This window comes from Acinetobacter sp. MF4642 (assembly GCF_002018925.1).
GTDB classification, from domain to species: domain Bacteria; phylum Pseudomonadota; class Gammaproteobacteria; order Pseudomonadales; family Moraxellaceae; genus Acinetobacter; species Acinetobacter johnsonii.
Map to the genome: position 1 here is coordinate 1 of NZ_MVON01000018.1, position 57,671 is coordinate 57,671.

At 42.4% G+C, this 57,671-nt stretch carries 55 protein-coding genes, 1 tRNA gene and 1 pseudogene (1 of these 57 running past the window's edge); 21 read left to right on the forward strand and 36 right to left on the reverse strand.

Annotation, left to right across the window (positions count from 1 at the left end):
* Positions 1 to 28 precede the first annotated feature (28 nt).
* The 3 genes from MF4642_RS10670 to MF4642_RS10680 form a co-directional block, all read right to left on the reverse strand.
* Positions 29 to 113, reverse strand: a tRNA-Leu gene (locus MF4642_RS10670).
* A gap of 107 nt (positions 114 to 220) precedes the next feature.
* Positions 221 to 1,045, reverse strand: a complete 825-nt coding sequence (locus tag MF4642_RS10675; RefSeq protein WP_078426196.1) for a serine/threonine protein kinase — start codon at positions 1,043 to 1,045, stop codon at positions 221 to 223.
* The gene (locus tag MF4642_RS10680; protein WP_078426197.1) at positions 1,020 to 2,531 is read right to left on the reverse strand and encodes a DUF3336 domain-containing protein; all 1,512 of its coding nucleotides are present in this window, start codon (positions 2,529 to 2,531) and stop codon (positions 1,020 to 1,022) included. Before MF4642_RS10680 ends, MF4642_RS10675 begins: the two co-directional genes overlap by 26 nt.
* A 203-nt stretch (positions 2,532 to 2,734) precedes the next feature.
* On the opposite strand from MF4642_RS10680, the gene MF4642_RS10685 reads away from it, so the two are divergent.
* Complete coding sequence (locus MF4642_RS10685; protein ID WP_078426198.1) at positions 2,735 to 3,607, forward strand: ATP-binding protein; 873 nt, start codon at positions 2,735 to 2,737, stop codon at positions 3,605 to 3,607.
* A 161-nt stretch (positions 3,608 to 3,768) separates the two neighbouring features.
* Here the strand turns inward: MF4642_RS10685 and MF4642_RS10690 are convergent.
* Positions 3,769 to 4,436 (reverse strand): annotated as a pseudogene (locus MF4642_RS10690) (isochorismatase family protein).
* A gap of 546 nt (positions 4,437 to 4,982) precedes the next feature.
* Positions 4,983 to 5,999, reverse strand: a complete 1,017-nt coding sequence (tsaD, locus tag MF4642_RS10695; RefSeq protein ID WP_005400624.1) for a tRNA (adenosine(37)-N6)-threonylcarbamoyltransferase complex transferase subunit TsaD — start codon at positions 5,997 to 5,999, stop codon at positions 4,983 to 4,985.
* 145 nt (positions 6,000 to 6,144) lie between these two features.
* Here tsaD and rpsU point away from each other — a divergent pair, with 145 nt between their 5' ends.
* Together rpsU and MF4642_RS10705 are read left to right on the forward strand one after the other, a co-directional pair.
* Positions 6,145 to 6,360 carry a 30S ribosomal protein S21 gene (gene rpsU / locus MF4642_RS10700; protein WP_001136722.1) on the forward strand — a complete coding sequence of 72 codons (216 nt, stop codon included), beginning with the start codon at positions 6,145 to 6,147 and terminating at the stop codon, positions 6,358 to 6,360.
* 33 nt (positions 6,361 to 6,393) lie between these two features.
* Positions 6,394 to 6,840: a GatB/YqeY domain-containing protein gene (locus MF4642_RS10705; RefSeq protein ID WP_078426199.1), complete on the forward strand. Its 447-nt coding sequence runs from the start codon at positions 6,394 to 6,396 to the stop codon at positions 6,838 to 6,840.
* A gap of 170 nt (positions 6,841 to 7,010) precedes the next feature.
* Here MF4642_RS10705 and MF4642_RS10710 read toward each other — a convergent pair whose 3' ends face one another.
* The 12 genes from MF4642_RS10710 to MF4642_RS10765 form a co-directional block, all read right to left on the reverse strand.
* The gene (locus MF4642_RS10710; RefSeq protein WP_078426200.1) at positions 7,011 to 8,450 is read right to left on the reverse strand and encodes a M48 family metalloprotease; all 1,440 of its coding nucleotides are present in this window, start codon (positions 8,448 to 8,450) and stop codon (positions 7,011 to 7,013) included.
* Positions 8,451 to 8,534: 84 nt separating this feature from the next.
* Positions 8,535 to 9,503, reverse strand: coding sequence for a 2-hydroxyacid dehydrogenase (locus tag MF4642_RS10715; RefSeq protein ID WP_078426201.1), 969 nt, complete (start codon positions 9,501 to 9,503; stop codon positions 8,535 to 8,537).
* A 2-nt stretch (positions 9,504 to 9,505) separates the two neighbouring features.
* Positions 9,506 to 10,171: a hypothetical protein gene (locus MF4642_RS10720; RefSeq protein WP_078426202.1), complete on the reverse strand. Its 666-nt coding sequence runs from the start codon at positions 10,169 to 10,171 to the stop codon at positions 9,506 to 9,508.
* A gap of 132 nt (positions 10,172 to 10,303) precedes the next feature.
* Positions 10,304 to 12,190 (reverse strand): M48 family metalloprotease, encoded by a 1,887-nt coding sequence (locus MF4642_RS10725; RefSeq protein ID WP_004696274.1) that lies wholly within the window; start codon positions 12,188 to 12,190, stop codon positions 10,304 to 10,306.
* Positions 12,191 to 12,277: 87 nt separating this feature from the next.
* Positions 12,278 to 13,813: an amidophosphoribosyltransferase gene (gene purF, locus MF4642_RS10730; protein ID WP_004696272.1), complete on the reverse strand. Its 1,536-nt coding sequence runs from the start codon at positions 13,811 to 13,813 to the stop codon at positions 12,278 to 12,280.
* A gap of 24 nt (positions 13,814 to 13,837) precedes the next feature.
* Positions 13,838 to 14,422, reverse strand: coding sequence for a CvpA family protein (locus MF4642_RS10735; RefSeq protein WP_078426203.1), 585 nt, complete (start codon positions 14,420 to 14,422; stop codon positions 13,838 to 13,840).
* Entirely contained in the window at positions 14,419 to 15,429 is a 1,011-nt protein-coding gene (locus MF4642_RS10740) for a quinone-dependent dihydroorotate dehydrogenase (RefSeq protein ID WP_078426204.1), read from the reverse strand. The genes MF4642_RS10735 and MF4642_RS10740 overlap by 4 nt, the downstream gene beginning before the upstream one ends.
* A 90-nt stretch (positions 15,430 to 15,519) precedes the next feature.
* Positions 15,520 to 15,999 carry a type II secretion system protein GspM gene (gene gspM, locus MF4642_RS10745; RefSeq protein WP_078426205.1) on the reverse strand — a complete coding sequence of 160 codons (480 nt, stop codon included), beginning with the start codon at positions 15,997 to 15,999 and terminating at the stop codon, positions 15,520 to 15,522.
* Positions 15,999 to 17,138 carry a type II secretion system protein GspL gene (gene gspL, locus MF4642_RS10750; RefSeq protein WP_078426206.1) on the reverse strand — a complete coding sequence of 380 codons (1,140 nt, stop codon included), beginning with the start codon at positions 17,136 to 17,138 and terminating at the stop codon, positions 15,999 to 16,001. The genes gspM and gspL overlap by 1 nt, the downstream gene beginning before the upstream one ends.
* Positions 17,139 to 17,167: 29 nt before the next feature.
* Positions 17,168 to 17,623 carry a phosphoglycerate mutase family protein gene (locus tag MF4642_RS10755; RefSeq protein ID WP_005400615.1) on the reverse strand — a complete coding sequence of 152 codons (456 nt, stop codon included), beginning with the start codon at positions 17,621 to 17,623 and terminating at the stop codon, positions 17,168 to 17,170.
* A gap of 102 nt (positions 17,624 to 17,725) precedes the next feature.
* Positions 17,726 to 18,799 carry an NAD(P)H-dependent glycerol-3-phosphate dehydrogenase gene (locus MF4642_RS10760; protein ID WP_004982230.1) on the reverse strand — a complete coding sequence of 358 codons (1,074 nt, stop codon included), beginning with the start codon at positions 18,797 to 18,799 and terminating at the stop codon, positions 17,726 to 17,728.
* Positions 18,800 to 18,822: 23 nt separating this feature from the next.
* A complete protein-coding gene (locus tag MF4642_RS10765) occupies positions 18,823 to 19,398 on the reverse strand; it encodes a nitroreductase (protein ID WP_078426207.1) in 576 nt (191 codons plus the stop codon).
* A 232-nt stretch (positions 19,399 to 19,630) separates the two neighbouring features.
* On the opposite strand from MF4642_RS10765, the gene MF4642_RS10770 reads away from it, so the two are divergent.
* Positions 19,631 to 20,011, forward strand: a complete 381-nt coding sequence (locus tag MF4642_RS10770) for a hypothetical protein (RefSeq protein ID WP_078426208.1) — start codon at positions 19,631 to 19,633, stop codon at positions 20,009 to 20,011.
* 60 nt (positions 20,012 to 20,071) lie between these two features.
* On the opposite strand, the gene rhlB is transcribed toward MF4642_RS10770, so the two are convergent.
* Both rhlB and MF4642_RS10780 read right to left on the reverse strand, forming a co-directional pair.
* Positions 20,072 to 21,223, reverse strand: coding sequence for an ATP-dependent RNA helicase RhlB (gene rhlB, locus MF4642_RS10775; RefSeq protein WP_004982241.1), 1,152 nt, complete (start codon positions 21,221 to 21,223; stop codon positions 20,072 to 20,074).
* 97 nt (positions 21,224 to 21,320) lie between these two features.
* Positions 21,321 to 21,533 carry a cold-shock protein gene (locus MF4642_RS10780; protein ID WP_004648643.1) on the reverse strand — a complete coding sequence of 71 codons (213 nt, stop codon included), beginning with the start codon at positions 21,531 to 21,533 and terminating at the stop codon, positions 21,321 to 21,323.
* Between the two features lie 391 nt (positions 21,534 to 21,924).
* Between MF4642_RS10780 and MF4642_RS10785 the strand changes: the two genes are divergently transcribed.
* The 6 genes from MF4642_RS10785 (at position 21,925) to MF4642_RS10810 (ending at position 25,586) form a co-directional block, all read left to right on the forward strand.
* Positions 21,925 to 22,158: a sulfurtransferase TusA family protein gene (locus MF4642_RS10785; RefSeq protein ID WP_004696251.1), complete on the forward strand. Its 234-nt coding sequence runs from the start codon at positions 21,925 to 21,927 to the stop codon at positions 22,156 to 22,158.
* Positions 22,159 to 22,296: 138 nt separating this feature from the next.
* The gene (gene rpoH / locus MF4642_RS10790) at positions 22,297 to 23,166 is read left to right on the forward strand and encodes an RNA polymerase sigma factor RpoH (RefSeq protein ID WP_004982243.1); all 870 of its coding nucleotides are present in this window, start codon (positions 22,297 to 22,299) and stop codon (positions 23,164 to 23,166) included.
* Between the two features lie 129 nt (positions 23,167 to 23,295).
* Entirely contained in the window at positions 23,296 to 23,661 is a 366-nt protein-coding gene (locus MF4642_RS10795) for a DUF423 domain-containing protein (RefSeq protein WP_078426209.1), read from the forward strand.
* A 19-nt stretch (positions 23,662 to 23,680) separates the two neighbouring features.
* Entirely contained in the window at positions 23,681 to 23,878 is a 198-nt protein-coding gene (thiS, locus tag MF4642_RS10800) for a sulfur carrier protein ThiS (RefSeq protein ID WP_004696245.1), read from the forward strand.
* A gap of 12 nt (positions 23,879 to 23,890) precedes the next feature.
* Positions 23,891 to 24,676, forward strand: coding sequence for a thiazole synthase (locus MF4642_RS10805; RefSeq protein ID WP_078426210.1), 786 nt, complete (start codon positions 23,891 to 23,893; stop codon positions 24,674 to 24,676).
* 184 nt (positions 24,677 to 24,860) lie between these two features.
* On the forward strand, positions 24,861 to 25,586 hold the full coding sequence (locus MF4642_RS10810) for a hypothetical protein (protein WP_078426240.1): 726 nt from the start codon (positions 24,861 to 24,863) through the stop codon (positions 25,584 to 25,586).
* Positions 25,587 to 25,626: 40 nt separating this feature from the next.
* Here MF4642_RS10810 and MF4642_RS10815 read toward each other — a convergent pair whose 3' ends face one another.
* From MF4642_RS10815 to MF4642_RS10825, 3 genes are all read right to left on the reverse strand, one after another.
* Positions 25,627 to 25,938: a putative quinol monooxygenase gene (locus MF4642_RS10815; RefSeq protein WP_078426211.1), complete on the reverse strand. Its 312-nt coding sequence runs from the start codon at positions 25,936 to 25,938 to the stop codon at positions 25,627 to 25,629.
* 15 nt (positions 25,939 to 25,953) lie between these two features.
* Positions 25,954 to 26,535, reverse strand: coding sequence for an NAD(P)H-dependent oxidoreductase (locus MF4642_RS10820; protein WP_078426212.1), 582 nt, complete (start codon positions 26,533 to 26,535; stop codon positions 25,954 to 25,956).
* A 156-nt stretch (positions 26,536 to 26,691) separates the two neighbouring features.
* Positions 26,692 to 27,303 (reverse strand): glutathione binding-like protein, encoded by a 612-nt coding sequence (locus MF4642_RS10825; protein ID WP_004696236.1) that lies wholly within the window; start codon positions 27,301 to 27,303, stop codon positions 26,692 to 26,694.
* 220 nt (positions 27,304 to 27,523) lie between these two features.
* Between MF4642_RS10825 and MF4642_RS10830 the strand changes: the two genes are divergently transcribed.
* Positions 27,524 to 28,966: a SulP family inorganic anion transporter gene (locus tag MF4642_RS10830; protein ID WP_078426213.1), complete on the forward strand. Its 1,443-nt coding sequence runs from the start codon at positions 27,524 to 27,526 to the stop codon at positions 28,964 to 28,966.
* A gap of 63 nt (positions 28,967 to 29,029) precedes the next feature.
* Here MF4642_RS10830 and MF4642_RS10835 read toward each other — a convergent pair whose 3' ends face one another.
* A complete protein-coding gene (locus MF4642_RS10835; protein WP_162841314.1) occupies positions 29,030 to 31,486 on the reverse strand; it encodes an ExeM/NucH family extracellular endonuclease in 2,457 nt (818 codons plus the stop codon).
* A 192-nt stretch (positions 31,487 to 31,678) separates the two neighbouring features.
* Between MF4642_RS10835 and trmB the strand changes: the two genes are divergently transcribed.
* A complete protein-coding gene (gene trmB, locus MF4642_RS10840) occupies positions 31,679 to 32,395 on the forward strand; it encodes a tRNA (guanosine(46)-N7)-methyltransferase TrmB (RefSeq protein WP_005400603.1) in 717 nt (238 codons plus the stop codon).
* Between the two features lie 53 nt (positions 32,396 to 32,448).
* Here the strand turns inward: trmB and MF4642_RS10845 are convergent, their stop codons facing one another.
* The 7 genes from MF4642_RS10845 to MF4642_RS10875 all read right to left on the reverse strand — a co-directional run bounded on the left by MF4642_RS10845 (position 32,449) and on the right by MF4642_RS10875 (position 39,426).
* A complete protein-coding gene (locus MF4642_RS10845) occupies positions 32,449 to 33,234 on the reverse strand; it encodes a fatty acid desaturase (RefSeq protein WP_078426215.1) in 786 nt (261 codons plus the stop codon).
* A gap of 127 nt (positions 33,235 to 33,361) precedes the next feature.
* A complete protein-coding gene (locus tag MF4642_RS10850; protein WP_078426216.1) occupies positions 33,362 to 34,135 on the reverse strand; it encodes a Rossmann-like and DUF2520 domain-containing protein in 774 nt (257 codons plus the stop codon).
* Between the two features lie 212 nt (positions 34,136 to 34,347).
* On the reverse strand, positions 34,348 to 35,145 hold the full coding sequence (locus MF4642_RS10855) for a thioesterase family protein (RefSeq protein ID WP_078426217.1): 798 nt from the start codon (positions 35,143 to 35,145) through the stop codon (positions 34,348 to 34,350).
* 53 nt (positions 35,146 to 35,198) lie between these two features.
* A complete protein-coding gene (locus MF4642_RS10860; RefSeq protein ID WP_078426218.1) occupies positions 35,199 to 35,873 on the reverse strand; it encodes a class I SAM-dependent methyltransferase in 675 nt (224 codons plus the stop codon).
* Between the two features lie 70 nt (positions 35,874 to 35,943).
* Positions 35,944 to 36,936 carry a biotin synthase BioB gene (bioB, locus tag MF4642_RS10865; protein WP_078426219.1) on the reverse strand — a complete coding sequence of 331 codons (993 nt, stop codon included), beginning with the start codon at positions 36,934 to 36,936 and terminating at the stop codon, positions 35,944 to 35,946.
* A gap of 74 nt (positions 36,937 to 37,010) precedes the next feature.
* Positions 37,011 to 38,699: an AMP-binding protein gene (locus MF4642_RS10870; RefSeq protein ID WP_078426220.1), complete on the reverse strand. Its 1,689-nt coding sequence runs from the start codon at positions 38,697 to 38,699 to the stop codon at positions 37,011 to 37,013.
* 100 nt (positions 38,700 to 38,799) lie between these two features.
* Positions 38,800 to 39,426, reverse strand: coding sequence for a TetR/AcrR family transcriptional regulator (locus MF4642_RS10875; RefSeq protein WP_004982268.1), 627 nt, complete (start codon positions 39,424 to 39,426; stop codon positions 38,800 to 38,802).
* 148 nt (positions 39,427 to 39,574) lie between these two features.
* Between MF4642_RS10875 and MF4642_RS10880 the strand changes: the two genes are divergently transcribed.
* The 8 genes from MF4642_RS10880 to MF4642_RS10915 all read left to right on the forward strand — a co-directional run bounded on the left by MF4642_RS10880 (position 39,575) and on the right by MF4642_RS10915 (position 49,009).
* Positions 39,575 to 40,747 (forward strand): isovaleryl-CoA dehydrogenase, encoded by a 1,173-nt coding sequence (locus MF4642_RS10880; protein ID WP_078426221.1) that lies wholly within the window; start codon positions 39,575 to 39,577, stop codon positions 40,745 to 40,747.
* A 36-nt stretch (positions 40,748 to 40,783) separates the two neighbouring features.
* The gene (locus tag MF4642_RS10885) at positions 40,784 to 42,385 is read left to right on the forward strand and encodes a carboxyl transferase domain-containing protein (protein ID WP_078426222.1); all 1,602 of its coding nucleotides are present in this window, start codon (positions 40,784 to 40,786) and stop codon (positions 42,383 to 42,385) included.
* A 10-nt stretch (positions 42,386 to 42,395) separates the two neighbouring features.
* Positions 42,396 to 43,190 (forward strand): enoyl-CoA hydratase/isomerase family protein, encoded by a 795-nt coding sequence (locus MF4642_RS10890; protein ID WP_078426223.1) that lies wholly within the window; start codon positions 42,396 to 42,398, stop codon positions 43,188 to 43,190.
* A 20-nt stretch (positions 43,191 to 43,210) separates the two neighbouring features.
* Complete coding sequence (locus tag MF4642_RS10895) at positions 43,211 to 45,202, forward strand: acetyl/propionyl/methylcrotonyl-CoA carboxylase subunit alpha (RefSeq protein ID WP_078426224.1); 1,992 nt, start codon at positions 43,211 to 43,213, stop codon at positions 45,200 to 45,202.
* A complete protein-coding gene (locus MF4642_RS10900; RefSeq protein ID WP_078426225.1) occupies positions 45,199 to 46,101 on the forward strand; it encodes a hydroxymethylglutaryl-CoA lyase in 903 nt (300 codons plus the stop codon). The genes MF4642_RS10895 and MF4642_RS10900 overlap by 4 nt, the downstream gene beginning before the upstream one ends.
* Before the next feature lie 26 nt (positions 46,102 to 46,127).
* Positions 46,128 to 46,832 (forward strand): CoA transferase subunit A, encoded by a 705-nt coding sequence (locus tag MF4642_RS10905; RefSeq protein WP_078426226.1) that lies wholly within the window; start codon positions 46,128 to 46,130, stop codon positions 46,830 to 46,832.
* 3 nt (positions 46,833 to 46,835) lie between these two features.
* Complete coding sequence (locus MF4642_RS10910; protein WP_078426227.1) at positions 46,836 to 47,465, forward strand: CoA transferase subunit B; 630 nt, start codon at positions 46,836 to 46,838, stop codon at positions 47,463 to 47,465.
* 134 nt (positions 47,466 to 47,599) lie between these two features.
* Positions 47,600 to 49,009: a short-chain fatty acid transporter gene (locus MF4642_RS10915; RefSeq protein ID WP_078426228.1), complete on the forward strand. Its 1,410-nt coding sequence runs from the start codon at positions 47,600 to 47,602 to the stop codon at positions 49,007 to 49,009.
* A 90-nt stretch (positions 49,010 to 49,099) separates the two neighbouring features.
* Here the strand turns inward: MF4642_RS10915 and MF4642_RS10920 are convergent, their stop codons facing one another.
* From MF4642_RS10920 to MF4642_RS10940, 5 genes are all read right to left on the reverse strand, one after another.
* A complete protein-coding gene (locus MF4642_RS10920) occupies positions 49,100 to 50,122 on the reverse strand; it encodes a DUF1311 domain-containing protein (protein WP_413772807.1) in 1,023 nt (340 codons plus the stop codon).
* 114 nt (positions 50,123 to 50,236) lie between these two features.
* The gene (locus tag MF4642_RS10925; protein WP_078426230.1) at positions 50,237 to 51,694 is read right to left on the reverse strand and encodes an OmpA family protein; all 1,458 of its coding nucleotides are present in this window, start codon (positions 51,692 to 51,694) and stop codon (positions 50,237 to 50,239) included.
* A 160-nt stretch (positions 51,695 to 51,854) separates the two neighbouring features.
* A complete protein-coding gene (locus MF4642_RS10930) occupies positions 51,855 to 53,090 on the reverse strand; it encodes a dihydroorotase (protein WP_078426231.1) in 1,236 nt (411 codons plus the stop codon).
* 10 nt (positions 53,091 to 53,100) lie between these two features.
* Positions 53,101 to 54,117 (reverse strand): aspartate carbamoyltransferase catalytic subunit, encoded by a 1,017-nt coding sequence (locus MF4642_RS10935; RefSeq protein ID WP_078426232.1) that lies wholly within the window; start codon positions 54,115 to 54,117, stop codon positions 53,101 to 53,103.
* A 285-nt stretch (positions 54,118 to 54,402) separates the two neighbouring features.
* A complete protein-coding gene (locus MF4642_RS10940) occupies positions 54,403 to 54,756 on the reverse strand; it encodes a hypothetical protein (protein WP_078426233.1) in 354 nt (117 codons plus the stop codon).
* A 231-nt stretch (positions 54,757 to 54,987) separates the two neighbouring features.
* On the opposite strand from MF4642_RS10940, the gene rlmKL reads away from it, so the two are divergent.
* Complete coding sequence (rlmKL, locus tag MF4642_RS10945; RefSeq protein WP_078426234.1) at positions 54,988 to 57,192, forward strand: bifunctional 23S rRNA (guanine(2069)-N(7))-methyltransferase RlmK/23S rRNA (guanine(2445)-N(2))-methyltransferase RlmL; 2,205 nt, start codon at positions 54,988 to 54,990, stop codon at positions 57,190 to 57,192.
* A 123-nt stretch (positions 57,193 to 57,315) separates the two neighbouring features.
* Here the strand turns inward: rlmKL and MF4642_RS10950 are convergent, their stop codons facing one another.
* A protein-coding gene (locus tag MF4642_RS10950; RefSeq protein ID WP_078426235.1) for a DUF945 family protein crosses the window boundary here: on the reverse strand, positions 57,316 to 57,671 show its 3' portion. It continues 931 nt past the right edge of the window; the window shows 356 of its 1,287 coding nt (coding positions 932–1,287); the start codon falls outside the window, past its right edge — the gene reads right to left on this strand; it ends in the stop codon at positions 57,316 to 57,318.

Genomic DNA, 57,671 nt, shown 5'->3' on the forward strand with positions numbered 1-57,671 from the left:
TATAAACCATCTTAATTCAAATGATTTATGGTGGGGACGGAGAGACTCGAACTCTCACACCTTGCGGCGCTGGAACCTAAATCCAGTGCGTCTACCAATTTCGCCACGTCCCCAATGGCTGTGTATACTATAGGGATCATTTTCGCATGACAAGCAATTTTTAAGAAAAACACACTCATTTGATTAAATAAGAAACAAAAATCATATACTTGGCTTTTTCTCATTCAATTTCAGTCATTAAGCATTTTTTTGCAGCCATGGTATTTTGCCATCTTTGGCTTTTTTGCTTAGCTAAAAGTCCCTGTAAAAGTGGACTAAAACCCTGAAAAGGTTCTGGAAGCGCTATCTTCAAAAACTGACAGTGTAAATACGCCCAATCTTGGTAGCTTGATGCCTGCAAACGTTGATCAGTCAACCACTCAAGTAGAATGACCCCGAGTGCATACAGGTCTGTTTGTACGGTCTTTGCTTCACCATGAAATAACTCTGGTGCCATATAGCGTGGTGTCGCCGTTAGAGCCTTTTGACAGCTTATTTCACCAATTCTTTGGCTCTGCTCAAAATCAATTAACTTACATATAGAACCATCTAGCAAAAAATGCGAAGCTTTTAAATCAGCATGAATCCACCCGAATTGATGTAACTCATCTACTGCATTCAGCATTTTAAAAATGATATGAATGACATGATCACGACTTAACTGATGGGGATTCGCCATAAATAATGATGGAACATCTTTTAAGATGAGTGCGGCTTTCACCAGCTCTGAGTGAAACTCAAAATTTTCAAGGATTTGCACTTCAGGCAAGAACTTTGGCAATTGCAGCATCGCAAGTGCATGTTGATAAAAACTAAGTTCCGTGTCAAAGCCGTTAATTAGCGCCGCATGCTCTGATAGCGACTGATACTTTAACCAATACCCCTGCCCTGCAACTTCAAAGCGATAAAGCCTTCGCCCCCAACCCAAACGCTGAGTCGGAGTATGAAGCGACAACGCAAGAGTTTTCAATTCTTGTCGATCAAACTGCCAAGAATTCGGATTCATTCATCTCTGCCGTATTCAATGCAGTTAAGACCTCTAAACAATGTTGAATGGTTTTCCCTACACGAGCATGTGTTTCAATCATTGAGATTTTTGGCCAAGTTGCACGTTCACCTTCACGTTGTAAGAGCTTAAACAAGTGTGGTCTTGGATTTTGCAGCATATAACTATAATGGCGCAGGCCATATTTCCCCACAATGTTTACATCGCCATAATAACGCTGATCGACCACGCCATAACCATGGTCCAGTAAACGGCGGATCGGTGGAATCATCCCCACACGCTCACGGGCAAAGTCCATCACCCCTTTACTAATCACTTTGCCTTGTCTGCGTACAATTCGTTCAGGCCAGCTCAACATATCTTTACGGAACCGTGCTTCATCCGACTGCATAAATGGCACCACATGCGGGTTCACTTGACTGGCAATGGTGTAGTTTAAATTATATAAACGCGCCATTTTTTCCTGCGGGAAATCACTACGCACGCTGCCATCAACCCAGCGCGTGGAAGACATATAAGGGGTATATAAGCCGTCATGTCGTTTACTGGTGAGCTTGACTGGCGGAAATAGAATCGGCACTGCACAAGACGCGAGCACCGCACTCCACACCAATAAGTCAGGTGAAGTAAAGGTATTCATAATGCGTGGATTTTGTGAGGCATCATAAGGCGCAACCGCAACATTGTTATACAAGCCTGACTGCTTAAATGCCTCTTCAAAGGTAACGTCTCCCAAATTTGCAATTAAAAAGTTTTTTAAATGCTTTACATCCGCTAAGCCACCATTGCCCTTTAAGACCTCACGAAAGCCTCGAAATTGAAAAGCATCGGTAAAAAAGTTTTCACCATTTAAGATGCTCAGCATTTCTGCAGGCGTTGCTCGCCCCAGCATCGCTGTCATAATGGCGCCAGCACTTGAACCAGACAGTACTTTCGGCATCAGGTCTTGCTCAAGCAAAGCCTTGCACACCCCTGTATGAAACAATCCTAATGTTGCACCGCCTGAAAACATCATGGCCGGTTGCCCAAAGGCCTTTTGGCAGTGCTGAAAAAATTCAATTTTTTGCTGTTTATCCAAACACTGGCAATCTGTAGATGCTACAAACGCTAAACCTAGGCTGACTTCTTCAATATAGTCTTCAATAATTTTTTTGGTACCGACATAGGTTGCGGTAAACAGCATGGGGTGAGCGATATTGGCAATGTCGTAACTCAGACCTTCACGTAGCAGGTACATTAAATCGGTCGTACGCTTTTGTTGGCGATAACGCTTCAACAAACCCAAACGATGAGTAATCACTTCTGCATCGAAATAAGGTGAACAGTTGTCATACTTCCACTCTTGCGCCCCTGACTCTTCATCAATTCTAAGCGCAATCCTTTTCCACTCAGTATAGTTGTCTGCCTGAGCCAATTGGTTTTTCAGTTTTTTGATTCGATAGGCTTGGTGCGGGTTGATTTCCCGTGTGAAATCTTTAAACAACATATTCATCCTCACCCACTTTTTTGTTTTCCTAAAATTTCACTGACACGTTCAACCGTCAGCCTAACTGACTATGTGCAAATTATGTGAGCATTACAATTGCCATTTCAACCCTAAAATTGGCAAATCTGCACCGCTTTAAGGGTTTGATACGACTAGATCGGATGTTAAGATCGACGACAAGTGTAATTATAAGCTGATTAATCATGGCGACCATTGACCTACCGAACAATATCTTAGAAGCACTATCGACTGTACTCCAACAACTACAGCAAAGCCTACCAGAAGTTAAACAAGCACCTGATTTTTCAGCGATTGCCTTTAAATGGGAAAATGGCGAATTAAAAGCGATTCATCAGCTCAAACGAATCGAATTAAATGATTTAAAAGGCATTGAGCGTCAAAAAGAAAAAGTACTGCAAAATACAGAACAGTTTCTCAATGGTTTACCTGCCAATGACGTCCTGCTTACGGGCTCTCGCGGGACAGGCAAGTCCTCTATTGTGCGTGCTTTATTAACGGAATACGCAGAGCAAGGCTTAAGGCTGATTGAAATTGAACGTGATGATTTATCCGAACTGCCTGAAATTCAAAAGCTAATTGCAGAGCGCCCTGAAAAGTTTATTGTGTATTGTGATGACTTGGCTTTTAACGCCGAAGATGAAAACTATCGCAGTTTAAAAAGTGTGCTAGATGGGTCTTTGCAGTCAGGTTCAAGCAATTTTATTATCTATGCCACCAGTAACCGTCGTCATTTGCTGCCTGAGTTTATGCATGAAAACACGCCTGTAACTCGGGTCGATGTACCGCAGTACACTGAACTGCATCCACAAGAAGCGATTGAAGAAAAAATTTCACTTTCCGATCGTTTTGGATTATGGCTGTCTTTTTATCCAATGGATCAAAACTTATATTTGGACATTGTGCAGCACTACTTAGCAAAAGCTCAAATCGTCATGGACGATATGGTACGAGCCGAAGCGCTTCGTTGGTGTCAGGCACGTGGACAACGCTCTGGACGTGCAGCCTATCAATTTTCTAAACACTGGATCGGTTCACAACAATTAAAACAGCTTTAGGATAAAAATACTGATCGGCGCTTAAGCATCTATTTTATTTCAATTATTTTTATATTTAATAGTTCATTCTGATCAAAGAAATAACCTAAATTTCGCATTAGAATTTGGGTTATTTCTTTGAAAATTAGGGATAAATATCAGTTCAAATCGGTTTGATCTGATTATTGATATTTATCTAAGTTTGTTACTGGCCCATCTTTAACCACAGCTTGTGCTTTTGCATAACTCTCCATTAAGCATTTATATTCTGGGCAGACATGATCTGAAAGAATTTCAGCAAAACGGGAGCCTTCTGGACGGTTCCAAGTACGCATTAACTCGGCCACAATCGCAAAAGTATCGGTTGGAATTGCGCCCGCTTGGGTCACACGAGCAATTGATGTATCTGTGGCTAACTTGCTCCAGTTGCCTGATGCATCCACAACACAATAGACGTTATAACCTTCTTTACGAGCGCTTACAGCAGGGAAGTCATACATACACTGGTCAGCGTTCCCGCAATAATCAGTGTCTTCCTACCCGTTTTTTTAACTTCATCTACAAATAAGGGATTGTCCCAAGTATTAATTTGTCCAGTACGTGGTACATAAACTGCATGCGGAGCAAAGTGGTGAATTTCAGGAATTAAAGGGCCATTGGGGCCGTCAGGTACAGAAGCAGTGGTAATTACAGGTATATTTAATAAAGTTGCTGCTTTTGCAATTGCAATCACATAATTGCGTAAGTCGGGTACAGGTACATCGCGTACGGTATTAAAAAGTCCACTTTGATGATCAATCAGTAGAATTATCGAATCATCAGGGTCTAGCATTCCATTAGTAGCCGCCATGGGTAACACCTCTAAATATTCTTCTAATTATGTACTTCCATTGTTGTAATGAAAGTTCCTAAGACAGACCGTCATAGCTTTGAGATTTATACGACCAAGATATTTTTTAAGAAAATCTATATCTGCCTTTCATATAAACTAATGAATAATTTTGCGCTCAGAAAGCTAAATCATGTTACGACTTGTAATTGCAATTCATGGTTTTACACTTATTGATGAGCACTCATAAAATCTTACAAAGATTATTAAATTAAACATATTAATCAAATATTTAAATCCAAATAAAAAATAGACTTCAAATTTAGTTTATAGGTTTTTATAGTTTCAACATTTCATGAGTCATCTAAAATTACACATTCCATACTTATCCCCAATTTCTATGGATAAACCTATGGGTAAATACTTTTAACTTGATGCTAAGCTAGGTTTAGGCAAGTCAAAAATATTTTTAAAGTCTAAGCAGAGCATTTTTAACAGCCCTTTGGTAAGACCTAAATGTAAAAAGCCCAACATTTCGTCGGGCTTTAAGCTCATCAAATGAAAGTCTTAGACTTCACTGGGATTGGTCAACTCAGTCATTGGCCAGCGAGGTGTTGTAGTTACAGCCAAACCGTCATGCTGCCCTGCTTTTAAGCGCTGATAACCAGCAAAAGCAATCATAGCGCCATTGTCCGTACAAAGTGCAGGTTCGGCATAGTAAACCTGAGCACGAATCTTGGTTAAATCTGCTTCCAAACGCTCACGTAAACGTTTATTTGCACTGACACCACCTGCAATCACTAAACGTTTCAAACCTGTTTGCTTCAACGCTTTCACAGATTTTTTAACTAAGGTATCCACGATGGCTTCTTGGAAACTCGCTGCAATATCCGCATCACGGTTTTCGTCACCTAATTTTTTCATTTGCACAGATACGGCTGTTTTTAAACCACTAAATGAAAACTCCAAACCTTGATGCAGCATTGGACGTGGGAAAGCAAAGGCATTCGGATCACCTTGCTCAGCCAGTTTTGAAATATTTGGGCCACCTGGATACGGTAATCCCATCATTTTCGCAACCTTATCAAAGGCCTCACCTGCAGCATCATCAATTGATTCACCCAACAATTCATACTGCCCAATACCATAGGCAGCCATCAGTTGAGAATGTCCACCTGAGACCAAAAGTGCTACAAAAGGAAATTCTGGCGGCGTTTCAGATAAAAGTGGTGCCAACATATGCCCTTCCATATGATGCACACCAATTGCAGGTTTATTTAAAGCAAAGGCCAAAGTTCGACCAAACAGCGCACCTGTCATCAGCGCGCCCATCAAACCTGGGCCACGCGTATATGCCACGGCATCAATTTCGGATTTTTTTACACCACTTTCTTCAAGCAGTTGATTCATCAATGGAATCAGCTTACGCACATGGTCACGCGATGCCAACTCTGGTACCACACCACCATACTCTGCATGCAGTTTAATTTGGCTGTACAGCACTTGCCCACGTAAACCCGACTCGCTGTCATAAAGGGCAAGTCCTGTTTCATCACAAGATGTTTCTAAGCCTAAAACGATCATTAAACTGCCTATAACCTGTATCAAATCTATTGCGTGAACCATTATAGACTTGTGGTATGAGATGTAAATGAGTAAAATACTGACCTTCACTTGTGATCAGGGCAATGTCGCCCAGATCTTATCCATAACTTAATGAGGATTCTTCATGCCACAAGTTAAATTGAAAGAAGGCGAACCAGTAGACGTAGCTATCCGTCGTTTCAAACGTTCATGCGAAAAAGCGGGCGTTTTAGCTGACGTTCGTAAGCGCGAATTCTACGAGAAACCAACTCAAGAACGTAAGCGCAAAAAAGCTGCTGCTGTTAAACGCTACCAAAAGAAATTGGCGCGTGAATCAGTACGTACTACTCGCCTTTACTAAGATTAATTTGTGATTGACTGCCTGGACTAAATAATGACTACTTTAAAAAGCCAAATAACTGAAGTTTTGAAAGCCACTATGCGTGCTAAAGAAATGGATAAGTTAACGGTAATTCGTGGTCTACAGGCAGCAATTAAGCAAATCGAAGTCGATGACCGCAAAGAACTTGACGACGCTCAAGTTCTTGCGGTCATTGAAAAACAAATTAAACAACGTAAAGAATCGATCAAAGCCTTTGAAAGTGCTGGTCGAGAAGATTTAGCTAGTAAGGAACAAGCCGAACTTGAGGTTTTATCTCAATTTCTACCAGAAGCTATGACTGAGGAAGAACTTGATTCCATGATTGCGCAAACGATTGCAGCGCAAGAAGCTACTAGCATGAAAGATATGGGTAAGGTGATGAATTCTCTGCGTCCGCTCATAGCCGGGCGCGCCGATCCTTCTCAAGTTTCAGCAAAAATTAAAGCAAAACTGGCTTAATTTAAAAATCTTTAAATCGATTACGTTGAACTGACCTTAAGAAAGGCAGTTCAAAGTTTTACTTTCTATAAAAATTATTATTCTTCTTTTTATTTTATCTATTAATTCTCAGCTTTAAAACAAATTCTGACTCATCTCTGTTTTATCCCTCTATTTGCTATACCACTTTTCTAAGCTCTAAATTGTCGATCCTTTTGCATTTGGGTTAAACGCGTTTTAATGATCGCTGACATCGCTTCATTATCTTTCGCTAAACGCTGGGCATGCAACAAAGATTTAATCGCTTCCTCTTCAAAGCCCGACCAAAACTGCACTTCAGCCCGATAGCGCAAAACATTAATGGTATGCATTGGCGACTTTTTATCTAAACTCGCGGCTTGCTGCATCAGTCTCCACGCATTCACATCACGCGGATTATTTTTCAAAAACCGATTGAGTACAGGCTGCGCAAGCTCAGGTCGATTCTGACGAATGTAAACTTCAGCCAACTTATAATTTAAAGCCCGATTTTCAGGCATGATGCTCGCAGGTGATTGAATCACTACTAAAGCCTCATTCACCCGATTTTGTCCAAGCAAAATATCAGTTTGGACCAAGGTTTGTAAATTATGTAATTTCTGATGTGACTTGGCTTGATCTAACACTTGTTGAGCAAGCTTATAGTCACCTTGTTTAAGGTAAAAACTGGCCAAAGCCAGTTGTGCTGCATAGCTGTTACGACTCACCAACATCTGTAGTTGCTGTTCTGTCGCCTGATTCGAGATCACCATGGTATACAGCTTCAAGATCTCAAAGTCTTCATCACCCCAAGTAGATTTCACTTTAGGCAACTGATTCGCTCTAAGTCTCGCTTCACTCATTCGCTCAGTCGTCAGTGGGTGTGTGAACCAAAAGTCGGGTAAAAAACTCACGCGACTGGTTGCACGGTGCATCACTTCAAAAAAATCAGCCATACTTTGCGGGTTATAACCAGCGCTATACATATACTGCATCCCTATACGGTCAGCTTCACGCTCTTGGTTACGACTATAAGACAGCTGCTTGTCCATGAGTGCGGCTTGAGTACCAACCATGACGGCTGAACCGACATCACCATCGGCTTGAGATGCAACCAAAGCACCGACCAAAATCCCTGCTAGCGCGAGTAATCCCTGCCCCTTAAACGCCTCTTGCGAACGACTGTAGTGGCGCTGTGTGACGTGCGCAATTTCGTGCGCCATTACGCCGGCAACTTCATCTATATTATTAGCATTGGTAATCAAACCAGCGTTTAATGCAAACAATCCACCCGGAACTGCAAAGGCATTAATTTGCGGGTCATTAATGACCACCAGACCAATCGGTTGACCAAGCTGGGTTTGACTCAAAATGCTTGAAAAAGCATTCATCAGTTGATCTTCTAGCCACGGATTTTGCGTAACAGGTAGCTGACGCTGTACTTCACGATAAACTTTTTCACCAATATAGCGCTCATTATATTGGTCAATAAAACCTATACCTGAACCAATCTCAGGCACATTAAACTGTGGGGCATTCGTAAGAAATTGACCTTCTGCAAAACCAACAGTCGAAATAAGACTTAAACTGCACGCACACAGAAAACGCTTCAACCCTCACCCCGACTTTATTTAAAGGAATCGAATGACTATAACATTGATAATTGAATGAAAATGCAATGAAGTGTTATCAAATTTTTATCTAAATTCAGGATTCACCACATATTGAGGTTGACCACCTTCCAATGCTTTCAACAAGTTTTGGTAAGCCAACTCTGCCATTTTTTTACGTGTTACGGAGGTTGCTGAACCGACGTGCGGTAAGGTCACTACATTATGAAGCTGGAACAGTGCCGAATCTTGCAAGGGTTCTTTTTCATAAACATCCAGCCCAGCTGCAAAAATTTGCTTTTGCTCCAAGGCCTGAATGAGTGCCTGTTCATCCACCACGGCACCACGCGAAATATTTACAAAAACAGCATGCGATTGCATTTTCTTAAAGGCTTCTGCATCAATCAAATGCTGCGTGTACGAGTTTAGATCAACCGCCACGACAACGAAGTCTGATTGCTCCAACAGCTCATCTAATTCGCAAAAACGTGCATTTAAGGGTTGTGCCAATTCTAATTTTTCTCGGCGCCCGTGATACAAAATATTCATATTGAAACCATGAAAACCACGTCGCGCAATTGCCGCACCAATATTTCCTAAGCCAATAATACCCAATGTTTGACCAAATATTTCCTGACCAAATTGTGCCTGCCCGACAGTACGCGACCACTGACCAGTTTTGGTCCATTGATCCAAATAAGGCACTTGACGCGCCGCACTCATCAACAAAGTAAAGGCCAAATCGGCAGTCGTTTCAGTCAACACATGAGGGGTGTGGCTGAGCCAAATTTTTGCTTGGTTTAAGTAGTTCAGATCATAGTTGTCATAGCCAACACTGACAGTAGATATAATTTTGAGCTGTTTCGCCGTTTCAAGGTTGTTTTGATTAAGTAAACGCCCTGCACCAATCATGGCATCCGCATCCGCAACTTGCTCACGGATTTGCGTATTTACATCACCTGCTTTCGGGTTGATAACCACCACATGATAACGCTGCTCTAGGCGCTGTAATACTTCTGCATCTATTTGACTAAAAACAACGACTTTCTGCTTCATACCTATTCCATATTTTGTTGTTTTGCTCGCATCATGTGCCACAGGGCTTTTTTAAGTAATGGCTGATCAAGCATTTCTTGTAAGCTTGCTGCTTGTGTGACTTTTATACCATTAGCATTTGGTATAGAGCCCAATGCAATAACAGTTTTACCCTGACTTAAACCATCAAAGAAACCTTGAATATAACTCTGAACACCACGCCCATCTTGCAAATTCAACAAAGGAAAAGGCCAATTCAGCGCATACTTTTGCGCAGGTAAGGCTTGCACAATATTTTGCCACAGCTGTTGCTGCTCCACGCTCAATTGTGTCGCTTCAATCACTAAGGCACAGTGCTCCAAAGCAACAGCTTGCAACTGAAAAGCCTCAACATGGATGGCCTCTCGGACAATCTCTTCTTTTAATGCTGTAACAGTTTCTTGTTCAATCGGTTGTGTTGCAATTTCAGCAAGAGGCGCTGGATGTGGAAGCTTATTCTTTACAGGTGGATGTTCAGGAATGCTTTTGGCTTCGAGCTGAGACTGAGGTCGCACAATTTCAGAAACAATCTCAGGCGTGCTTTGATCTCGCCAGATCGATGTGGCTACATTTTGTTGAGACGGCAAAAAATCTGGAACCCACAAATCAATTCCTAAACTCGCCAAAACCTCACGCTGATGCCCGATCATCTTTTACCTTCACACTTCATTCAGTGCATATTCTATCGAGAAATGCCTAGAGATGCTGTTCTTTTCACATTTTATTCGCATAGACAGTATGCAAATATCGAGAACATGCTCAATGCAAAATTCACCACTCAATTAAACAATCATCAAGCGATTCTTCTTTTGCATTTGCTCAACGATCTCTTCACTGTCAAAACCGAGACGCCAATAAAGCAACTCCAAAACATCCTGCTCATCTTGAGTAATAATGCGGTCATTCCATAAACAAATTTCAGCCACCCCCAAAATACTCAAACGATCCCGCAGCAGCAACCCCGCCATATCATTTAAAATTTCGGCCAAATCAATCGGCTCATCTGAAATTTCCGCATACTGCTCCAACTCTTGTACAGTTAAAACTCGGCGCAAAATTTTCTCTCGTACTTCCAGCTGTGTTTCACTATTGATTTGTTGCACATGTAACAAAGCATCAATTAAACGCACAATCTGCGGTTTAACTTCATCTAGGGCCGCAGGTGTATGTACAGGCAACAAATTCAGCTCAAACTTAACCCGTTCAAGTAGCAGTGCATCCAACAGTCCAATTTCACCGTCTTCTTGAATAATCCTCGCCAACTTTAATAAAAACTGGCGTGCAATTGTTGCTGGCATGCCACCAATATTTCGGCATGCCTCATGGAAAATTGAAATATGAACACGACCATCTAGGTTTAACAATGAATCAACAATGGCACGACTGACTTCAGCCTCAGCAGGAATAAACTCACGGAATTGGCGAATCATCAAAATCGCGACCATCAGCTCGCGTGAACCTGTTGAGGTCTGTAAAGCACGCTGAATTAGCTCTGGACGTTCAATATGCGCACGTACTTCAGGGTTAAGCGGTTTAATCGCATCTTTAATGGCAAAACTAATCGGAGACAATCGTAATAAAGGCAAAGGCTGCGGTGAAGTCCAAGGGGCTTGGAAATCCGCGTACTGCTCTTCTAAGGAACGAAACAATCCAAATAACGGACGGTTGCGCAGTTTTTCTAGGTTTTCCAACTGTATGTCTTGAACCAAGTTCGGATTCATTTCATAAATACGCTCTTCAATGCTTGGATGAATGTTCATCCAACTTTGCGCACTTAATGAATTGGCAAAACACATGTGTGCAATCGACTCAGAATATTCACTGTGAATTTGCGAACCTGCGTGATGCACATAGATACGCATCAAGGTTTGAATATTGGCATCATTTTGCATCAGGCGGCGTGTTTTCATATCATTTTTTAAAGTACGCCCTCCCAACGTCAGAAATTTAATACAGCGTGTAACCAGCACCCCCAAACTTCCGACCAACCAAATCAAACCACCTGTTGCAACAAAAGTGGTTTCAAAACTTTGCGACTTTTTATGATGGGTTGAAAACCCTAATTTAGCAATTTTACTGCCCCACTGACTAAAGGTGGTGAGAGCACTATATAAAATTTTTAACCGTGTATTTTCAGCTGTCTCACCAGATAAAATTTGATTGAACTCATGATTCAATAACCCCGTCAGCTCAAGTTCATCGAGGTTTTGCAGTGCGCCCCACGTTAAAATAATCGCAATATCTTTGGGATAAAAACCAGCGGTTAAAGCATTCACGCCCACTTCATCGGGCAGAACATACACAGCAGGCGTTTCAATTAAAAAAGTATCCGCTAGTTTTTCTGTAATTTTCAGCGCAATACTTTCTTCTGGTGTACTTTCAATCAAACTTAAACGTCGTGCACGCAGTTGCTTGGCCAGACTGTGTCCACCTGAACGAAACACATACAGTTCATACACCACGGAATAGCTCATCACTAAGAGCAATAAACCAATGATATAAATACTCAAGCTATGCCAAAAAATGCTTTGACTCGAATCAAAATAAAAAACCAGCAGTCCAGCCACAGTATTTAAAATAAATAGCGACAAAAGTACCGCAAGCAAACAGATACTGGCAGACCACAACATGTTTTTATTCTTTATGATTGAATAGCTTACACCCTTCAATGTAAATCCCTTTTCTTACATTGTTTGAATCAATCCATCATAAATGAAAAAAGCGGGAAACTCCCGCTTTTCTCAAATCTAAATCAATTAGACTTCTTTCACGCCCGTCAAATCAACGGAAGCTGCATCAATATTGACATCAATATAGCTGTCTTTCTTTTTCGATGTTTCACGGCGTTTCGCCTGTAATTCATCTAAATAAGCTTCATCGATACCACCAGCAACATATTTACCATCAAATACCGAGCAATCAAACTCTTGTAAATCTGGTACTTTGCTAGTGCGCACAGCTGCTTTTAAGTCTTCCAAATCTTGGAAAATTAGACGATCCGCACCAATAATTTCACGAATTTCTTCAACGGTACGCTCAGATGCAATCAACTCTTCTTTTGCTGGCATATCAATGCCATACACGTTTGGATATTTCACCATCGGCGCAGCAGAAGCAAAGAAGACTTTTTTCGCACCCGCATCACGTGCCATTTGGATAATTTCATTACACGTAGTACCACGCACAATCGAGTCATCCACCAAAAGTACATTTTTACCTTGGAACTCAAGTTCAACAGGGTTCAACTTTTGACGTACTGATTTTTTACGCAATTGCTGACCCGGCATAATGAAGGTACGGCCAATGTAGCGGTTCTTCATAAAGCCTTCACGGAACTTCACACCCAGCATATTTGCAAGTTCAAGTGCAGAGGTACGCGAGGTATCTGGAATTGGGATCACAACATCGATATCGTGCTCTTCACTCCACTCCGTCAAGATTTTTTGAGCAAGCTTTTCGCCCATTTTTAAACGTGCTTTGTAGACTGAAATGCCATCAATAATCGCATCTGGACGCGCAAAGTAAACATATTCAAAAATACATGGGCGGTATTCAGGCGCTTCAGCACACTGTTTGGTAAACATCTGCCCTTGTGAGTCGATAAAGATCGCTTCACCCGGTGCAATATCACGCTCAACTTTAAAGCCGAGTGCCGTAATAGCAACAGACTCAGATGCAATGATGTATTCCATACCTGCATCAGTTTCACGTGAACCGTAAATAAGTGGACGAATACCATTTGGATCACGGAAGCCCACTAAGCCATGCCCAGTAAGCATTGCAACTACGGCATAACCACCTTTACAGCGCTCATGTACTTTACTAACCACATGAAAAATGTCGTCTGCTGTAGGCATCAATTTGCCGCGTTTTTGCAACTCATGCGCAAACACGTTTAACAGTACTTCTGAGTCTGAATCCGTATTCATATGACGTAAGTCTGTTTTGAACAGGTCGTCATGAATTTCTTCAGCATTGGTTAAGTTACCATTATGCGCTAACGTGATCCCATAAGGTGAGTTCACATAGAAGGGCTGCGCTTCAGCGCTGCTCGATGAACCCGCTGTAGGATAACGCACATGACCAATACCGTAATTACCTTGTAATGCACGCATATGGCGAGTGTGGAACACATCACGAACCATACCATTGTCTTTACGTAAAAATAAACGACCTTCGTGGCAGGTTACTATCCCAGCTGCATCTTGCCCACGATGTTGTAACATCGTTAATGCATCAAACAACATTTGGTTAACAGCTGATTTACCAGCTATACCAACTACTCCACACATAGCAACCTCGCAGACAAGCTAGGATTAATAAAAAGGATTATTTGTTGACTCACCCTGTCCCTCAGCATTTTTCGAGGAAATTTTCGGTGAAAAATCTGAAGATACATGTGTATCTTTAGACTTGATATGTGACATCGCCTCGCTTGCAGCCTCTTTTGAAAGCTCCATCGCCCAAGGCGCGTAAGGCAAAAGTGTTTGGACAAATTTGGATTGTCTCCAATATGGAGAGCTTTCAACCCAAGAACCCACACCTTGCATCGTAATCAGAACAATTAACAACCCTTTTAATGAACCAAAAGCACCGCCGGCTAATCGATTCAAAGGCCCGAGTTTTAAACTCTTCAATATGTTATTCAGTAATGCCGTGACAATCCACGTCAAAACTACAATAACCAATACAATAAATGCAAAAGCTGCAATTTTTTGAACCACTGGATCTTCACTGAGTGAGACCATCGAAGGTGCTAGGACACTTGCAAATTTAGCACCAACAATCAGCGCTAAAATCCATCCTATCAAGTTCGCAAAGGCTTTAACAAATCCTTGACGCAAACCGTTGAGCCCTCCAATGAGCAATACAATCAATATGAAGATATCAATGGCATTCATGTTGTTTTCATTGCAGAGACGCAGTCTTGAATTAAGGTTGGTCCTGTATAGATGAGGCCACTATAAACTTGTACAAGGTTTGCCCCTGCATTTTGTTTTGCAAGCGCCTGCTCACCCGACAAAATCCCACCCACACCAATCAAAGGAATCTGACCTTTTAAAACCTCAGCAAAGGCTTTTAAACACGCCGTACTTTTCTCAAACACAGGTGCACCAGATAAACCACCCGCTTCATCACCAAAAGGTAAGTTTTCCACACCTTCACGAGACAAAGTCGTATTGGTCACAATCAGACCATCAATTTTAAACTGAAGCAGTTGTTTCGCAATAAATTGAATATCTTCCGCTTCCAAATCCGGCGCAACTTTCAGTACCAGTGGTACATAGTGCTGTTGCTCTTCAGCCAACTCTAACTGACGTTTTTTCAGCGTCTCTAGCAACTCGGTTAAAGCATCGCCACTTTGCAAACTACGCAGGTTTTTTGTATTTGGAGAAGAAATGTTGACGGTAATATAAGACGCATAGTTATAGACTTTTTCTAAACAAATGAGATAGTCATCTACTGCGTTTTCTACTGGAGTATCCGCATTTTTGCCGATATTAATCCCCAAAACACCTTTAAACTTTGCCGCTTTGACATTTTCAATCAGTTGATCCACGCCATCGTTGTTAAAACCCATACGGTTAATAATGGCTTTAGCTTGTGGGATACGGAATAAACGCGGTAGAGGATTGCCCTGCTGTGGACGCGGAGTAATGGTTCCAATTTCAATAAAACCAAACCCTAGACCTGCCAGTGCGTCAATATAAGCACCATTTTTATCTAGACCAGCAGCCAAACCTACAGGATTGGGGAACTCGATGCCCATACATGTCACCGGTTTAGCCGCTATATTTTGACGCATTAAGCCTAGCTTATGCGTTGATTTCAATAGCGATAGTGTTAGCTCATGTGCACGCTCTGGTGCTAAAGTAAACAACAAAGGGCGGGCAAGAGAATACAACATATCTGTAAAAGTCTACTGCTTTTTAAGTCGCCATATTATAGGCATAGCCTCGCTAAAACACCATGCTTCGTCTGGCTTTATTTTTAGCGATTATTTCACGCTCGCCGATAATTTAATCTGCCCTGCATCTGAGACCAACTCCATTTTTTCAATACTCAAACCATTTTGCGTCAGTTGGGTCAAAAAGTTGGCCAACACCACATAGTTTGCGTGGCTTACCACCAACTGAATTTGTTCAGCATTCTGCTGCGAAGCAACCGACAAACCTTGCTGCTGCGCAATACGTTGGATCTGCTCCATCGGAGTCAGTTGCCCATCTGAGCTCGATTTCATGGTGACTGCATTGCTCTGCATCCATGTCATGGTTTCTTTGAGCTGGTTCACGCGTTTTTGCTGTTTCTCTGCCGCAGCATGGGTATACCAAAGCGCAGCCCCTATCGAGCTCACCAAGATGAAAATGACCAAGAAGATAGCTAATACACGGTCGCGCGGTGTAAGACGATCAAAATAAGTACTGATCAGTTCTAAACGCTGATCCACAACTGTTTGTAAATTTTGCATGGCTTTCATTATTGTATTTTCACCATTCCAATTGCCCCACCCGTGGTCGGCTGAATATTACCTAACTCAACCTGAAAACCCTGTTGATTAAGCTGCTGAGTGAGTGTTTGTAAAGCCTCTGCCGAGTTGGCTTTAAGTTGCATATTTAGGCTATTCGCTTCATACACCACCTGATTCGCCACAATTTGCTGTTGCATGAGCACAGGGCCAACACGACTCAATAAAGACAAAGCTTGAGCATCCGCTTGTTTATTCATATTCAGCTGATATTCAAACTGGCTTCGCAGGGTTTGCTCGGTCACAGGATAGTTCGCACCAAACCAATATTTAAATTGATCGACCGCCTGAACAGCCACTTGCTCTGCAAGCTTTTTATTTTGATACCAACGCGTCGCATCGTAGGTCAGTTGGGTCACAATCAACGCAACCAATACCGCTGCACAGGCTTTCCAATAGCCCGTTGAAACATGTTGCTCTTTCACCTTCGGCAAAAGATTCCATGGATGCTGTTTTGCTCTTGGCAATGCCGTCCATTCATAATGGAAAGACTCAAGCTGCTCCTGCGTCACACTGGCGTTTAAGCTATCCATGTGTGAAGCACTCAAGTTACAAATCTTATATTTTTGATTGGCTGCTTGATAATCTAAAAATACAGCAAGATCATCAATTGATCCGCCCAACCAAGTATTAGAGCGAAACAGGAGTCGTTCTTCAATATAACCCAAGATTACCTGTTCTGCGTCAGGTACAGGCAAAATCAGAAAATCAGGCAATAGACTGACCAGCTTCACAGGAATCAAACTCAAGGCATGTTGCAAAGTCTCTAAACGATACTTTGAGATACCCAAAACAGTGAGTTGCTCAGGCGCTTGAAAGTGATGTAATACTTTCATCTGATCAATTGAGCTCAATATATATTCTTCCAGCAAATACTTCACACCTTCGGCCCCCAACTGCTTGTATTGGGCCTTAGGCATATTTTGCTGAATAATTTGCACATCACGGCTTGGAAAGAAAACAGTTGCTTCCTCACCATGATGCGCTTGTATATCTTGGATCAATTGCTCAAGTGTATGAGCAGATTGCCATCTTTCCCCTATAGACCAGTGCCATGTTCCATCGGCTTCGGGCATCCAAATTTGCAACATGTATTATATTCTGCCGTTTTAATTGGTTTTTATATGCTAGGTATAAATGCTTTTGTTTGTGTCGACAAGCCTTCCGCGATAACTGCTTGCTCATAAATCCGCGCTTCAGCCAAAGCATAAGGATTAAAAGATTCCGTCACCAAAATCGAGGCCATATGCGCCACCACATTCATATGGCACACCACTACAATAGACTCATACGGCAAATGTGATAACCATTCCACAGCAGCTTTTGCATCATCATCGGGCTTAATGGTATTACAGATTACGACAGGCACATCCGCAAAGTGCTGTTTGATGTGTGCCAATGTTTCCTGCGCACGCAGCAATGGGCTAACCACAAAGACATCTGGTTGGATACGTGACTTTAAAAAGTCAGCAGTTTGCTCCGCCTGTGCATGACCGCGTTCGGTGAGTGGGCGTTTAGTGTCATTCCCCATGATCGGTGGTGCAGCTTCACCATGACGTACCAAAGTCAGTTGCATAAAAAATCCTTATTCAAATCCTGATTATTTTAATTAATTTTTATGACAATTCAGTCATTATACCCACTTAAACGCTCATTTTATTTCGGGTTTTAATTGACTTTAAACCTCATGATGCGGCAAAACAAACTCCACATCACTTCGGTGTCCATTTTTCATTAAGGATAATGCAATTGTCATTGGTGGCGCATTTTCAAAAATAACACTGTATAACGCACTAGTAATCGGCATATACACATCTAGCTCTTCAGAACGTGCTTTGACTTGTACAATGGTGTTAATGCCTTCTGCTGTTTGTCCCAATTCAGTGGTCGCCTGTTCCAAACTCTTGCCTTGCCCCAGTGCAAAACCGACTTGATAGTTGCGACTCAGTGGGCTGCTACACGTTGCAAATAAATCACCGACACCAGACAAACCTAAGAAGGTCAGTGGATTTGCCCCTAACTTCACAGCAAAACGACTCATTTCCGCCAAAGCACGAGTCAAAATCATACTCTTGGTATTTTCACCGACTTTGTATGCAGCAGCCATTCCCATCGCAACCGCATAAATGTTTTTAAGCGCACCGCCGAGTTCTACACCATGCACATCATCACTGGCGAAAACACGGAACAAGGCACTATGCAAAGCTTGTTGTACAGCGTAACGCACTAAGTCAGACTGGCTTGCTATGACTGTTCCCGCTGGTTGTCCTGCCACAATTTCCTTGGCCAAGTTTGGCCCAGATAACACGCCATAAGGCACTTCTGGTAGCTCTGAGCGAATAATATCACTCATAAAACTAAAAGTATTCGCTTCAATACCCTTGGTCAAAGACACCACGGCTTGCGAAGTAATAAACGGTTTAATTTGTTTGAGTACATCACGGAAAGAATGACTCGGAATCGCCACCAAAATAATGTCGCGATCACGAACAGCCTCTTCTATATTTGAAACTGCACGTAAACCATCTTCAAGTTTAAAATCGGGCAAATAGCGTTTATTTACATGCGTCGCATTGATATCAGCTGCAACCGCTTCATCACGAATCCAAATCATGGTATCGCAGCCATTACGAACCGCGGTATTCGCCATGGCCGTCCCAAAACTACCACCACCCAAAACTGTAATACGTAGTGCCGTTTTTTGATCTACTGCTACAGGTTCAACCAAATCTGAAAACTTTAACTCTGACATTATTTTTATATCCTAAAATGGAACTATTGATTCCAATAACTTACATAATCTTGGGTTTGAATTTTGGCACGTGGCGGAATCGCTTTAACTGCCGTACCAATATATAAAATACCTGAGATCAAATCATCTGCGCTGAGGCCTAAAGCCTGTTTGAAATGCACAGATTCCACCACTGCCCCACTACGCCACATGCTCGAAAAACCTTGAGCTTGTAAGGACAAAATAAAATTCTGAATAGCAGCCCCACTACTTAAAGTCTGCTCAAAATTAGGGACTTTCGGATGCGATTGAAATTTAGTCAATGCCAAAACCAGTAATGGGGCACGAAAAGGATGATTTTTAACACGCTCTAACTGTGCTGACTCAGTCTCACCCAAATCAGCCAAGGCTTGTGACAATAACTCACCAAATGCCTCACGTTGATCTTCAGAAATCACGATAAAACGTGTCGGTTTTAAACGATGATGATCTGGCGCAGTCAATGCGGCTTGAAATGCCCGCTCTAATTGTTCTGCATTGGGAGCAGGCTCGACTAAATGGCCAATCGATTGACGTTGATGCATATTCTGGTGAACGATATCTACCGCGAGTTCCGTCATTAGGCTCTTAATCTTTCAAATTAAACAATACGTTTTAGAGTAGCACACTCTGAAAAGTTTGCTCTAGGGCTTCAGTATGAAATACCCAGTTTCGGCAAAACTAATTTTAAAATTTTGAGCACTTTTCAAACTGTTCGATAAGACTGCATTTTTCATACATTTCTTACATGATTCATCCTACAAGCTATGTTCCAATAAACAATGATTTAATAAAACATGACTGGGGTATGAAATGAAAAAGAATATCGCTATTGCTGGAGCAGCAGCACTAACACTACTTCTAAGCGCTTGCGCATCGACACCAAGCAACTCTTTAGCGATCCAAAAAGCTGACAATCAATACGAAGTTACGGGTATTGGTAAAACTGCACTGATTGCAAAAAACAACGCGATTGAAGCAGCAGCTAAAACTTGTGGCTCTAAAGCAACAGCGATTGTGAGTGATGAGAAAACCGACTATCAAGGTGCTTTGAAAGGCGTCGTGAGCGATGAAACTGGAAAAATGATCCAAGCAGCCGCATCTGTACTGGGTTCTATTTCGGGTACAAACTCAGGCATTAACCAAGACAGTGACTATCAAACAATCCTGACTTTTTCGTGTAAAGCAAAATAAAGATGCCATAAAAAAACCGCTCATCTGAGCGGTTTTTTTTACACCAATCACGTCAAACGATTAGCAATAACCCTCTAAACGTGTCAGTGGTAGTTTTTGCCCAATGGCTTTTTCAATTTCGGGTAGATAGAACGCATCATCTTCAGATAAAAAACTAATACTCACACCACTTGTACCTGCACGGCCTGTACGACCAATACGGTGTACGTAGTCATCCGACTGTTCAGGCAAGGTGAAATTCACCACATGCGATACACCATCCACATGGATACCACGCCCCGCAACATCAGTTGCAATCATGATGTTATGTTGACCATTTTTAAATTGATCTAGCATTTTCAAACGTTTGTCTTGTGCGATTTCACCTGACAACATCACCACTTTATATCCATCACGCTTTAAGTTGTCATAGAGTTTACGCACTTGATCGCGCCGATTTGCGAAAATCATCACTTTTTCAATAGGCTCATCGCGCAGAATGTCTTGTAGCAATTTATATTTATCTGACTTTGCGACCATGTACACCCGTTGTTCAACATCTGCATTGGTCTTCTTCTCTGGCTCAATTTCAACAGTTACAGGTTCAAACAACCACTGCTGTGCAAGATTTAAAACATCGTAACTAAACGTTGCAGAGAACATCAGAGTCTGACGTTGTTCCTTACGCGGTGAGAAACGAACAATACGTTTTACTGAAGGAATAAAGCCCATATCCAATAAGCGATCGGCTTCATCAATCACCAAAAACTCAATTTGGTCGAGCCAAACTTCTTTTTGCTCAACAAAGTCAATCAGACGACCTGGCGTCGCCACCATAATATCGACAGGTTTTTTATCGAGTTGTGCTTTTTGTTTATCAAAGTCAACGCCGCCTAAAAGCGTCACGACATGTAAATCTGAGAATTTTGTGAGTTCTTTCGCATCGCTTTCAATTTGCAGTGCAAGCTCACGGGTCGGTGCTAAAATCAAGGCGCGAGGTTCACCGCGGTAGCGCTGCTCTTGAATTGGGTTATTCAGCAAGTCGTTAATCACACTCACCAAAAATGCCGCTGTTTTACCGGTTCCCGTTTGCGCACGACCAATTGCATCGTGTCCCGCCAAAGTGAATTTTAAAACCTTTTGCTGAATAGGCGTCATATCCTTAAAACCTAAAGCATCAATAGCTCGTTTAAGTTGAGGATGTAAATTTAAGGTTTCAAAACCTGATGACATATAAGTGCGCTCTGACGAAAAATCACGAAAATTGATCTGTAGTATAAACAAAAACGCCCCAATTTACATTGGGGCGTTTTAAAGTACGTTCAGACAATTAGTCTAAAGGTTGTACTTCTTCAGCTTGGAAGCCTTTTTGACCTTTTACAACGCTGAATTCAACGCGTTGGCCGTCACGTAGTGAACGGTGGCCGTCGCCTTGGATTGCACGGAAGTGAACGAATACATCGTCGCCGCCATTGCGTTGGATAAAGCCGAAGCCTTTAGTGTCGTTGAACCATTTAACTACGCCTTGTTCACGAGCTGTCATAAGTTAATCCTCATTGTATCTAAAAGAAGGACCACCCGGTGTTGCAAACAGCAGACCAAACAAGGTTTAAAAATATTTATTATTTCTAAGCTTGTAATCATTCTGTATAACTATTAACAAAATCCCGGTTACATCCATTTGTAAAATAGGATTTAAAACAATTTATGGTTGTGTTAAATCCCAGTACGCGACGAGCTTAACATGGGTTAAAAACAATTCATACCCTTTTTTTTGATTAATCGTCTTTTTAATTCAGCATATTTTTTAACTAGTTATTTGTAATTTTAGATATAGCGACTATAGGCCTATAACACATGAAATATTTGGGTTTTGGCACTGAATTTGCTAATATTTCTACCCACCTAAATGTTGTGAAGCCTTACTTAGCTATATGAGTGATATCGAACAAAATACCAACATTATTGATGCAATGGGGCAACCATGTCCTATGCCTCTGTTGTTGCTTAAACGCGCACTTAAGAAGAGTCCGGCGCAGCATTTTCTATTAAAATCGTCTGATCCGCACAGTCAGATCGATATCACGCGGTATTGCGAAATCCATCATTTAACTTGCGTTTTGAAACAAATTAATGAACATGAATTTCACTACTTCATTGAATCTTAATTCTTTTCAATTACACTAAGTCTATTCACATTTGCATAAAAGTTTACATTTCTATACCCAATTTTCCATTATTCAGTGGAAGATTGGATTAAGATAAATTCAATTGTTGGGTAAAAATGAAATCCCTAAGGAGAACACATGAGTGACAGCAGCAATCAATTGATGCCCCTGTCATTATCGGCACCAGGTGTAAACTTGGGCGCTTATATTAGTACTGTCAACCAAATCCCGATTTTGACAGCGGAACAAGAAAAAGAGTTAGCTGAACGCTACTATTATGATCAAGACCTCGATGCTGCTAAACTTTTAGTCATGTCGCATCTGCGTTTTGTGGTTCATATTGCCCGCAGTTATGCAGGCTACGGCTTACCTCAAGGTGACCTCATTCAAGAAGGTAACTTGGGCTTAATGAAAGCCGTTAAACGCTTCGACCCAAACATGGGCGTACGCTTGGTTTCTTTTGCGGTGCACTGGATTAAAGCAGAAATTCACGAATATGTGATTCGTAACTGGCGTATTGTCAAAATTGCGACCACTAAAGCACAGCGTAAACTGTTCTTTAATTTGCGCAGTCTAAAAAAATCGTCTAAAAAACTCACCTTAAAAGAAGCACAATCGATTGCAAATGACCTCAATGTAACACCTGAACAAGTGTTAGAAATGGAAGGTCGTTTAACTGCTTATGATGCAGCGTTTGAAGCTCAAGGCGATGATGACGATGAAGGTTCAACCCATGTTGCACCTGCGCTTTACCTTGAAGATAACCGCTACGACCCAGCGCGTTTGGCTGAAGAAGAAGATTACGAAGAACAAAGCACCAATGCTCTGCATGATGCGATGGAACAACTTGATGATCGTTCACGTAATATTTTACAGCGCCGTTGGTTAGATGATGAAAAATCGACGCTGCACGAACTGGCTGCTGAATATAATGTTTCCGCAGAACGTATTCGTCAGCTTGAAAAAAATGCCATGGAAAAAATTAAAGTGGCGATGTCATCAAACTAAGATGATACCAATACAGAAAAGGGCGAAATGCCCTTTTCTTTTTACCAATAAATGAGGCTTTTTGTCTTTTAACCTTTCTTCAAAATATGCTACTTTGTTGCGCACAGTGATATAAGTAAAGCATTGCATATGTGGATTGCGATTTCAGCGCTGAATTTAGCGTTTGCCGTTATATTAGGTGCCTTTGGCGCACATGGTCTCAAAGCACGTGCTACTGAAGCCCAATTGGCTTGGTGGCAAACTGCAACTGATTACTTTTTTTACCATGCGCTTGGTTTATTGGCGCTCGGCATTTTGGCCAAAGTCCTTCCCAAGCTTCCCATCAAAATCAGCTTTATACTGATTCAAGTCGGCATCTTCTTTTTCTGTGGTTCCCTCTATGTCATGGCATTGGGCTTACCGCGTGGCCTAGGTGCGATTACCCCGATTGGTGGGGCATTGATGATTGCAGGTTGGTTGGTTCTGGCATGGAATGCCATGAAATATGCCAAGTAAACAACTAGAGATGAGCACCATGCAAATTTATTTAAACGGCGAACTACAGCACACCGAATGTAAAAACCTGCTTGAACTGGTGCAAACCTTTGCACTTGAAGGCAAACGTTTTGCTGTTGAGCAAAACGAAAACATTATTAGTAAAAGTAAATTGGAACACACTCCAATTTGTGCAATGGATCGAATTGAAATTATTCATGCCGTCGGTGGCGGTTAATACGGAGTTCACATGCAAGACAGCCCTCTCATCATTGGTTCTAGATCATTTCAATCTCGTCTACTGGTGGGCACAGGTAAATATAAAGACCTGCAAGAAACCGATTTGGCCATTCAAGCCAGTGGCGCAGAAATCGTGACGGTTGCGATTCGTCGCGTCAATATTGGTCAACACCCCGGCCAACCAAACTTATTGTCCGTGGTCCCACCTGAAAAATACACCATTCTCCCGAATACAGCAGGCTGCTTTGATGCCAATAGTGCCGTGCGTACCTGTATGTTGGCGCGTGAATTATTAGACGGTCATAACTTGGTGAAGCTTGAAGTATTGGGCGATGAAAAAACGCTATATCCAAACATTACCGAAACATTGAAAGCGGCACGTACCTTGATTGACGATGGTTTTGAAATCATGGTCTATACCTCGGATGACCCAATTGTGGCGCAAGAACTTGAAAGCATGGGCTGCGTTGCCATCATGCCTTTAGGCAGTTTGATTGGTTCTGGTCTAGGAATTTTGAATCCACACACGATTTCTATTATTAAAGAAAATGCCAAAGTGCCAGTATTGGTGGATGCTGGTGTGGGAACGGCAAGCGATGCAGCCATTGCCATGGAACTCGGCTGTGATGGCGTGTTGATGAATACCGCGATTGCTGCCGCTCAGCAGCCAATTTTAATGGCTTCTGCTATGAAAAAAGCAGTTGAAGCGGGTCGAGAAGCATTTCTCGCAGGCCGTATGCCTCGCAAACGTATGGCCAACGCAAGCTCACCAGAAACAGGTTATTTCTTTAAATAATCTCTTAATCTGTTTTAAGCGATAAAAAGGATTCTTCGGAGTCCTTTTTTATTTATTTCAACACTAGGACAACACTTTATGATGACCTAGGTTGTAGGGACATTTCGCCACACGCTTTGATACACTCAACCATCTTTATTTATTAACATCGATAACCATATAAAAATGAGAGGAAACGATGCCCATGCAAAAATGGATCAGACCAACACTCATACTCAACACCCTATTTTTCATAACACTCACAAGCAATGCTTGGGCCAAAGCAGAGGCAAAACCGACTCTCAAAACGAGCTACCAATCTTTTGTGGCAACAAACTGGAAGGTTTTAGAAAAAGTCCAAGGCGATTTAAACCAAGATGGTCAAGCGGATATTGCCCTGATTATTGAAGACACCAATCCTGAACATTTCGTTAAAAATGATCGCTTAGGGAGTGATGTCCTCAATATCAATGAACGAAAGCTTTTGGTTTTATTGAAGCAAACACATGGTTATCAACTTGCGGCGACTAATACTACTTTGCCGACAGAAGGTGACATAGAGTCCCCTTGCCTCGCTGATCCACTCGGTGAGACTGAAGCGTTAAGCATTCAAAAAGGTGTGCTCAAGGTTCATCTGCACTACTGGTTAAGCTGTGGTTCGTGGTATGTGACCAATCACACGTATACCTTTCGATACCAAGACCGCACATTTAAACTGATTGGTTATGATGTCAACGATTTCCACCGTGCATCAGGCGACATCACGGCGCGAAGTATCAACTTTATGACAGGTAAAGTAAAAAATACGACAGGTGAAAATGAGTTTGCTGAAACAACACAACCTGTCAAAGTTCAATGGACAACACTCAAACAGCGCTACGCATTGAAACTCGAACAGGTTCAGTTCAATGAGCTACTGGAGTTTAAATAAACAGAGCAAAGAAAAGCGCTGTCAAACTCATATGCATCACTTATTGCGCTTCTAAAATACGAATTTGCACATGAGCAACTGCACCTTCGGTTGCTTGAGCATGTTGCTGCATATTGACACTGTGCATATGGGTTTCTAAATGCTGCATGCTTTCCCATTTTTCATACATCATGATTGAAAACGGTACTTTGGTTTGTAATGGACTCTCAACAGCAGGATGGTCGATATGCACATCATAGAGATGGCAACCGGGCTCTTGTAATACTTGCTCACGGATGTTGTTGAATGAATCAAGAACCGTTGTAAAATCTTGCTCTGAATGACAAATAATTTCAGCAATGACAGTTAACATGGTCACTTCTCCCGATTAAGCAAAAACTTGCGTCAAATGGTCACGGTACTGTGCCATATAGGCTTCAACGTCAGGTGCTTTAATCACATCATTGACAATAAACGTCGGTAAGGTTTGCATCCCTAAAAATTGATTGGCTTTGTGAAAAGGTAAATAAACCCCGTCGACCCCAACCCCATGGAAAAATTGTTCAGCATCATTAAATGCATCCATCGGTGCATTCCATGTCAATGACAGCATATAGTTTTTATCGTGAATCAGACCACCTGAACCATATTTTTTTGAAGCATCTGCACGTGAGCGACCATCATTGGCATACAGACTACCGTGCCCTTCGGTAAAGACATCATCGATATACTTTTTCACAGTCCATGGTGCACCCATCCACCAACCCGGCATTTGGTAAATCACGGTGTCTGCCCACAGAAATTTCTCCACTTCAACTTTTGCATCATATTCGCTGTCGGCGCGTGTCACTTGAACCTGATGCCCTAGGCCTGACAAGACCTCTTGCGCAAGTTCAGTTAGGGTATCGTTTAACTGACCATTCGAATGTGCAAAAGTTTTTGCGCCGTTAATTAATAAAATATTTTTCATGGGAAGAGCCTAAAAACCAAAATCTATGCAGGCACTATAAAGACTCTGTTCTGCGCTAAAAAGTAGTGAATCTGCAAAATATTGTTGACTAAATATCAATAATAAACTTTAAAGTATAAAAAAAGCGCCTTTCGGCGCTTCTTCAAAGCATCAAAATTAAGGAATTAGACCTTCATCTCGCATTGCAATTTGTACTGACTGACGTTCAGCCACTTTATTACGGATAAAGATAATATTTTTATACGGTGATAAATCATGTTCGATGCCATTTGACCAATTGGTGAGGACGAATAAATACGCATCTGCGGGGCCAAAATTATCATCGACCAAATAGTCATGATCCGACTCACCAATTTGTTTATCCATATAGCTGAGTAAACGATCAATCTCTGCATAGGCTTTTTCTTTGGCAGCTGCATCTAATGGCGCACCGAAGAAAACAGCATAAGCATCGTGCAATTCAGAATTTAAATAACCTAACCATTCTAAAACTTTGGCACGCCCCAAACCCGATGGCGGAATAAGATCTTGTTTTGGATCATGTTGTGCTAAAAATGGCAAAATGGCTACATTTTCAGTCAGAATCAAACCTGGATTAATCTCTAAAGCGGGTACATATCCTTTTGGATTAATTTCGTAATAATCAGCACCTTTTTCTGTTTTATGTGTTTTTAAATCTACTCGGACTAAATCAAAGTCAACATTAATTTCATTGAGGATAATGTGCGCCGCAAGTGAGCACGCACCCGGTGCATAATAAAGCTTCATATCTGATCCTTGTTATAACTCTATTCTCTGTTTTAAATGGCTTCTAACAAACTTTCAAGTGATCAAAACCTGTAAATTGCAAAAAAGCGTAAACGAAAAATCATTCGTTCGCCTATTGAATATTGTCTAATTCACATTTTTTTTCAAGTACAACAACACTGCAATTTGCAACAGAGTTGTTTTAACATAGCGCCCTTGTCCCTAAAAATGAATTTGATCTGTGATTAGCCTTAAAAAAGATGAATGGTTTTCTAACATTCGTACCGATGTTCTTGCTGGTTTAGTGGTAGGACTTGCTCTAATTCCCGAATCTATTGCTTTTTCAGCAATTGCAGGTGTCGACCCTCAAGTTGGACTGTATGCCTCCTTTTGTATCGCAGTGAGCATTGCTTTTTTTGGCGGCCGTCCAGCCATGATTTCAGCAGCAACAGGCGCGATGGCACTACTCATGATCACGCTAGTCAAAGAGCATGGCCTACAGTATTTACTGGCGGCAACCATTCTCACTGGCGTCATTCAAATCATTGCAGGTTATTTTAAAGTCGCTAAACTGATGCGTTTTGTGTCGCAGTCGGTGGTATATGGCTTTTTAAATGCACTGGCGATTTTAATCTTCGTGGCGCAACTTCCAGAACTCAGCCAAATGAATTACAGGGGCTATGTATTTGTCGCACTTGGCCTCGCTGTAATTTATCTGTTTCCTTATCTGCCTAAAGTGGGGAAAAGCATTCCCTCACCGCTTATTTGTATTCTCGTCCTGACCGCTTTGGCGCTGTTTTTAGGCACAGATATGCGTATGGTCAGTGATTTAGGTCATTTCCCCGATACTTTACCTATTTTTCTACTGCCTGATATTCCACTGAACTTTGAAACGCTGCAAATTGTCTTCCCTTACGCCATCACATTAGCGACCGTCGGTTTGCTTGAAAGCATGATGACCACCACAGTAGTGAATGAAGTCACAGGTACTGAAGGTGACCGTCATCAAGAATGTCGCGGACAAGGTATGGCCAATATTGTGAGCGGTTTTATGGGCGGTATGGCAGGTTGTGCCATGATTGGACAGTCTGTAATTAATGTCAGCTCTGGGGCACGTACTCGGCTTTCAACCTTAGTGGCTGGTGTGTTTTTACTGTGTTTGGTGGTGTTTTTTAAAGACTGGCTGTCTTATATTCCAATGGCAGCTTTGGTTGCCATTATGATCATGGTGGCATTTACAACCTTTCAATGGGACTCGGTTAAAAACATCGCTAAACACCCGCTACAAAGTAATGTAGTGATGTTGAGTGTGGTGATCATTGTCTTAGCCACACATAATCTTGCTTTGGGTGTCTTTGTCGGAGTTTTACTGTCCGCATTATTTTTCATCAACAAACTAGAAAGTACGGTTCATGTTCAGTCTGAACTGCATAACCATACTCGTCGCTATGTGGTGAGTGGTCAAATTTTCTTTAGCAGCTCAGAGAAATTCTTTCAGTTTTTTGACTTTAACGAACACATTCAGAAGGTTGAAATTGAACTCAGCCATGCTCATATTTGGGATATGACTTCAGTCCAAATGTTAAATGCGGTAGTTGAAAAGTTTGAAGCCCACGGTGTAGTGGTCGAGGTGTTAGGCTTAAATGAAGCCAGCAGCACCCTCATTGACCGTATCAGCTCATAAAAGGTTTCAAATCATAAACAAAATAAAAGGGCGATGACGCCCTTTTATTGTCAATAAAGCGGATTAAGACTGATGCTTACGGCGTCTTAGACTGCCATACAAGGCCAAACCAATTAATCCTAATGCAGACCACAACCCTGTACTTCCCGCACTGGTTTTATCCTCATCATTAACCACTGCATCGTTTAAGTCTAAATCCACAATCACAGGGTCATGGTCAGAAGAGCGGTAAGCATCGTCCGCATAGAATGCAGCAATTTGCTCCTCCGTTTTATATTCTTCGTTATAGTCTAGTGCCGTCGGTTCATCTGCATTGATATGCCAAGCAAATGCTTTTTTCACCAAAGGATAAAGTGCTGCATCAGCAATCGCATGGTCTAAATTGCCTGCACCACCATAACCTTGGGTATTACTGGCTACGCCGAAAACATAGCTATAAGCTGCTTTCCCCTGACCAATTTTTTCATCATTCAACAGTACTTTATAGTTGGCTTGTTCAAGCGCCAAAATTGGATCTTCTTTGGCATAACTGTTCATATCCCCCAACAGTAAGACATTCGGTTTACTTACCTGTGTTGGATTTTTCGCGACCCATTGCATTAACGCTTGTACCGCTTTAACGCGGGTTGGATTCCAGCAACCTTGACCGTCGCCCTGATCTGCCTCTATCGAGGTTTTATCATCTGGACAGCTACCTTTAGACTTCAAATGGTTGGGAATAACTGTAAAAGTCTTCCCGCCCGATAAGGCTTGAAAGGTCTGCGCCATCGTGACTCGGTTTTTCTGACTCTGGTCATCAAAGACCGCTGCTTCATTGATTGGTTTGACCCGCTTAGCATTATAAATAATGGCAACAGCAATCGCATCGGTTCCAAGTTTGTCAGCATTCGGAGGCGTTACATATTTCCAATCGCTCCCTAGCGCTTGAGCTAAATATGCAACTGCGCTACGCTCGCCATAACCATTGTTGGCAATTTCCATCAGACCATAAACATCTGCATCAATCGCTTTTAATGCACTAACAATTTTCTGATGTTGTTTTTTAAACTCAGCCTCAGAACTTGCACCACGTTCCGTCGGAAAACCTTGTACCAAACCATTGTCATAATTCAGTACGTTAAATGCTGCAACACGGACTTGCTGTGTAGCCTTTGCGGGAACGCTTGCACGTGGGTTTGTCGCGTCTAAGACTTGTGGCGCTGTTGCCCCAAGCACAGGTTGAATTCGCCATTGGTTATAGCGGTATTCTAAAATGCCTTGTACATTTTGCAGTTGTGCACCTGTACGTAGGGTGTTTTTAGCACTAAAGGTCGTTGGCAACCACGGCGTTCTGTTCTGATTATTATAACCATCATCCAAAATGAGTTTAGACCGTAAATTTTGCTGTGCCAGTGCTTTGGCTTCGGTTGAATGAGCAGGATATAGATTGGTTGGGATATATAAACGCGCGGGGCTTAAAGCCAACTGACCATAACGCCCATAGTCATAGTTTTCACTGACCGTTAAGGTTTGAGGAATATTGACCAACATGCCTTGATAGCGTTTTGGTGCATGGCCTGACATTTCAGTCAAATTATCAAAGGGCAAATTGATCGCCATTGGCTTAACCCAATCACTTGCCGAAGGATTACATACGTTTATATCGCTGCTTAAATCTTGAAGCTGTAATTGGTTTTGATAGGTTTTCAGTTTGCCTTTGAAAATGACTTCCTGCCCGACTTGCCCACCGGTCACGCGACTTGAAGAGGGAACATAGACAAACACCGCATTACTGGTATTTGCAGTAGCCTGAGCATCTGGAGTTTGGACAAAGAAACCTGAAAAACCATTGTTATAACGATAATCAGCCGTGATTACGCCTTTCACCACATACTCCACATCTTGCGCGGCACTTTGCAATGCTGCAATTGGGGTAGCTGTCGTACTACAGCTCACGGTGGTCAATGGTGGTACCACTGTATTTCCAGCAAGATAACTGGAAAAAGCATCTCGATCTGACCATTTTTCCCATGCCGATGCCAAATCAAACGGCGCGGTAACGTCTATCCCCGTACTAGAAACATTATTACTTAATAGTATGCGTTTAAAACTATTCGCTGTTGCAACACTACCCCATCCAGTGCTTGGTCTTTCGCCCACTGTACCAAAGCGGTCAATCGCAATACCATTATGATAAAGCACCAAAGCATCATCACCATTGAAAGCTAAGTTCGCCTGCTGTTGCACCGCATCGCCTAGAGCTTCTTTTAAAGCAGAATGCCCGACCAAATAATGCCCCTTTGCCGCCAATTGACCTGTCAAACTCACTGTCAAATTTGCACTGGTCTCGCCATTTGCGTATTGCTTGATCTGATATTCTGCCAAGTTGACTGTCGTCGGATCTGGATTATAAATTTCCAATCCTTTCTTATTTTTGCTTCCATCTACATACTGACTAAACAATAGCTGTGCATACGCAGGAAAGGAACAACCCGCCAAAATCAGGCTCAGGCTTAATATCTGTGGCTTAAAATTTTTCATCATTTTTTATCAATTGGTTAAATCAGATGGCAGGTTAATTTTTATTCGTTACATCATGATTAATAAATGATGACAATTTCTAGGCTGCGCAAACATGGTGGTGCTGAATTTAATAAATTCTGAGTAAAAAATTTGACTTGTCCTGCTCAGGACTTACAATACCGCTTTCGAATTTCTACATCTGCCAAAATTATGACGAATGATCAATTAGACCAGCAAGTCGTCGAGCTAGACAACTTAAATGAACACCGCGAAATTGTGACATTTATGCGTCGTTCATCTCCGCTGAACACCTCGCAACGCACTGCGCTTGAACAATATGGTCACATGATTTTGGAATATCCTGTAGGTGACCTACGTCAGCAGTTTGAACATCCAGAGCGTCCGCTCACGGTTGAAATCGGCTTTGGTATGGGACGTTCATTGGTCTTGATGGCGCAGGCCAACCCTGAACGTAACTATGTCGGGATTGAAGTGCATGTTCCGGGGATTGCGCAATGTGTGTATGAAGCTGGAATTGCAGGTTTAACCAATCTTCGTCTTTTAGATGCAGATGCCATTCAAGTATTACGTGAAATGCCAGATAACAGCATCAACGCTGTGCAACTGTACTTCCCAGACCCATGGCAGAAAAAACGCCACTTCAAACGTCGTTTCGTGTCACATGACCGTATGCCACTGGTTGAGCAAAAGTTGGAAATGGGTGGCACATTCCACGCAGCAACTGACTGGGAGCCGTATGCAGAGTGGATGATTGATGTACTCGATAACCGTCCAAATCTTGAAAATATGGCAGGCAAAGGCAACAGCTACCCACGTCCAGACTGGCGTCCACAAACTAAATTTGAACGTCGTGGACTCGAAGAAGGTCATAAGATCAACGACTTCTTATTTAAGAAAATTAAATAAATTTTAGATCTCATAAAAATAGGGCCTAGAGCCCTATTTTTATGTCCGATGTTTTAAAACACATGCCGAATTTCAACCGTTGGATCATGTTCATCCAAACGTTTTGCCAAAATATGTAAACGTCGTGTCGGCACTGCGGGAAACAAATGATGCTCCACATGATAAAACATGTTGTAGGTCACGATCCGTTTAAACTCATTACGCACAGTACGCGCCAGATACACATGATCTTCCGTATCATGATGCACCGTCCATACCGCAAAAAAAGCCGTCATACATTGCCCAATCAACATAGCACTGACATGGTATTTTAAAATACTGATATCCAAGACCACAAAAACCAAAAACAATACAATGACGTTGGCAACCAGTTCAGCAGACATCCATTTTTTCTGGGTTTTAGTCCCAACCTCAAAGGCTTTTTTATGCAAGATCCATGGAAAAACGGGGCCAAAAAGCAAAGCTTGCCACCACCTCATGCTTGCACTTTTCGCTTCAATATCTTCCTCCTGCATACAATGCTGATGGTGACGCAGGTGATTAATTTGTACAGCATGCATCGAACCGAGCATGACGATGCTCAAAACAAACATGACCCAATGAGTCGCAGGGCGGCTAATACCTAAGGCAAAATGAAAAGCGTTATGCACTTGTCTAAGCCCAGTTAAGAAAAACATAAACGAGCAAAACAGCGCCAAGACATACCACTGTAAACTTGCAAAAATGAAAGAGACAATCAACCACGGTAAAGAAATAAATAATTCACTGATCACATCGCTACGGCCTAACTGAACGAGATCTTTCCACTGCACTTGTTCTAATAATGAATGTGAACGCATACGCCCTCTATTTGTTTGTATTTATTTTAAGCAATACTGTACCGAATCTTAGGACATAAAAAAAGCCACGTTTTCAGTGGCTTTGCTTGTTCTTTGTGGCTTGCATCATCGTTTCTTATTTTAAATGTTAACTGTGACGTTGACTGATTTGCTGACTCATTAAGGCATACACTTCAGCAAGATCCGCTCGTTGAGCTTGCGCAAGCATCTGTTGATGCATTTGTAGAATATTCTGATCCTGACGCATCGCAGGGCCAGTTTGCATCTGCTTCGGGTCATTCTGTGTGGCTTTCTGCGCGGTTTCTAAAATCAAGGGGTATAACAGACTAAAATCGACCTGCTCTGCATCCACCACTTGTTTCGCCATGTCATAACAATAATTACTAAAATTACAAGCAAAGACAGCCGCTAAATGCAAACTTAGACGCTGCGCAGAGCTGTAGCTATACACGCGTTGGCTCAGGCTTTCTGCCAGTGTATGTAGTCTTTGAAGATCCGTATTTTCGGTGGCTTCTACAAACAGCAGTGTATTTGACCAATCAATTTCACGTTCTAAGCTAAAGGTCTGTAAGGGATAAAAAACCCCTGCACGTGCATGTTTCGTCGCCAAAACTGAAAGCGCTGTACTCCCCGAAGTATGTACAATCAACACATTCGGCAGATATTCAGTCAATGCCGAAATCACACTCGGAATAGACTGATCACTTACTGCAATCATCACCAAATCCACATCAGTATTTAACTGCTTAAAATGACTGACCGCCTTTGCATGTACGACTTGCGCTAAATCCGCAGCTTTGTCGAAGCTTCGGTTATGAATATTGACGATTTCATGCTGAGACATCAGGGCTTTAGCCAAATGATGAGCCACCCGCCCCGCTCCAATTAAACTGATCCGCATCTTCATTTCACTATTTTAAAGTGCCTACAGCATGCCAATAAAAAAAGGATGAAGCAATTCATCCTTTTTTATTAAATTGACACTGGCCCACGGCTTTGTTGCATAAATATGTAAGCATCTGATTTAAATAAATTTAATTTTGGATCAAAAAATAATCAAAACTTTTAAAATCATATAGTTATGAAATCTTTGTGCAACAAAGCCCTGGCCCACTAAAACTTACGAAGAGTCAAAATCTGTTCACTACGACCAAATGGCCCTTGCTCATCGTGCAAAACTGCACTGGTTAAACCGATACCATCATCACCATATTGCTGCGTCGCTTCCAAACCTAACCATTTCCCTTGGGGTAAACGGTATAAATGCAGTTGTAGATCTAAATTGGGAAAGCCCCATCCAGATGCTGGATTTTGACGTGGTACAATACCGTTGGCTGTATCCACCATACCCAATAAGCGCACAAAACTTGATGTTTTCTGAGCTTCCACCATGTCCAAATCATTATGTAACCAGACAATGCCTTTACCAGCACGGTGCCCTTCTGCCGCACGTGTCTCAATACTCTGGATATAACCACCCGGCCAACATTTCATCCCATCCCATACTGGCAAAGTTTCAGGATGTATAATTGATTGATCTTCTAGCCCTGCAATTGCACTGGTATCTTGTTTCATCATTTTCCAAGCACGGGCCACAATACAAGTCTTCCCGTTTGCCTGCATTTCCGCCTCGATCAGTTCAATGGTTTTTCCAGCACGAATGACACGGGTATGCACCGTAAACTCACCAAAAGCGATCAGTCCAAAAATATCTAAACTCACGCGTCCAATGCGCATCTCATCACGTGGTTGAAACTGCTCTAACTCCGCACACAAAACCCCTGTTGCAGATGCCATGTGCTGTTCATGCGGATTCCATGCGCCTTGTGCATGAATATTGGAAAGATAAGACGCCGTACAGCTCCCATCACTGTGCTGTTCACGACTTAAAAGTTGATAATAGGCTGCCATGTGTATTCCTTCATTTTTATCTTTAAAATGTATCTTTTCACTGCCATTGGTTTTTATTTTTGTGCAAAAAAACCATAATAATTCAACAGTTGACTATAAGTTCGTACTTCATGAAATCCAACTTTAGTCAGAAGCTCTTGCATCTGGCTGGCCGAGACTAAATAAAAGTCTTGTTGCAGGCGCTCAATCATTTTTTCACTCTGTCCCACCGTCAAACCATTGCTCTGACATAAGGTTTGTAAAACCTTGAGTTCAGTGTCATCACTAGAACGCATCAGGTCATAGCTGAGCAAAATGGCTTGCGTTTTAAGACAGCGTAAAATGTCGGCAAAGAAGAATGACTTTGCTTCAAGTGGTATAAAATGCGCCACCAATATGGCTAAAGCGGCATCAAACTGTACACTTTCCTGTAATGCCGTCGTATCGCCATGCACAAAGCGAACCCGTGTTAAATCACCATGGGTCGTGTTCAATAACTGCTGCGCTTTTTCAATCATGGTCAAAGATGGGTCAACCGCGGTAAAACTCCACGTTAGATGCTGCGCCAACAAATATGAAAGCTCATAACCTGTACCACACCCCACAATCAATACATGCGCATGTTCTGGTAGATGTGTTTTTAAAATGGCTTGAATTTGCAGATGAACCAACTCATAACCTGGAATGAGCTTACGAATATGTTGATCATAACCATCCACTACAGTTTGACTCTGAAAGTCTTTCGCCATTTTATTGTTCACTCATCTGCTTTTATTCATCGCCCTAAATCTACACATTCATGACCGCATGTTCTAGCACTTAAGCCACAGCCATAGCATCGACTGTTAACTCAGCAAGTTGCGATTTGGCTTTTTCTGCATGTAGACCCAGTTTTTGAAAGAGTTGTTGATCCTTGCCTTGTGCCGTATTTGGCGTAGTCAGCAATTTTTCACCAGAAAACAATGAATTTGCACCGGCCATAAAAGCCAAAGCTTGATCGGCATCGGACAACGATTCACGTCCCGCGGACAGACGAATATAGCTTTTCGGCATAATGATGCGCGCTACCGCAATAGTGCGAATCCACTCAGTCACATCTAACTTGTCAACTTCTGCCAAAGGCGTACCTTGCATTGGAACCAGCATGTTGATCGGCACAGATTCGGGATGTATCGGTAAAGTCGCCAATTCAAACAATAAGCCAATTCTATCTTTGGTCTCTTCACCTAGGCCAACAATCCCGCCACTACACACTTTTAAGCCTGCCTCTCGGACATGACTTAAGGTATCTAGACGGTCATCAAAACTACGGGTACTAATCACATTAGGATAGTACTCACGCGACGTGTCTAAGTTATGGTTGTAATAATCGAGTCCTGCACCTTTTAAACGTTCGGCTTGTGAAGCATTCAACATGCCTAAAGTCATACAAGTTTCTAAACCCAGTGCTTTCACTTCACGTACCATATCCAAGACATAAGGCATATCGCGCTCATGTGGATTTCGCCATGCCGCGCCCATACAAAACCGTGTAGAACCAGAGGCCTTCGCCTGCTGTGCTTCACTAATGACCTTTTCAACCGCAATTCTTTTTTCAGCTTCGAGCTTTGAGTCATAACGCGCAGACTGTGAACAGTATTTGCAGTCTTCAGGGCATTTGCCTGTTTTGATCGATAGTAAAGTACTGACTTGAATCGCATTCGCTTCAAAGTACTGACGATGAATTTTCTGTGCTTGAAAGACCAAATCTAAAAAAGGCTGTTGGTAGAGTGCTTGTATTTCAGCGCGAGTCCAATCATTTCTCAGGTGCATATGCTATTCCTTTTGCTTTTCACTTCGGACTTTCCTTTGGCTTCAACCCAGCAAAAGAAAGTCCGTCTTCAACCTTATGCGATTTCTTTCAAATCCAGTTCATTACGCATAAATTCCTGCAATTTAAACTTCTGCGCTTTGCCCGAAGCCGTCATTGGGAACTCATTAAAAAACCGTACATAACGCGGAACTTTATTGTGTGAAATGTGTTCCGCACAGTACTGACGGATCGACTCTTCAGTAATTTCATGATGCTCATGTAAAATAATACATGCGCACAACTCTTCACCATAACGTGCATCTGGCAGACCAATGACTTGGACATCGCTGACATCAGGATGGGTATATAAAAAGTCTTCGATTTCTTTCGGGAATAAGTTTTCCCCGCCACGAATGACGACATCCTTAATCCGGCCTTTAATTTTCACAAAACCAGCTTCATCCATTTCTGCGATGTCACCTGTATGCATCCAGCGTGCCGAATCAATCACTTCTTGTGATTTTTCATGGTCTTCCCAATACCCCAACATCACCGAATAGCCGCGAACACACAGTTCACCCAACTGACCACGTGGTACGACTTTGCCTTGTTCATCTACAATTTTAATTTCAAGATGTGGATGGACGCGCCCCACGGTTCCGACCCTTTGTTCAACTGAATCCGAGGTTGAACTTTGTGCACTGACAGGTGCCGTTTCAGTCATACCATAGCAAATGGTAATTTCGGACATATGCATCCGATCAATAACACGTTGCATAATTTCACGTGGACAAGGACTGCCCGCCATAATGCCTGTACGTAAACTGGAAAGATCAAAATCATCGAACTGTTCATGCTCTAAAATAGCAATGAACATGGTCGGTACACCGTATGCAGCCGTACATTTTTCCTGCTGAATGGCTTTTAACGTTTCTAAAGGATTGAACACCGCCGATGGATAGACCATGGTTGAACCATGCGTAATACAGGCCAAATTACCCATCACCATACCGAAACAGTGAAAGAGCGGTACAGAAATACAGACTCGATCGGCAGGACTTAAATGAATGGCTTCACCAACAAAATAACCATTATTTAGAATATTATTATGTGTCAGCATTGTGCCTTTCGGGTTACCTGTGGTGCCCGAAGTAAACTGGATATTGATGGTTTCATCAAACTGCGATTCGCTTGCAACAAGCTCTAATTGATTGAGCTGTCTCTTGCTGGGGGGAGTAAGCAAATCACTAAAACGATGTAAACCCGTATGTTCTTCTTCATCAATTTTAATAATATATTTCAAATGTGGCAGTCGTTCTGCCTTTAACACTTTATTTTCAGCACCTTTAATTTCAGGTGCAATTTTCATTAAAATATCTTGATAATTCGTGCTTTTAAATTGTGATGCAATGACCAAGCCCTTACAAGAAACTTTATTTAACACATATTCGAGCTCATTACTTTTATAAGCAGGATTCAAGTTGACTAAAATGATGCCCGCTTTAAACGCAGCAAACTGGGTAATCGTCCATTCCACACAGTTCGGTGACCAAATCGCAAGTCGATCGCCTTTTTTCAAGCCCAGTTTTAGTAAACTACAGGCAAACGCATTGACCTGAGTTTGCAATTCCTTATACGTGAGTCTGACATTTTGATGCAGGCTGACAACAGCATCTTGTTCCGCATACTGCTGACAAGCCTGATCAAATTTCTCACCAATCGTCATGCCTAATAGGGGCTGACTGCTCGTTCCATAGGCATAACTTAACCGTTCTTGTGTCATCGAATCGATCTCCTTGATTCATTGTAATCTTGTTATTCAACTTTAATTGTTCTATGACTACTTCCCTTCAAACACCAAGCCTTTGTGTTCACACCTGCTACTATTTTTCCTCCTGAACCTGAACTGCATTGACACAAAATTCGGCAATTTGTTTCACAAAGTAGTCTTTATAGTTTTGATCAAACATCACATTTCGAGATGGATTTAAGGGCTCAATCACCACAAAGGTCATGGCGCCGACCACACAAAGTGCTGCGGTATTTAAATCTTCAAATCCAAACTCACCGTTAATTTTCCCTGCGGCCAGTATTTCTTTGATGCTCTGTTTAATCAGCTGTTTACTGCGAAAACGTTCATGTTCTAACTCAGCATCGACTGGTTCAAACATGAGTGAATACGCTAGTTGGGGGCTATTCATGGCACGTTTCACAAACGTGGTTACCGCCTTGTCCAATTTCTGTTTTGACGAGAGCTCACTTTCAGCAATGTGATTTAAAATTTTCACCTCATGCTGAATGGCCTCAGACAAAACCTCAATTAACACTTGGCTTTTGTTATCGAAGTATCGATACACCAAACCACTCGAAACACCCGCGCGTTCAGCAATTGCTTGAATTTGCGCGTCTTTAATCCCCCCTTGAGCAATAAGTTCACGAGCAGATTGCAAAATCGCTTCCCGATTTTGTTCCATTCGTTCTTGCATCAACGATGATCTTTTATAACTCATAATTCTATTCTCAACCAGATAAAATGAATTGTAAATCAATTTGTGAATTTTAGTTCACTTTTTTAAAAATTCGATGTATTGTAAAAATCAAGCACAACAAAAATGCTTTATCAGGAACAATAAATACACTCATAGGACGAATGAAGAAATGACCCTACAAAGCTTAAATTTTGGTTTAGATGAAACACTCATTGCACTGCGTGATTCCGTTGCGGCTTTTTGTGCCAAGGAAATTACTCCTATTGCGCAACAAGTCGATCAGAACAACGAATTTCCAGCTCAGTTGTGGAAAAAATTTGGCGATATGGGCTTACTCGGTCTGACCGTCAGTGAAGAATATGGCGGTACAGGCCTAGGTTATTTGGCACATATCATTGCCATGCAAGAAATCTCACGTGCTTCAGCTTCGATTGGTCTTTCTTATGGTGCACATTCTAACCTATGTGTGAATCAAATTAACCGAAATGGTAGCGAGGAACAAAAACAACGTTATTTACCAAAGCTAATTTCAGGTGAGTATGTCGGAGCACTTGCCATGTCTGAACCAAACGCAGGCTCAGACGTAGTCAGCATGAAGCTCAAAGCTGAAGATTGTGACGATCACTTTCTGTTAAATGGCTCAAAAATGTGGATCACCAATGGTGGTGATGCTGATGTGCTTGTGGTGTATGCCAAAACTGATCTGCATGCAGGCGCTAAAGGCATGACAGCCTTCCTTGTAGAAAAAGGCATGGAAGGTTTTAGCCACGGCACACATTTAGACAAGTTAGGTATGCGCGGTTCGAACACTTACCCTCTGTTCTTTGACAACCTGAAAGTGCCAAAAGAAAACGTAATGGGCGGTGTTGGAAACGGCACGAAAGTACTTATGAGTGGTTTGGACTATGAGCGTGCGGTTTTAAGTGCAGGTCCTTTAGGCATTATGGATGCCTGCATGGACACCGTGATTCCCTATATCCATGACCGTAAACAATTCGGCCAAGCGCTCGGTGAGTTCCAGTTGATGCAAGGCAAAATTGCCGATATGTATTCGACTTGGTTGGCGTGTAAAGCGTTGGTTTATGCCGTGGGTGCTGAATGCGATAAGGCTGACCATAACCGTAGTCTACGTAAAGATGCAGCCAGTGCAATTTTATATGCTGCGGAAAAAGCTACATGGATGGCAGGTGAAACCATTCAGACCTTAGGTGGAAATGGTTATATCAATGAATTTTCTGCAGGCCGTCTATGGCGCGATGCAAAACTCTATGAAATTGGCGCGGGAACTTCTGAAATTCGCCGTATGTTGATTGGCCGTGAACTGTTTAATGAAACAGCTTAACCCTCCACAACAATAAAAATGACCAGGATGTTCGTGATGAATCAATTACATAGCAAGATCAATATTCGAAGTGAAGACTTCAAAACCAACCAAACCGCGATGCAAAGCTTGGTCGATGACTTAAAGCAAAAAGCAGAACAAATTGCTTTAGGTGGCGGTGAAGCGGCGCGACAAAAACATTTGGCACGCGGAAAACTGTTAGCACGTGATCGTATTGATCAGTTAATTGATGCAGGCACGGCATTCCTTGAAATTGGTCAGTTGGCAGCACAAAACGTCTATGCAGACGATGTGCCTGCGGCTGGTGTCGTTGCTGGTGTAGGTCAGGTCAATGGTGTGACCTGCATGATTGTCGCCAACGATGCGACAGTGAAAGGCGGCACGTACTACCCATTGACGGTGAAAAAACACTTACGTGCTCAAGAAATTGCGGAGCAAAACCATCTGCCATGTATTTATTTGGTTGACTCAGGTGGTGCATATTTACCGATGCAGGATGAAGTTTTCCCTGACCGTGATCACTTTGGACGTATTTTCTATAATCAAGCACGCATGTCGAGCATGGGGATTGCCCAAATTGCGGTGGTAATGGGCAGCTGTACGGCTGGCGGTGCATACGTACCTGCCATGTCTGATGAAACCATTATTGTGCGTAATCAAGGGACGATTTTCTTAGGTGGCCCACCGCTGGTGAAAGCAGCAACAGGTGAAGTGGTCAGCAGTGAAGACTTAGGCGGTGGTGATGTCCATACTCGCCTGTCTGGTGTAGCGGATCATTTAGCTGAGAACGACGAACATGCAATTGCCATTGCTCGTAACATTGTAGCGAACCTGAATAAAACACCACATACACGTGCAACAGAGATTGAAGAACCATTATTTGATGCATCAGAACTGTATGGTGTTGTGCCAAGTGATGCACGTAAACCATTCGATATTCGTGAAGTGATTGCCCGTATTGTCGATGGTTCACGTTTTGATGAATTCAAAGCTCGCTTTGGCACCACCTTAGTCACAGGTTTTGCCAAAATCTATGGCATGCCCGTTGGCATTATTGCCAACAACGGTATTTTATTTTCAGAGTCTGCACAAAAAGGGGCTCACTTTATTGAGCTCTGTACGCAGCGCAATATTCCCCTACTGTTCCTCCAAAACATCACTGGCTTTATGGTTGGCCGCCAATACGAAAATGAAGGCATTGCCAAAAATGGCGCTAAACTGGTCATGGCTGTTGCAACCGCAAATGTCCCGAAACTTACCCTCGTGATTGGTGGTTCATTTGGTGCAGGCAACTACGGTATGTGTGGTCGTGCCTATTCTCCACGCTTCATGTGGACATGGCCCAACTCGCGTATTTCGGTCATGGGTGGTGAACAAGCGGCAAGTGTATTGTCGACCTTAAAGCGTGATCAAATCGAAAAACGTGGCGAGTCTTGGTCTGCGGCAGAAGAAGATGATTTTAAACAACCCTTCCGCGATCAGTTTGAACGTCAAGGCCATCCATATTATGCATCGGCGCGTTTGTGGGATGACGGTGTGATTGACCCTGCACAAAGCCGTCAGGTGCTCGGTTTAAGTTTAGCCGCAGCTTTAAATGCACCCATTCAACCGACCAAATTCGGCGTGTTCCGCATGTAGGAGATGAGCGATGAGCTTTCAATATTTACAACTCGAACAACGCGACCAAGTGGCAACGGTATGGATTAATCGTGCAGAAATGCATAATGCCTTCAATACTCAAGTGATTGAAGAACTGCACCACTGCTTTAGCGAACTCAACACGCGTGATGATGTTCGTGTCGTGATTTTAGCTGGTCGTGGCAAAAGCTTCTCAGCGGGCGCTGACCTGAACTGGATGAAAGAAGCAGGACAAGCATCACAGGCTGAAAATGAAGCCGATGCATTGAAACTAGCGAAAATGCTACAAAGTTTAGCGACATTAAAACAACCGACCATCGCCCGCGTACAAGGCATTGCTTTTGGTGGTGGGATGGGACTGGCTTCTGCCTGCGATATTTGTGTCGCAAGCAGCGATGCTAAGTTTGCAACCTCTGAAGTGCGCTTAGGTTTAGCCCCTTCAACCATTAGTCCTTATGTGATTCGTGCGATTGGTGCACGTCAAGCTTCACGCTACTTTTTAACCGCAGAACGTATTTCTGCGGAACAAGCCCTACACATTGGTCTGGCGCATGTGGTGGCCGATGCTGAACAGTTAGATGAAAAAGTCACAGAAATAGTCGATGTCTTACTTTTGGGTGGGCCAGAAGCACAAACTGCTTCAAAACAACTTATCCAAATGGTCTATCAGCAAGTGTTAACCGAAGCATTGTTGTTGCAAACTGCACAACATATTGCCCATGTACGCCAAGGATCAGAGGCGAAAAATGGCTTAAATGCTTTTTTAAATAAACACAGTCCTGTCTGGATCAAAACAACGGCATAACAACAAGAAAGGATATCGATATGTTTAATAAAATCTTAATTGCAAACCGTGGTGAAATTGCTTGTCGTGTGATCCGAACTGCAAAAAAAATGGGCATTGCCACCGTTGCAGTCTATTCAGATGCTGACGCTCAAGCACAGCACGTGCAACAAGCCGACGAAGCCATTTATATCGGCGAATCCCCTGCTGCACAAAGCTATCTACAAATTGAACGTATTATCCAAGCTGCCTTAGATACAGGCGCAGAAGCCATTCATCCAGGTTATGGCTTTCTATCTGAAAATGACCAATTTGCCAATGCTTGCCAAAAAAACAACATTGTCTTTATTGGTCCACCTGTAGATGCCATTTTAGCCATGGGCCTGAAAGCCACTTCTAAATCCTTAATGGAGAAAGCAGGCGTACCGCTGACGCCGGGCTACCATGGCACCAACCAAGATCCTGATTTTTTAAAACAACAAGCCGATGCCATTGGCTACCCTGTGCTGATTAAAGCCAGTGCTGGCGGTGGTGGTAAAGGCATGCGTTTAGTTGATCGCGGCGAAGACTTTTTAAGCCATTTGGCTTCATGTAAAAGTGAGGCGCGTTCAAGCTTTGGCAATGATGATGTACTGGTTGAACGCTATGTAGTACAACCGCGCCATATTGAAGTGCAAGTTTTTGGTGATACACATGGTAACTATGTGCACCTCTTTGAACGCGATTGTTCGGTACAACGTCGCCATCAAAAAGTATTAGAAGAAGCACCTGCACCCAAAATGGCAGAGCCAAAACTCGAAGCCATGCGCCAAGCCGCTATTGATGCAGCACGTGCAGTGGATTATGTCGGTGCAGGTACTGTTGAATTTATTGTGGAGCAAGACGGCACAGCGTATTTCATGGAAATGAATACTCGCCTGCAAGTTGAGCATCCTGTAACAGAGATGATTACAGGGCAGGATTTGGTGGAATGGCAACTACGTGTCGCTTTTGGTGAACCACTGCCTAAACAACAACACGAGCTCAGTATTCATGGTCATGCGCTGGAAGCACGTGTCTATGCTGAAGAACCTGAAAAAGGTTTCTTACCTGCAATTGGTAAAATCCACTACCTGCACTACCCTCAGCAAAATGAACATGTCCGCGTAGACAGTGGCATTGTTGAAGGGGATGAAATCACGACCTTTTACGACCCAATGATTGCCAAATTAATTGTTTGGGCAAAGAATCGTGAAGCCGCACTCACCCAAATGCACCATGCACTGAGTCAATTCCATGTCGATGGCTTGGGCAATAACATTGCATTCTTAGACCGTTTGGTCCGTTCAGAGTCTTTTAAAACCGCCAATCTAGACACCAACTTAATTCAACGTGAAGAAGCGTTTTTATTGCAACATAATGAAACAGCCTCTTCAGAGCTCATCATTACGGCAGCATTGATTGAACTCTTGTCCCGTTTTGCCAGCAATAAAACAGATGCAAATCCTGTATGGCAAGCCGAGTCTCTATGGCGTTTAAATATTAATGCCAGCTATGCCATTAAACTTGCACTAAACGATGAAGAACATAAAGTCTATTTCAGCCCAGCGGCAAAAGGCTTTACAGCGAAGTACAATCGACATAGCGTTTTCATTCAAGGTGAATTATTAGAGGCACATTTAGCTAAAATTGAATGTGCAACAAGCAAAAAGACCTATGCTTATAGTTCAAATGCACAGGGCCTAACCTTGTATGCAGACGGTCAAAGCTATAAATTTGCACATATTCAGCCTAACTTTAATACGGAAGATGATGCTTCTGATGCCAACAACTTAAAAGCACCAATGCCAGGTGTGATCACACAAGTCTTGGTACAAAACAACAGCGCAGTGAAAAAAGATGATGTCCTCCTCACGCTTGAAGCGATGAAAATTGAATATTCAATTCGTGCTCCACATGATGGCATTGTCTCTGCAGCTTACTTCCAAGTCGGTGATCAGGTCAAAGCAGGCGATGAATTGGTTGAGTTTTCAAGCTTGGAAGGTGCCGTATGAATGAATTTGTCAGAATTGTCGAAGTCGGGCCGCGAGATGGTTTGCAAAATGAAAAGATACCGCTCACCTTGGATGACCGTCGTAAACTGATTATAGATTTAATGCAGACGGGACTCAGTGCCATTGAAGTGGGCTCTTGTGTCTCTGCAAAGTGGGTTCCACAAATGGCACAAAGTGACGAACTCTTTGCCAGCTTACCCAAAGATCCGAATATCAATTTTAGTTTACTGACCCCGAACTTGAAAGGATTTGAGTCTGCTTTGGCAGTCGGCTGTCAGGAGGTTGCAGTTTTTACCGCAGCCTCCGAAAGCTTTACCCAAAAAAACATCAATTGCTCCATTGACGAAAGCTTTGAAAAATTTGCAGACATCATGACTGCGGCGAAAGCCCATAACATCAAAGTGCGTGGTTATGTGTCTTGTGTTGTCGACTGCCCCTATGAAGGCGCAATTGCACCGAGCAAAGTTGCACACGTCAGCCAACGTTTGCTGGACATGGGCTGCTATGAAGTGTCCTTAGGTGAAACAATTGGCACGGCGACACCAGACCGCGTGAAAAAAGTCTGGCAGGCATGTTTAGCTGAAATGGATGCCATGAGTTTAGCAGGACATTTTCATAATACCTATGGCATGGCCATTGCCAATATTTACCAGTCTTTAGAACAAGGCATTCGTGTATTTGATTCGTCCATTGCAGGTTTAGGTGGCTGCCCTTATGCCAAAGGCGCATCGGGCAATGTCTCCTCAGAAGACCTTTACTACCTACTCTCCAACATGGGTTATGACACTGGGATTGATCTCGATGCACTGATGATTGCCAGCCAAAACATCAGCCAAGTACTGCAACGCACCAATCCATCTAACTATGCCAATGCCTACTGGCAAAAGCGCTGTGCCTAAGCCATTCAATTGATAACGAGAACACTATGGTCAATAAAGTTTATTCAAGTGCAAAGGATGCACTGCAAGATGTAGTTCAAGATGGTCAAACCCTAGCGGTTGGTGGCTTTGGTTTATGCGGTATTCCAGAAAGTCTAATTACAGCCTTAAAACAAACGGGCGTGAAAAACCTCACCTGTATTTCGAACAATGCAGGCGTCGATGGTTTCGGCTTAGGTCTCTTACTAGAAAGCAAACAAATCAAAAAAATGATTGCTTCTTATGTGGGTGAAAACAAAGAATTTGAACGTCAGTTCTTAAGTGGTGAGCTTGAGGTGGAGCTCACCCCTCAAGGCACGCTGGCAGAAAAACTCCGTGCTGGAGGTGCAGGTATCCCTGCCTTCTTTACCGCAACAGGCGTAGGTACGCTCATTGCCGAAGGCAAAGAAGAGCGTGAGTTTAATGGCAAACCATATATTCTAGAAAACTCGCTCACCGCAGACATTGCACTCGTGAAGGCATACAAGGCCGATACTGCAGGTAACTTAATTTTCCGTAAAACCGCACAAAACTTCAACCCAGTATGTGCGATGGCTGGAAAAGTCTGCATTGTCGAAGTTGAGGAGATTGTTGAAATTGGCGCTTTAGACCCAGACCAGATTCATCTGCCGGGTATTTATGTCAATCGCATTGTGCTAAATACAACCCCTGAAAAACGTATTGAACAACTCACATTAAAAGAGGAGGCTTAACCCATGGCTTGGTCTCGTAATGAAATGGCACAACGTGCAGCGCTTGAGCTGGAAGATGGTTTTTATGTCAATTTAGGCATTGGCTTACCCACACTGGTGGCCAACTATATTCCTGAAAACGTCAACGTCTGGTTGCAGTCTGAAAATGGATTGTTAGGTATTGGCGAGTTTCCAACAGCCGAAACAGTCGATGCCGATTTAATCAATGCTGGAAAACAAACTGTTACCGCACGTCAGGGCGCAGCATTTTTCTCTAGTGCAGATTCTTTTGCCATGATCCGTGGAGGTCATGTCAATATCGCCATTTTAGGGGCAATGGAAGTCTCACAAAATGGCGATTTGGCCAACTGGATGATTCCGGGTAAAAAAGTCAAAGGCATGGGTGGCGCGATGGATTTGGTTGCTGGAGTACAAAAAGTGGTGGTGCTCATGGAACACTCTGCAAAAGATGGTACGCCAAAAATTGTCGAGCAATGTAGTCTGCCCCTGACAGGCAAAAATGTCGTACATCGCGTGATTACTGATCTCGGTGTCATGGACATTACGCAGGAAGGTGTGAAATTAGTTGAACTGGCGAAAGATGTCAGTTTTGAAGACATTCAAAAAGTGACAGGTGTTGCTCTGATCCGCTAATTCGACATCATTTACACAATAGAAAAAATAATCCAATGCCTTTAAAGCAGCGATCCTGTTTTAAAGGCATTTCTATCAGCACGGATAGGCTGAATCAAAAATTCATACCTCATAGATAAAAATGGAATCAATGCATGGAAAACTCTCAAAATATTTTGCAACGTTTTGCACTACGTGTCAGTGATTGGTCGGAGAAATGGTTTCCAGACTCTTATATTTTTGCCCTATTGGGTGTCGTGATCGTCGCGATTGCCTCGATCAGCATTGGCGCACCTGCCAAAGATGTCGCAGTTTCCTTTGGTGATGGTTTTTGGAGTCTGATCCCTTTTACCTTACAAATGTGTATGCTGATTGTGGTTGGTTATGTGGTTTCTGTTTCAAAGCCTGTAGAGCTGCTGATTCAAAAAATGGCCCGAATTCCCCATAGTGGTCGCGGTGCAATTGTGCTTGTTGCCACGGTCAGTTTATTAATTTCGCTGATTAACTGGGCCATGAGTACGGTACTGACTGCCCTGCTGGTGATTGCGTTAGCTAAACGCAAAGAACTGAATATGGACTATCGTGCTGCCGCTGCCGCCGCGATTATTGGTATGGGAGCAACGTGGGCCTTAGGTATTAGTTCTTCTGCGGCACAACTGCAAGCCAACAAAGCCAGCCTGCCCGAATCGATTTACAATCTAACCGGTGTGATTCCCTTTACCGAAACCATTTTCTTGCCTCAGTCGATGATCATGACGGCTGTATTGATTATTGCCTCGATTGCTATTGCATTTTGGTCTGCACCCAAAGGGCAAGACATTAAAACCATTGATCAATTCCCCATCCAGTTTGAGGAAGAAACTAAGCCGACAGCAACCACAAAACGCCCAGGAGACTGGTTAGAGAACTCGCCTTTATTGAGTATCTTGATTGTGCTCTTGGGTCTAGTTTGGATGTTCAATGAGTTCAGCAAAAGTAATCCGATCTTGGCCATTTCAAGCCTAAATACCTACAACTTTATTTTCCTGATGCTGGGTATTGCACTACATGGTACGCCACGAAATTTCCTCAATGCTGTCACCAAAGCCGTGCCAGCAGTCTCAGGGGTCCTGATTCAGTTTCCGCTGTATGGCAGTATCGCCTTTATGATGACACAAGCGTTAAACAGTCATGATTTGTCGCTATCACATTATATTGCTAAGTTTTTTGTTTCGATTGCCTCCAAAGAAACCTTTGCCATTGTGATGGGCTTATATTCTGCCATTTTAGGCTTTTTCATTCCTTCTGGCGGTGGTAAGTGGATTATTGAAGCACCCTATGTCATGCAAGCTGCACATGATTTAAAAGTGCATTTAGGCTGGTCGGTGCAAATCTATAATGCTGCTGAAGCCTTGCCGAATTTAATCAACCCATTTTTTATGCTGCCCATGCTTGGCATTCTCAAATTAAAAGCCAAAGATGTGATCGGCTTTACTGTCACTCAATTGGTTTTCCATCTGCCTTTGGTGCTGTTCCTACTTTGGATTTTAGGTCGTAGCCTAACCTATATGCCTCCTACCTTCTAAACCAAGGAAGAAAACACAATCTAAATAAAAAAGGACGAATCATATTCGTCCTTTTCTCATTCTATAAAGCATATTTTCAATGTAGCCCAATTAATTAAACACATTATTTAAATACACAATGCGCTCATTGGTTTTTTGATTAAAGCACTTGGTATATTGCAATTGTTGATCTTGGGCACGTAAAGCATCATCCCAATATTGCGACTGCTTTTGATAGGTTTCTTTTTCACTATCCGTCATTTGATAGACACTTTTTTGAGAAATCACTTTACAGTCTACATCACGTTTTTCAAACCACTCCGTTTGGTCTTGTTGTAGCTGCTGTTTTTGCTCCTCAGTGAAATTATCCCAAGTTTGGTTCAGGCGTTCCACCACTTTGACTTGGTCAGCATCCAATTCCTTTTTACGAATATTCATGGCTTTCTGTGCCAGTTCCATCTGCGCAACTTCTTGCTCATTATATTGTTTGATGTTTTCTTGCTGCTCTAAATTGGCTTTTTCATAGGCCGCAAACTGCACCGCATGCTGAGTCACCAAAACCACACCATCAATCACGCCATTTTGATTGGGTACATTGAGGCTAATGCCTTCTTTATCCGTTTTAATGATGTTATAGCTAAATGCACCTTGTAGCTGATCATTGTCTAAGTTGAGTGAATATTCACCCTCTTCTAAGACATCACGCAAAGTACTTTGATAACCGTCCTCACACTCTTCGCATGGACGTGCTAAAAACGCATTTTCAGCACGTTTCTGCAACCCTTTCGGGAAAATCACCACCAACTGGCTTTCGCAGTCCAATTGCTTCGCTGTATCAGGCTTTTCTGTGGTGGTTGAAATCCCTTTAATTTCAAAGCGAATACCGTTATTAATCTGCGTTAATAATTTTTCATCGGCCTCATATTCACGGCTATCACGCAAACGGCGGTCTAGGGCTTTTAAGTATTCAGCTTTTAAATGCGCTTGAATTTGTTCGACATTGGCCGGAGCTGTACAACTCCAATCTGACATTTCTTGTGGTTCAGCAACCGTTTCTGCTTTATTCTCGGTTCGGTTACAAGCACTTAAAAATAAACTGCTCAAGATTAAACTGGCAAAAATTGTTTTCTTCATCATTGTTATAAAACCATAAGGCTGTTGTTTTTCGCAGCGTATTTAACCAAAAAATAAGCTTTTATGCGAGTAGCTATATAAAAGAACCCTGCCGTAGCAGGGTTAAAACATCGCTTAATTAACCTTTTCAACACCACGATCATCCACTTCACGCACCACACCAGAGTCTGTATTTAAAACCTCAAACTCGATACGGCGGTTTTTAAACTTACCTTCATCGGTTTGATTGTCTGCAATTGGCTTTTCTTGGCCATAACCAATCGCTCGCAACTGCGCAGGATCGACGCCTTTAAAAATTAAATAATCCACCACCGCCTGAGCTCGATTTTGCGACAAGGTTTTATTGACGGCCGCATCGCCCGTTGCATCTGTGTGCCCCATCACGGTCAATTTGACTTGAGGTGCTTTTTGCATCAGCGCCGCGGCCTGATCCAAAATCGACTTATTGACGTCAGGTATCGCCGATGAAGCTGTATCAAAGTTAATAATTTGCAAATTCAATGCCGTGGCAACGTCTAGTGCTCGAACTTGCTCAGGATTAATTTCTGCCAGCGCACGCTCAGCATCACTAATACTGGTATCCACGGCACGGTTGACATCCAGTGGTTGCTGAGTCACAACTGTCATATTACGCAGTAAAGGTTTAATTTGATCTGCCACTTTAAGTGCGTTGGCTGGATCTTGTGATTGAATCGATAACTGATTGCCAAACCATGTTAAATTTACATTCGGCACACCTTTCAACGCACTGATTACACTGGGTATCGCATCTTGGTCAATAAATTCAGTGTGATACATACTCTGCATATCTGCACCACAGCCGATGCTGTTATTAAAAATTTGCTTTACTTCTTTTTGTAAAATTTCAACATAAGCCGCATTGGCTGAGAAAATTTGGCAAGTGACCAAGTCTCCTGTTGCCCCTGTGGTGATTTGAAATTTTGCGGGTTGGCTGGCATTCATATTTGCAGGAGGTGCTGTTTCAGTGGTGGCTTTGTCGGTACAGGCCCTAAAAATAAAAGCAAACAATGCCGCAAAAATAATTAAAGCCAAAATTGGGAGTAAAAATGACCGTTTCTCATCTACTTTTGTAGCATGTACACTTGCAGGCGCGACATGTGTAGCCGGTCCTTGTAAGGTATTTACCCCTAATCCGGCCAGTAATGCAGTTGCCCATTCAGGTAACGCACGACTAATGGAATCGGTGTTGACCTGTAGTAAATGGGAAATCGCTTCAGGTTCTGAAGAGCCTGCCTCAGTGGCTAAAAATGCTAATGCAGGTGTAATCGAACGGCTCAAGGTACTTTCAATTTCATCTGCGGACGCTGCCCCGCGGACATGATCCAAAAACTGTTGCTTGAGACTGACATTCGATGCAAAAGCATCATTGAGACGTGGATTCAACTGCTGTTGAAATGCAGGAATCAGTTCAGACTTTGACTTTAATATAGACAGTAAAATTGGTAAAAAGGATTGAATTGCTTGATTTTTTTCAAGTAAATGTTGTGTATCACCCTCTAAAACAATTGCAGAGACATTTTGTTTTAGTAAATCCATAAAATCGACATTCATGAAGTCTTACCCCACTTTTTCTCATTGTTTTCATCGTCATTTTTCAGTTTATCTGTTCATTTTTTATACTTTGTAAAATATTGTATTTGCATCAGTTTTACCTAAGCCCAATAAAAAAGCCAGCCGAAGCTGACTTTTTAATCCACATTTAATGTAATGTTTAAGCTGCAAAAGTTTTTAGAACTTTTCCTTTCACCACTTGATTGATTAAAGGTGTATTTTTACCTTGCGACAAAATATTGTCTTTATTTACAATCCAGTCTAACTCAGGATCAACCAATACCCAGCCTGCTTCAGCAGTCCAACGTTCAAGCATATTGGCCACCGTTGCTGGTGCAATCGTGACTTTTTCGACCCATTCCAAAGGGCTAAATAAACCTTCACGTACCAATTGCACACCGAAAGCTACATAGGTATCAAAAGCGGTGATGCCCGGTTGTGTTTCAGCAAACGGTGCTAACTTTGCAGAGCTGCTCAGCGGTTCATGATGTGTACAAATCGCATCGATCACTCCACTTTTCACACCTTGGCGAAGGAGCTCTTTATCCGACTCAGCACGTAGTGGTGGACGGACATGTGCAAGTGAGTTGAAGCCATCAATCAGCTGATCTGTTAAATGCAACTGATGCATTGCTACATCGCATGTGACTGGCAGGCCTTTATCTTTAGCGATTTTGATCAAATCGACAGAAGCACCTGTAGACAATAAGCCAAAGTGAGCACGAACACCCGTCGCTTCAATCATTAGCAAATACTTGGCAATCGCAATGGTTTCGGCAATCGCAGGGATGGTTGGTAAGCCCTGACGCGATGCCACAAAGCCCTCATGGACACAGCCATCTTTGGCAATTTGCGGTTCTTCTGCATAAAACACCACAGTCATACCAAGACCTGCTGCGTATTCTAAAGTGCGCAGCACCACATCATCGTCTGCAAAAGGCGCATTGGCATTTGAAACGGCTGTACAACCACCCTTTTTGAGACCCGCCATATTTGCAGGTTGCTTACCTTGTAAGCCTTGGGTTTGAGCACCAATCACTTCCAGATAAATGCCGCCATCCAACATCGCTTTTTCCATCAAACCATGAATCAAAGCACCATTATCTTGCACAATCGGTTTTGAGTCTGGCGGTGTAAACACATGCAAAATACCATTTTCACGCGCAGCACGACCTTCTGATTTTAATGTCCCGTGCTGCTGCTGACCTGGCTCACGTAGGCGTGCACATAAGTCCACCATCGTTGGCATCAACCACTTGCCTTGACCATCAATTGTTTCAGTGACATTGGCTGTTTCAGCAACCAACTTGCCATTTTCGATATATACCGTTTGAACCGCATCTGTTTGATGAATTGGGTCAAGAACACGTACATTTTCAATTTTTACAACAGTCATGACTTATTCCTTATCCCGCAATCGCGTCTAACAAACCTTGCTCTTGCAGTTGACCTTGCATTGCAAGCGCCAAAACTGCCATACGTACAGCAATTCCGTTGGTCACCTGATTTAAAATCACAGACTGTGGACCATCAGCAATACTGGAATCAATCTCTACACCACGGTTCATGGGCCCAGGATGCATCACGATGCAATCAGGTTTTGCCATCGCAAGACGTTCTTTGTTTAAACCGTACATTTTGTAGAATTCAGCTTGAGATGACAGCGCAGGCGAATCAATGCGTTCATTTTGAATGCGTAAGGTAATAATCACGTCGCAGTCTTGAATCCCAGCTTCCATGTTATTAAATAAACGTACACCTTCACCATATTCATCAAAGCCGTATGGCAGCAGCGTGTTTGGTGCAATTACACGAATGTCTTTACACCCCAGTGTTTGTAATGCAGCAACATCTGAACGCGCCACACGTGAATGTTTAATATCACCAATGATGGCAATTGAAATATCTTCAAATTTCTTTTTGGTTTCACGGCGAATGGTCAGCATGTCCAACATAGCTTGTGTTGGATGCGCATGACGGCCATCACCTGCATTGATAATTGCAACCTGTGGACAAACGGTTTGGGCAATAAAATGTGCCGCACCCGACGAAGAATGACGTACCACAAAAATATCCGCAGCCATCGCTTCTAAGTTCCATAAAGTGTCTCTGAGCGTCTCCCCTTTGGAAGTACTTGAACGTGCGATATCAATATTTAATACATTTGCAGAAAGGCGTTTTGCCGCTGCTTCAAAAGTGGTACGAGTACGGGTTGAGTTTTCAAAGAAAAGGTTCATTACCGTTCGACCTTCTAAGAGGTTGTTGGTAATCAGCTGATTTTGGTCATTAAAAAAGGACTGCGCGGTGTCCAATATTTTTGTAAGAGTTTCTTTAGAAAGACCTTCGATGGTGAGGAAGTGTTTGAGATGACCATCTTGGTTGAGTTGAATCTGACTCGGAGTATGCAATGCTGCCAAGTGCATGAGAGATTCCTTGTACGTTAAGTTAACGCATTATACAGATTTTCTTTTTGATTTGGACCTCAGTTTAAAACAATTGCCTTAATTATCATCGGCTTCAAAACTAAGATTATGAAATTCTTATCTATTATTTCAACCAGTTAAATTAAACCATCAAAGGCTAAATTAGCCAAATTCAGAGTTCATCAAATTGCTATAAATATCAATTCCATAGAGTTTCTTATCCCATTTATCCAAGCGGACATTTTAAAAAGCTCTCTTGCGAGAGCGATCCAACTTCAGCGATTCTTATCGTAAAGCGCCAATATAGTGATGTGACACTTGGGCACGGTAGATTTCTTCTTCAGTGGCTTCCAACTCATGTCGTGTTGTGTCGACCTGTTTAGGTTTTTCGATCACGGCTGTTTCTTCATAGTTAAAAACATCCATGACACTGTCTAAACGACTCACCAATCGAATCAGTTCAGCATCTTTTGTACTTAAAGCAAGCTCTGCCATTTGACGTGCATAACTTGGGTTTTCCACCAAATACATTACATCAATTACACGCCCCGATACACGGCGCAAACGTGCATAAAGTAAAGTTGCAATTGAAAAAGCATCAGCATGACTTACAACACCGCGATCTAACTTGGTCGACATATTCATCCCCTTTCAAGTGAAAAATATTTACTGACGATCTATCAGAAATCAGTCAGTAAATTAAACTTGCAAGGATTTAGCAAAATACGTACCAAAAACGTTATTGTTCACATGGTGATTCATTTATTTTAATATTTCCGCTGAGTAGAGGCATATTTAAAAAACCATTCAGAGGCAAAATACGTTAAACTTTAGCGAGTTTATTTTGTTTTATTTTGGTCTCTCAAATTTATGAAAACCGCTTCGCGTTTAAGCAGCTATTGGGTTACGTGTGCCGATGGCTTAGAAACCTTACTCCAAGAAGAATTAGAAGGTTTAGGTGTTCAAAACATTGAACGTTTTCCTGGGCGTTTAGTTTTCAAAGGTACACTGGAACATGCCTATCGCATTTGTATGTGGTCGCGTCTTGCGTCGCGTGTACTCACACCCATTCATGTTCATGAGCTGGAATTTAGCCATGATGCTCGTGATGTTGCTGAAGAGCTCTACGAAGGTGCAATGAACTTTGATTGGTCGCTAATTTTTGCACCACAAAGCACCTTCGCCGTTCGTTTACATATTGAACGTGAAATTAAGGTGAACAGCCAGTTTGCAACTCTACGCGTAAAAGACGGTATCGTCGATTCATTCATGGAAGCTGTCGGTAAACGTCCAAGTATTGATATTAAGCAACCTGAAATTACCATTTATGCACTCGCAGGAAAAACTGAACACACATACTGTTTAGACTTATCTGGTGATTCATTGCATAAACGTGGCTACCGTCGTTATATGACCGATGCCCCAATTAAAGAAAATTTAGCGGCTGCGATTTTACAAAAAGCCAAGCTCCTTACAAAAAGACCCGATATTTTCCTTGACCCAATGTGTGGTTCTGGGACGTTCATTATTGAAGCATTAATGATGCTGACTGACCGCGCACCTGGTTTAGTTCGTCGTTTCGGTTTCAATGGCTGGAATGGCCATGACCATGATCTGTGGATGAGCATTAAAGCGGAAGCAGCTGAACGCCATCAAACAGCCTTGGAACAACCCCTTCCTAAGTTCTACGCATTTGATGCAGACTGGGAAGCAGTAAAAGCCACCAAGCAAAATATTATTGCTGCTGGTTTTGAACGTGTACTTGACCAGATCCAAATCGAAGAACGGACTTTAGCCGACTGGCCAAACTTTGAAGCCGAAGGAAAAACAGCCTTTATTGTGACCAACCCACCTTATGGTGAGCGTTTGGGTGATAAAGCCTCAAACCGTGCTTTATATTTAGGCTTGTCCGCATTACTACAAAAGAACTTCCCAAATCAGACCGCAGCGGTTATCGCAGCAGCCGTTGAGCAAGCCGATGTATTGGCGCTGAATGACCCACAAACCATGCGTTTGATGAATGGTAAACTCCCTATTTACGTGCGTTCAGGTTCAGTTAAACCTGTTGCAGTAGTCAAACCGTTCTTGGAAACTTGGCAGCCACAACAGTTTGAGGCGATTGAAGGTGCTGAAGACTTTGCTAACCGTTTACAAAAGAACATGCAGACCTTAAAGAAATGGGCAGTGAAAGAAAACATTCACTGTTTACGTTTATATGATGCCGATCTTCCAGACTTTAACGTCGCAGTCGATTTGTATGGTGAACGTTTACACGTCCAAGAATATGCGCCACCGAAAAAAATCGATCCTGAAAAAGCCAAGAAACGTTTCAATCTTGCTTTACAGGCGATTCGTGCTGTAACAGGTTTAGGCCGTGATGCGATCTTTATCAAAACACGTGCTCGCCAAGAAGGTAAAACTCAATATACCAAGCAAAGTACTGCTTCTAAGCGTTTTATCGTGCAAGAAGGCAAAGCAAAAATCTTAGTGAACTTAACTGATTACTTAGATACAGGTTTGTTCCTCGACCACCGTCAAATCCGCTTACGCATTGCACAAGAAGCACGTGGTAAGCACTTCTTGAACTTGTATAGCTATACCTCTACAGCCAGCTTACATGCAGCTTTAGGCGGCGCGGCAAGTACCACCAGTGTCGATCTTTCAAATACATATTTGAACTGGTCTAAAGAGAACTTCGTCTTGAACGGCTTAACGGTCGATCATGCCGATGAACAACATCAGTTCTTTGCTAGTGATTGTTTTGAGTGGTTAAAAGAAGGTCATGAACAGTATGAGCTGATCTTTATTGACCCACCAACCTTCTCAAACTCGAAGAAGTTCTACGGTACCTTTGATGTACAACGCGACCATTTATCATTGCTCAAACGCGCGATGAACCGTTTAACCACGGATGGTACTTTGTACTTCTCGAACAACTACCGTGGTTTTGAAATGGACGAAGAAATTTTAGCGTTTTTTGATGTCGAAGAAATTACCAGTGAAACCATTGGGCCTGATTTCAAGCGCAATCAAAAAATCCACCGTGCGTGGAAAATTACCCATCCAAAAAACTAATGCACTGAAGATGAAATACCCGCTGGTATTTCATCTTCGCTAAATTTGCATTAGACAATTTTCAGATATAAAAAAGGGACGAAATACGTCCCTTTTTTATATGTTACACCATCATATTTTGCATTATTCAGTCAGGAAATTGGTTTGCCCATATTTGTAATCAACTGACATTTTCATGACATTCCCTTCACGTTTCACCTGCCCTGAACTCTGCATCGTCGAAAGCATGGTTTCGATCTCTTGATCAGACATGCTGACGCCACCTTTTTGCAGATAATTATTCATGATGCGCGAGATCATATTTTTATCAAACTGAATATCTGCTTTGTATTCCATTAAACTCGGCATCATTTTCACCATACCCATCACCGTCGATTGATGACTCGGCATAATACGCCCCGTCACATTCGCCTGCGCAACACCTTCCCCAATAGCAAATTGGTTCTCTTTGGATTCAAAACGGAAACCTTCATTGATCA

What these genes read in the sequence shown, in the direction of transcription:
- MF4642_RS10675 (WP_078426196.1), bottom strand. Translation starts at nt 1,045, where the DNA reads ATGAATCCGAATTCTTGGCAGTTTGATCGACAAGAATTGAAAACTCTT.
- MF4642_RS10680 (WP_078426197.1), bottom strand. Translation starts at nt 2,531, where the DNA reads ATGTTGTTTAAAGATTTCACACGGGAAATCAACCCGCACCAAGCCTAT.
- MF4642_RS10685 (WP_078426198.1), top strand. Translation starts at nt 2,735, where the DNA reads ATGGCGACCATTGACCTACCGAACAATATCTTAGAAGCACTATCGACT.
- tsaD (WP_005400624.1), bottom strand. Translation starts at nt 5,999, where the DNA reads ATGATCGTTTTAGGCTTAGAAACATCTTGTGATGAAACAGGACTTGCC.
- rpsU (WP_001136722.1), top strand. Translation starts at nt 6,145, where the DNA reads ATGCCACAAGTTAAATTGAAAGAAGGCGAACCAGTAGACGTAGCTATC.
- MF4642_RS10705 (WP_078426199.1), top strand. Translation starts at nt 6,394, where the DNA reads ATGACTACTTTAAAAAGCCAAATAACTGAAGTTTTGAAAGCCACTATG.
- MF4642_RS10715 (WP_078426201.1), bottom strand. Translation starts at nt 9,503, where the DNA reads ATGAAGCAGAAAGTCGTTGTTTTTAGTCAAATAGATGCAGAAGTATTA.
- MF4642_RS10720 (WP_078426202.1), bottom strand. Translation starts at nt 10,171, where the DNA reads ATGATCGGGCATCAGCGTGAGGTTTTGGCGAGTTTAGGAATTGATTTG.
- purF (WP_004696272.1), bottom strand. Translation starts at nt 13,813, where the DNA reads ATGTGTGGAGTAGTTGGTATAGCTGGTAAATCAGCTGTTAACCAAATG.
- MF4642_RS10735 (WP_078426203.1), bottom strand. Translation starts at nt 14,422, where the DNA reads ATGAATGCCATTGATATCTTCATATTGATTGTATTGCTCATTGGAGGG.
- MF4642_RS10740 (WP_078426204.1), bottom strand. Translation starts at nt 15,429, where the DNA reads ATGTTGTATTCTCTTGCCCGCCCTTTGTTGTTTACTTTAGCACCAGAG.
- gspM (WP_078426205.1), bottom strand. Translation starts at nt 15,999, where the DNA reads ATGAAAGCCATGCAAAATTTACAAACAGTTGTGGATCAGCGTTTAGAA.
- gspL (WP_078426206.1), bottom strand. Translation starts at nt 17,138, where the DNA reads ATGTTGCAAATTTGGATGCCCGAAGCCGATGGAACATGGCACTGGTCT.
- MF4642_RS10755 (WP_005400615.1), bottom strand. Translation starts at nt 17,623, where the DNA reads ATGCAACTGACTTTGGTACGTCATGGTGAAGCTGCACCACCGATCATG.
- MF4642_RS10760 (WP_004982230.1), bottom strand. Translation starts at nt 18,799, where the DNA reads ATGTCAGAGTTAAAGTTTTCAGATTTGGTTGAACCTGTAGCAGTAGAT.
- MF4642_RS10765 (WP_078426207.1), bottom strand. Translation starts at nt 19,398, where the DNA reads ATGACGGAACTCGCGGTAGATATCGTTCACCAGAATATGCATCAACGT.
- MF4642_RS10770 (WP_078426208.1), top strand. Translation starts at nt 19,631, where the DNA reads ATGAAAAAGAATATCGCTATTGCTGGAGCAGCAGCACTAACACTACTT.
- rhlB (WP_004982241.1), bottom strand. Translation starts at nt 21,223, where the DNA reads ATGTCATCAGGTTTTGAAACCTTAAATTTACATCCTCAACTTAAACGA.
- MF4642_RS10780 (WP_004648643.1), bottom strand. Translation starts at nt 21,533, where the DNA reads ATGACAGCTCGTGAACAAGGCGTAGTTAAATGGTTCAACGACACTAAA.
- MF4642_RS10785 (WP_004696251.1), top strand. Translation starts at nt 21,925, where the DNA reads ATGAGTGATATCGAACAAAATACCAACATTATTGATGCAATGGGGCAA.
- rpoH (WP_004982243.1), top strand. Translation starts at nt 22,297, where the DNA reads ATGAGTGACAGCAGCAATCAATTGATGCCCCTGTCATTATCGGCACCA.
- MF4642_RS10795 (WP_078426209.1), top strand. Translation starts at nt 23,296, where the DNA reads ATGTGGATTGCGATTTCAGCGCTGAATTTAGCGTTTGCCGTTATATTA.
- thiS (WP_004696245.1), top strand. Translation starts at nt 23,681, where the DNA reads ATGCAAATTTATTTAAACGGCGAACTACAGCACACCGAATGTAAAAAC.
- MF4642_RS10805 (WP_078426210.1), top strand. Translation starts at nt 23,891, where the DNA reads ATGCAAGACAGCCCTCTCATCATTGGTTCTAGATCATTTCAATCTCGT.
- MF4642_RS10810 (WP_078426240.1), top strand. Translation starts at nt 24,861, where the DNA reads ATGCAAAAATGGATCAGACCAACACTCATACTCAACACCCTATTTTTC.
- MF4642_RS10815 (WP_078426211.1), bottom strand. Translation starts at nt 25,938, where the DNA reads ATGTTAACTGTCATTGCTGAAATTATTTGTCATTCAGAGCAAGATTTT.
- MF4642_RS10820 (WP_078426212.1), bottom strand. Translation starts at nt 26,535, where the DNA reads ATGAAAAATATTTTATTAATTAACGGCGCAAAAACTTTTGCACATTCG.
- MF4642_RS10825 (WP_004696236.1), bottom strand. Translation starts at nt 27,303, where the DNA reads ATGAAGCTTTATTATGCACCGGGTGCGTGCTCACTTGCGGCGCACATT.
- MF4642_RS10835 (WP_162841314.1), bottom strand. Translation starts at nt 31,486, where the DNA reads ATGAAAAATTTTAAGCCACAGATATTAAGCCTGAGCCTGATTTTGGCG.
- trmB (WP_005400603.1), top strand. Translation starts at nt 31,679, where the DNA reads ATGACGAATGATCAATTAGACCAGCAAGTCGTCGAGCTAGACAACTTA.
- MF4642_RS10845 (WP_078426215.1), bottom strand. Translation starts at nt 33,234, where the DNA reads ATGCGTTCACATTCATTATTAGAACAAGTGCAGTGGAAAGATCTCGTT.
- MF4642_RS10850 (WP_078426216.1), bottom strand. Translation starts at nt 34,135, where the DNA reads ATGCGGATCAGTTTAATTGGAGCGGGGCGGGTGGCTCATCATTTGGCT.
- MF4642_RS10855 (WP_078426217.1), bottom strand. Translation starts at nt 35,145, where the DNA reads ATGGCAGCCTATTATCAACTTTTAAGTCGTGAACAGCACAGTGATGGG.
- MF4642_RS10860 (WP_078426218.1), bottom strand. Translation starts at nt 35,873, where the DNA reads ATGGCGAAAGACTTTCAGAGTCAAACTGTAGTGGATGGTTATGATCAA.
- bioB (WP_078426219.1), bottom strand. Translation starts at nt 36,936, where the DNA reads ATGCACCTGAGAAATGATTGGACTCGCGCTGAAATACAAGCACTCTAC.
- MF4642_RS10870 (WP_078426220.1), bottom strand. Translation starts at nt 38,699, where the DNA reads ATGACACAAGAACGGTTAAGTTATGCCTATGGAACGAGCAGTCAGCCC.
- MF4642_RS10875 (WP_004982268.1), bottom strand. Translation starts at nt 39,426, where the DNA reads ATGAGTTATAAAAGATCATCGTTGATGCAAGAACGAATGGAACAAAAT.
- MF4642_RS10880 (WP_078426221.1), top strand. Translation starts at nt 39,575, where the DNA reads ATGACCCTACAAAGCTTAAATTTTGGTTTAGATGAAACACTCATTGCA.
- MF4642_RS10885 (WP_078426222.1), top strand. Translation starts at nt 40,784, where the DNA reads ATGAATCAATTACATAGCAAGATCAATATTCGAAGTGAAGACTTCAAA.
- MF4642_RS10890 (WP_078426223.1), top strand. Translation starts at nt 42,396, where the DNA reads ATGAGCTTTCAATATTTACAACTCGAACAACGCGACCAAGTGGCAACG.
- MF4642_RS10895 (WP_078426224.1), top strand. Translation starts at nt 43,211, where the DNA reads ATGTTTAATAAAATCTTAATTGCAAACCGTGGTGAAATTGCTTGTCGT.
- MF4642_RS10900 (WP_078426225.1), top strand. Translation starts at nt 45,199, where the DNA reads ATGAATGAATTTGTCAGAATTGTCGAAGTCGGGCCGCGAGATGGTTTG.
- MF4642_RS10905 (WP_078426226.1), top strand. Translation starts at nt 46,128, where the DNA reads ATGGTCAATAAAGTTTATTCAAGTGCAAAGGATGCACTGCAAGATGTA.
- MF4642_RS10910 (WP_078426227.1), top strand. Translation starts at nt 46,836, where the DNA reads ATGGCTTGGTCTCGTAATGAAATGGCACAACGTGCAGCGCTTGAGCTG.
- MF4642_RS10915 (WP_078426228.1), top strand. Translation starts at nt 47,600, where the DNA reads ATGGAAAACTCTCAAAATATTTTGCAACGTTTTGCACTACGTGTCAGT.
- MF4642_RS10920 (WP_413772807.1), bottom strand. Translation starts at nt 50,122, where the DNA reads ATGAAGAAAACAATTTTTGCCAGTTTAATCTTGAGCAGTTTATTTTTA.
- MF4642_RS10925 (WP_078426230.1), bottom strand. Translation starts at nt 51,694, where the DNA reads ATGAATGTCGATTTTATGGATTTACTAAAACAAAATGTCTCTGCAATT.
- MF4642_RS10930 (WP_078426231.1), bottom strand. Translation starts at nt 53,090, where the DNA reads ATGACTGTTGTAAAAATTGAAAATGTACGTGTTCTTGACCCAATTCAT.
- MF4642_RS10935 (WP_078426232.1), bottom strand. Translation starts at nt 54,117, where the DNA reads ATGCACTTGGCAGCATTGCATACTCCGAGTCAGATTCAACTCAACCAA.
- MF4642_RS10940 (WP_078426233.1), bottom strand. Translation starts at nt 54,756, where the DNA reads ATGTCGACCAAGTTAGATCGCGGTGTTGTAAGTCATGCTGATGCTTTT.
- rlmKL (WP_078426234.1), top strand. Translation starts at nt 54,988, where the DNA reads ATGAAAACCGCTTCGCGTTTAAGCAGCTATTGGGTTACGTGTGCCGAT.